The 57,172-nt window shown below is 67.7% G+C and carries 54 protein-coding genes (1 of these 54 cut by a window edge); 20 read left to right on the top strand and 34 right to left on the bottom strand.

Annotated features, from left to right (window positions below):
* Positions 1-1,727, top strand: the 3' portion of a protein-coding gene (locus GOAMR_RS14755) for an OPT family oligopeptide transporter (protein WP_005189330.1). It extends 247 nt beyond the left edge of the window; the window shows 1,727 of its 1,974 coding nt (coding positions 248-1,974); its start codon lies off the left edge, out of view; its stop codon occupies positions 1,725-1,727.
* Positions 1,728-1,745: 18 nt separating this feature from the next.
* On the opposite strand, the gene GOAMR_RS14750 is transcribed toward GOAMR_RS14755, so the two are convergent.
* Positions 1,746-2,192, bottom strand: a complete 447-nt coding sequence (locus tag GOAMR_RS14750) for a MarR family winged helix-turn-helix transcriptional regulator (protein WP_005189328.1) — start codon at positions 2,190-2,192, stop codon at positions 1,746-1,748.
* Positions 2,193-2,305: 113 nt separating this feature from the next.
* Between GOAMR_RS14750 and GOAMR_RS14745 the strand changes: the two genes are divergently transcribed.
* The 4 genes from GOAMR_RS14745 to GOAMR_RS14730 all read left to right on the top strand — a co-directional run bounded on the left by GOAMR_RS14745 (position 2,306) and on the right by GOAMR_RS14730 (position 8,529).
* Positions 2,306-3,589, top strand: coding sequence for a multidrug effflux MFS transporter (locus GOAMR_RS14745; RefSeq protein ID WP_005189325.1), 1,284 nt, complete (start codon positions 2,306-2,308; stop codon positions 3,587-3,589).
* An 8-nt stretch (positions 3,590-3,597) separates the two neighbouring features.
* On the top strand, positions 3,598-5,703 hold the full coding sequence (locus tag GOAMR_RS14740; protein ID WP_005189322.1) for an McrB family protein: 2,106 nt from the start codon (positions 3,598-3,600) through the stop codon (positions 5,701-5,703).
* Between the two features lie 13 nt (positions 5,704-5,716).
* The gene (locus GOAMR_RS14735) at positions 5,717-7,039 is read left to right on the top strand and encodes an McrC family protein (RefSeq protein ID WP_005189318.1); all 1,323 of its coding nucleotides are present in this window, start codon (positions 5,717-5,719) and stop codon (positions 7,037-7,039) included.
* Positions 7,040-7,239: 200 nt separating this feature from the next.
* Positions 7,240-8,529 (top strand): ammonium transporter, encoded by a 1,290-nt coding sequence (locus GOAMR_RS14730; RefSeq protein ID WP_005189315.1) that lies wholly within the window; start codon positions 7,240-7,242, stop codon positions 8,527-8,529.
* A gap of 36 nt (positions 8,530-8,565) precedes the next feature.
* On the opposite strand, the gene GOAMR_RS14725 is transcribed toward GOAMR_RS14730, so the two are convergent.
* Positions 8,566-9,783, bottom strand: coding sequence for an ABC transporter substrate-binding protein (locus tag GOAMR_RS14725; RefSeq protein WP_138943750.1), 1,218 nt, complete (start codon positions 9,781-9,783; stop codon positions 8,566-8,568).
* Positions 9,784-9,988: 205 nt separating this feature from the next.
* On the opposite strand from GOAMR_RS14725, the gene GOAMR_RS14720 reads away from it, so the two are divergent.
* From GOAMR_RS14720 to GOAMR_RS14710, 3 genes are read left to right on the top strand one after another with little or no spacing between them, the layout of a single operon-like run.
* Complete coding sequence (locus GOAMR_RS14720) at positions 9,989-11,992, top strand: ABC transporter permease (RefSeq protein WP_005189305.1); 2,004 nt, start codon at positions 9,989-9,991, stop codon at positions 11,990-11,992.
* Positions 11,989-12,786, top strand: a complete 798-nt coding sequence (locus tag GOAMR_RS14715; protein ID WP_005189303.1) for an ABC transporter ATP-binding protein — start codon at positions 11,989-11,991, stop codon at positions 12,784-12,786. Before GOAMR_RS14720 ends, GOAMR_RS14715 begins: the two co-directional genes overlap by 4 nt.
* Positions 12,783-13,511, top strand: a complete 729-nt coding sequence (locus GOAMR_RS14710; protein WP_005189300.1) for an ABC transporter ATP-binding protein — start codon at positions 12,783-12,785, stop codon at positions 13,509-13,511. The genes GOAMR_RS14715 and GOAMR_RS14710 overlap by 4 nt, the downstream gene beginning before the upstream one ends.
* On the opposite strand, the gene GOAMR_RS14705 is transcribed toward GOAMR_RS14710, so the two are convergent.
* Both GOAMR_RS14705 and GOAMR_RS14700 read right to left on the bottom strand, forming a co-directional pair.
* Entirely contained in the window at positions 13,501-14,160 is a 660-nt protein-coding gene (locus GOAMR_RS14705) for a DedA family protein (RefSeq protein WP_005189297.1), read from the bottom strand. The genes GOAMR_RS14710 and GOAMR_RS14705 overlap by 11 nt on opposite strands.
* A gap of 75 nt (positions 14,161-14,235) precedes the next feature.
* Positions 14,236-15,093, bottom strand: a complete 858-nt coding sequence (locus tag GOAMR_RS14700) for a formylglycine-generating enzyme family protein (protein ID WP_050942742.1) — start codon at positions 15,091-15,093, stop codon at positions 14,236-14,238.
* Positions 15,094-15,246: 153 nt separating this feature from the next.
* Between GOAMR_RS14700 and GOAMR_RS23695 the strand changes: the two genes are divergently transcribed.
* Together GOAMR_RS23695 and GOAMR_RS14690 are read left to right on the top strand one after the other, a co-directional pair.
* Positions 15,247-16,188, top strand: coding sequence for a phosphatase PAP2 family protein (locus GOAMR_RS23695; protein WP_005189292.1), 942 nt, complete (start codon positions 15,247-15,249; stop codon positions 16,186-16,188).
* Positions 16,189-16,239: 51 nt separating this feature from the next.
* Complete coding sequence (locus GOAMR_RS14690) at positions 16,240-17,349, top strand: NAD-dependent epimerase/dehydratase family protein (protein ID WP_005189290.1); 1,110 nt, start codon at positions 16,240-16,242, stop codon at positions 17,347-17,349.
* Positions 17,350-17,352: 3 nt separating this feature from the next.
* Here GOAMR_RS14690 and GOAMR_RS14685 read toward each other — a convergent pair whose 3' ends face one another.
* The 21 genes from GOAMR_RS14685 to GOAMR_RS14585 form a co-directional block, all read right to left on the bottom strand.
* Positions 17,353-18,234 carry an acyl-CoA thioesterase gene (locus tag GOAMR_RS14685; RefSeq protein ID WP_005189288.1) on the bottom strand — a complete coding sequence of 294 codons (882 nt, stop codon included), beginning with the start codon at positions 18,232-18,234 and terminating at the stop codon, positions 17,353-17,355.
* Between the two features lie 22 nt (positions 18,235-18,256).
* Positions 18,257-19,678, bottom strand: coding sequence for a pyruvate kinase (gene pyk, locus GOAMR_RS14680; protein ID WP_373278776.1), 1,422 nt, complete (start codon positions 19,676-19,678; stop codon positions 18,257-18,259).
* 106 nt (positions 19,679-19,784) lie between these two features.
* Positions 19,785-21,290 carry a glutamate synthase subunit beta gene (locus tag GOAMR_RS14675; protein ID WP_005189285.1) on the bottom strand — a complete coding sequence of 502 codons (1,506 nt, stop codon included), beginning with the start codon at positions 21,288-21,290 and terminating at the stop codon, positions 19,785-19,787.
* A complete protein-coding gene (gene gltB / locus GOAMR_RS14670) occupies positions 21,283-25,854 on the bottom strand; it encodes a glutamate synthase large subunit (RefSeq protein WP_005189283.1) in 4,572 nt (1,523 codons plus the stop codon). Before gltB ends, GOAMR_RS14675 begins: the two co-directional genes overlap by 8 nt.
* Before the next feature lie 219 nt (positions 25,855-26,073).
* Positions 26,074-27,744 carry a prolipoprotein diacylglyceryl transferase gene (lgt, locus tag GOAMR_RS14665; RefSeq protein WP_005189277.1) on the bottom strand — a complete coding sequence of 557 codons (1,671 nt, stop codon included), beginning with the start codon at positions 27,742-27,744 and terminating at the stop codon, positions 26,074-26,076.
* An 88-nt stretch (positions 27,745-27,832) separates the two neighbouring features.
* A complete protein-coding gene (gene trpA / locus GOAMR_RS14660; RefSeq protein ID WP_005189276.1) occupies positions 27,833-28,675 on the bottom strand; it encodes a tryptophan synthase subunit alpha in 843 nt (280 codons plus the stop codon).
* Entirely contained in the window at positions 28,675-29,985 is a 1,311-nt protein-coding gene (gene trpB, locus GOAMR_RS14655) for a tryptophan synthase subunit beta (protein ID WP_005189275.1), read from the bottom strand. The genes trpA and trpB overlap by 1 nt, the downstream gene beginning before the upstream one ends.
* A gap of 115 nt (positions 29,986-30,100) precedes the next feature.
* Positions 30,101-30,919 carry an indole-3-glycerol phosphate synthase TrpC gene (gene trpC, locus GOAMR_RS14650; protein WP_005189274.1) on the bottom strand — a complete coding sequence of 273 codons (819 nt, stop codon included), beginning with the start codon at positions 30,917-30,919 and terminating at the stop codon, positions 30,101-30,103.
* 101 nt (positions 30,920-31,020) lie between these two features.
* Positions 31,021-31,875, bottom strand: coding sequence for a TIGR02234 family membrane protein (locus GOAMR_RS14645; RefSeq protein WP_005189273.1), 855 nt, complete (start codon positions 31,873-31,875; stop codon positions 31,021-31,023).
* Complete coding sequence (locus GOAMR_RS14640; RefSeq protein ID WP_005189271.1) at positions 31,872-33,437, bottom strand: anthranilate synthase component I; 1,566 nt, start codon at positions 33,435-33,437, stop codon at positions 31,872-31,874. The genes GOAMR_RS14645 and GOAMR_RS14640 overlap by 4 nt, the downstream gene beginning before the upstream one ends.
* Positions 33,434-33,613: a tautomerase family protein gene (locus GOAMR_RS14635; RefSeq protein WP_005189269.1), complete on the bottom strand. Its 180-nt coding sequence runs from the start codon at positions 33,611-33,613 to the stop codon at positions 33,434-33,436. The genes GOAMR_RS14640 and GOAMR_RS14635 overlap by 4 nt, the downstream gene beginning before the upstream one ends.
* 2 nt (positions 33,614-33,615) lie before the next feature.
* Positions 33,616-34,002, bottom strand: coding sequence for a phosphoribosyl-AMP cyclohydrolase (gene hisI, locus GOAMR_RS14630; protein ID WP_005189266.1), 387 nt, complete (start codon positions 34,000-34,002; stop codon positions 33,616-33,618).
* Positions 34,003-34,014: 12 nt separating this feature from the next.
* A complete protein-coding gene (gene hisF, locus GOAMR_RS14625) occupies positions 34,015-34,788 on the bottom strand; it encodes an imidazole glycerol phosphate synthase subunit HisF (RefSeq protein ID WP_005189263.1) in 774 nt (257 codons plus the stop codon).
* Between the two features lie 13 nt (positions 34,789-34,801).
* On the bottom strand, positions 34,802-35,623 hold the full coding sequence (locus GOAMR_RS14620) for an inositol monophosphatase family protein (RefSeq protein ID WP_005189259.1): 822 nt from the start codon (positions 35,621-35,623) through the stop codon (positions 34,802-34,804).
* Positions 35,620-36,363: a bifunctional 1-(5-phosphoribosyl)-5-((5-phosphoribosylamino)methylideneamino)imidazole-4-carboxamide isomerase/phosphoribosylanthranilate isomerase PriA gene (gene priA / locus GOAMR_RS14615; protein WP_005189256.1), complete on the bottom strand. Its 744-nt coding sequence runs from the start codon at positions 36,361-36,363 to the stop codon at positions 35,620-35,622. The genes GOAMR_RS14620 and priA overlap by 4 nt, the downstream gene beginning before the upstream one ends.
* Positions 36,364-36,426: 63 nt before the next feature.
* On the bottom strand, positions 36,427-36,696 hold the full coding sequence (locus tag GOAMR_RS14610; RefSeq protein WP_005189253.1) for a hypothetical protein: 270 nt from the start codon (positions 36,694-36,696) through the stop codon (positions 36,427-36,429).
* The gene (hisH, locus tag GOAMR_RS14605) at positions 36,693-37,331 is read right to left on the bottom strand and encodes an imidazole glycerol phosphate synthase subunit HisH (protein ID WP_005189250.1); all 639 of its coding nucleotides are present in this window, start codon (positions 37,329-37,331) and stop codon (positions 36,693-36,695) included. The genes GOAMR_RS14610 and hisH overlap by 4 nt, the downstream gene beginning before the upstream one ends.
* Positions 37,328-37,975 (bottom strand): imidazoleglycerol-phosphate dehydratase HisB, encoded by a 648-nt coding sequence (gene hisB, locus GOAMR_RS14600; protein ID WP_005189248.1) that lies wholly within the window; start codon positions 37,973-37,975, stop codon positions 37,328-37,330. Before hisB ends, hisH begins: the two co-directional genes overlap by 4 nt.
* Positions 37,972-39,111 carry a histidinol-phosphate transaminase gene (locus GOAMR_RS14595; protein ID WP_005189246.1) on the bottom strand — a complete coding sequence of 380 codons (1,140 nt, stop codon included), beginning with the start codon at positions 39,109-39,111 and terminating at the stop codon, positions 37,972-37,974. Before GOAMR_RS14595 ends, hisB begins: the two co-directional genes overlap by 4 nt.
* Positions 39,108-40,430 carry a histidinol dehydrogenase gene (gene hisD / locus GOAMR_RS14590; protein WP_005189244.1) on the bottom strand — a complete coding sequence of 441 codons (1,323 nt, stop codon included), beginning with the start codon at positions 40,428-40,430 and terminating at the stop codon, positions 39,108-39,110. Before hisD ends, GOAMR_RS14595 begins: the two co-directional genes overlap by 4 nt.
* Positions 40,431-40,578: 148 nt before the next feature.
* The gene (locus GOAMR_RS14585; RefSeq protein ID WP_005189242.1) at positions 40,579-40,812 is read right to left on the bottom strand and encodes a DUF5652 family protein; all 234 of its coding nucleotides are present in this window, start codon (positions 40,810-40,812) and stop codon (positions 40,579-40,581) included.
* Between the two features lie 20 nt (positions 40,813-40,832).
* On the opposite strand from GOAMR_RS14585, the gene GOAMR_RS14580 reads away from it, so the two are divergent.
* The 7 genes from GOAMR_RS14580 (at position 40,833) to GOAMR_RS25620 (ending at position 46,202) form a co-directional block, all read left to right on the top strand.
* Positions 40,833-41,411 (top strand): SRPBCC family protein, encoded by a 579-nt coding sequence (locus GOAMR_RS14580; RefSeq protein ID WP_005189240.1) that lies wholly within the window; start codon positions 40,833-40,835, stop codon positions 41,409-41,411.
* A 203-nt stretch (positions 41,412-41,614) separates the two neighbouring features.
* On the top strand, positions 41,615-42,118 hold the full coding sequence (locus GOAMR_RS14575) for an excisionase family DNA-binding protein (protein ID WP_005189238.1): 504 nt from the start codon (positions 41,615-41,617) through the stop codon (positions 42,116-42,118).
* Between the two features lie 30 nt (positions 42,119-42,148).
* Positions 42,149-42,724: a PIN domain-containing protein gene (locus GOAMR_RS14570; protein WP_005189236.1), complete on the top strand. Its 576-nt coding sequence runs from the start codon at positions 42,149-42,151 to the stop codon at positions 42,722-42,724.
* Positions 42,725-42,906: 182 nt separating this feature from the next.
* Positions 42,907-43,287 (top strand): hypothetical protein, encoded by a 381-nt coding sequence (locus GOAMR_RS14565; RefSeq protein WP_005189234.1) that lies wholly within the window; start codon positions 42,907-42,909, stop codon positions 43,285-43,287.
* Positions 43,288-43,562: 275 nt separating this feature from the next.
* The gene (locus GOAMR_RS14560; RefSeq protein ID WP_005189233.1) at positions 43,563-43,892 is read left to right on the top strand and encodes a YciI family protein; all 330 of its coding nucleotides are present in this window, start codon (positions 43,563-43,565) and stop codon (positions 43,890-43,892) included.
* Positions 43,889-45,136 (top strand): RNA polymerase sigma factor, encoded by a 1,248-nt coding sequence (locus GOAMR_RS14555; protein WP_005189232.1) that lies wholly within the window; start codon positions 43,889-43,891, stop codon positions 45,134-45,136. The genes GOAMR_RS14560 and GOAMR_RS14555 overlap by 4 nt, the downstream gene beginning before the upstream one ends.
* A 70-nt stretch (positions 45,137-45,206) precedes the next feature.
* A complete protein-coding gene (locus GOAMR_RS25620; RefSeq protein WP_005189231.1) occupies positions 45,207-46,202 on the top strand; it encodes a pyridoxamine 5'-phosphate oxidase family protein in 996 nt (331 codons plus the stop codon).
* A 63-nt stretch (positions 46,203-46,265) separates the two neighbouring features.
* Here the strand turns inward: GOAMR_RS25620 and GOAMR_RS14545 are convergent, their stop codons facing one another.
* Positions 46,266-46,895 carry a DUF2461 domain-containing protein gene (locus GOAMR_RS14545; RefSeq protein ID WP_005189227.1) on the bottom strand — a complete coding sequence of 210 codons (630 nt, stop codon included), beginning with the start codon at positions 46,893-46,895 and terminating at the stop codon, positions 46,266-46,268.
* Positions 46,896-46,983: 88 nt separating this feature from the next.
* Here GOAMR_RS14545 and GOAMR_RS14540 point away from each other — a divergent pair, with 88 nt between their 5' ends.
* Entirely contained in the window at positions 46,984-47,811 is an 828-nt protein-coding gene (locus GOAMR_RS14540) for a class I SAM-dependent methyltransferase (RefSeq protein WP_005189224.1), read from the top strand.
* Positions 47,812-47,959: 148 nt separating this feature from the next.
* On the opposite strand, the gene nadC is transcribed toward GOAMR_RS14540, so the two are convergent.
* Positions 47,960-48,856 carry a carboxylating nicotinate-nucleotide diphosphorylase gene (gene nadC / locus GOAMR_RS14535; protein WP_040515394.1) on the bottom strand — a complete coding sequence of 299 codons (897 nt, stop codon included), beginning with the start codon at positions 48,854-48,856 and terminating at the stop codon, positions 47,960-47,962.
* Positions 48,853-49,923, bottom strand: a complete 1,071-nt coding sequence (gene nadA, locus GOAMR_RS14530) for a quinolinate synthase NadA (RefSeq protein WP_005189219.1) — start codon at positions 49,921-49,923, stop codon at positions 48,853-48,855. Before nadA ends, nadC begins: the two co-directional genes overlap by 4 nt.
* A 341-nt stretch (positions 49,924-50,264) precedes the next feature.
* Between nadA and GOAMR_RS14525 the strand changes: the two genes are divergently transcribed.
* Both GOAMR_RS14525 and GOAMR_RS14520 read left to right on the top strand, forming a co-directional pair.
* Positions 50,265-51,188, top strand: a complete 924-nt coding sequence (locus GOAMR_RS14525) for an alpha/beta hydrolase (RefSeq protein WP_005189216.1) — start codon at positions 50,265-50,267, stop codon at positions 51,186-51,188.
* Positions 51,189-51,252: 64 nt separating this feature from the next.
* The gene (locus GOAMR_RS14520; RefSeq protein WP_005189214.1) at positions 51,253-52,023 is read left to right on the top strand and encodes an NUDIX hydrolase; all 771 of its coding nucleotides are present in this window, start codon (positions 51,253-51,255) and stop codon (positions 52,021-52,023) included.
* Positions 52,024-52,034: 11 nt separating this feature from the next.
* Here GOAMR_RS14520 and GOAMR_RS14515 read toward each other — a convergent pair whose 3' ends face one another.
* The 6 genes from GOAMR_RS14515 to bioA all read right to left on the bottom strand — a co-directional run.
* Positions 52,035-52,631, bottom strand: a complete 597-nt coding sequence (locus GOAMR_RS14515) for a DUF2567 domain-containing protein (protein WP_005189212.1) — start codon at positions 52,629-52,631, stop codon at positions 52,035-52,037.
* A complete protein-coding gene (bsaP, locus tag GOAMR_RS14510; protein WP_244427420.1) occupies positions 52,628-52,933 on the bottom strand; it encodes a biotin synthase auxiliary protein BsaP in 306 nt (101 codons plus the stop codon). The genes GOAMR_RS14515 and bsaP overlap by 4 nt, the downstream gene beginning before the upstream one ends.
* 59 nt (positions 52,934-52,992) lie before the next feature.
* Entirely contained in the window at positions 52,993-54,006 is a 1,014-nt protein-coding gene (gene bioB / locus GOAMR_RS14505; protein ID WP_040515402.1) for a biotin synthase BioB, read from the bottom strand.
* Between the two features lie 38 nt (positions 54,007-54,044).
* Positions 54,045-54,959, bottom strand: coding sequence for a dethiobiotin synthase (gene bioD / locus GOAMR_RS14500; protein WP_005189200.1), 915 nt, complete (start codon positions 54,957-54,959; stop codon positions 54,045-54,047).
* Positions 54,956-56,143 (bottom strand): 8-amino-7-oxononanoate synthase, encoded by a 1,188-nt coding sequence (locus GOAMR_RS14495; protein WP_005189197.1) that lies wholly within the window; start codon positions 56,141-56,143, stop codon positions 54,956-54,958. Before GOAMR_RS14495 ends, bioD begins: the two co-directional genes overlap by 4 nt.
* A partial coding sequence (gene bioA / locus GOAMR_RS14490) for an adenosylmethionine--8-amino-7-oxononanoate transaminase (protein WP_005189185.1) occupies positions 56,140-57,172 on the bottom strand: 1,033 nt, incomplete at its 5' end. The genes GOAMR_RS14495 and bioA, both read right to left, overlap by 4 nt.

Here is a 57,172-nt window from a genome sequence, read left to right as displayed (position 1 = left end):
TGTCGGCGATCATCTTCGTGATCCCCGGTCTGGTGATGATCGGCTGGTGGTCGGGATTCCCGTACTGGACAACGGTCGCAGTCTGCGCGATCGGCGGCATCCTCGGCGTCATGTACTCGATCCCACTACGGCGGGCCCTGGTCACCGGATCAGACCTGCCGTATCCGGAAGGCGTTGCGGCGGCCGAGGTGCTGAAGGTCGGCGACTCGTCGACCGGCGCCGAGGAGAACAAGGCCGGCCTGCGGGTGATCGTCCTCGGTGCCGTGGCGTCGGCGGTGTATTCGCTGCTCACCAAGCTCAAGGTCATCAGCGACACCGTGTCGGGGACCCTCAAGATCGGCACCGGCGGCACCCTGTTCAACGCGGGAATCCTGATGTCGCTCATCGGTATCGGCCACCTCGTCGGCGTGGCCGTGGGTGTCGCGATGCTGGTGGGCCTGCTCATCTCCTACGCGGTGCTGCTGCCCATCAAGTCGCAGGACAAGGCCGCCCCGGGCGATCTGCTGTCCGACGTCATCGGGTCGGTGTTCAGCCACGAGGTACGGCTCATCGGCGCCGGTGCCATCGCCATCGCCGCCATCTGGACGCTGCTGAAGATCATGGGCCCAATCGTCAGGGGCATCACCTCGGCGATGCAGTCGACCCGCGCCCGACGTGAAGGCACCGCGGTTGACGTCACCGAGCGCGACATCCCGGTGACCATCGTCGGTGGCACCATCCTCGTGCTGCTCATTCCGATCGCGTTCATGCTGTGGGATTTCGCGCACGATACCGTCCTGAACGGCAGCTCCGCCGGAATCATCACGGTGAGCGTCCTTTTCGTCTTCATCATCGGTTTGGCGGTGGCGGCGGTCTGCGGTTACATGGCCGGTCTCATCGGATCGTCCAACAGCCCTATCTCGGGTGTGGGCATCCTGGTGGTGCTGATCGCGGCGATCCTCATCAAGGGAACTTTCGGTGACACCGACGACTCGCACGTGCAGGCACTCGTCGCGTTTACCCTGTTCACCGCCGCCATCGTGTTCGGTGTGGCGACCATCTCCAACGACAACCTGCAGGACCTCAAGACCGGCCAACTCGTCGGCGCCACCCCGTGGAAGCAGCAGGTGGCGTTGGTGATCGGCGTGCTGTTCGGGTCCGCGGTCATCCCCCCGATCCTCGGCCTCATGTACGACGCCTTCGGTTTCGTCGGCGCCCCCGGCGAAACGAAGGATTCGCTGGCCGCCCCGCAGGCGGGCCTGCTCAAGGATCTGACCCAGGGAGTCCTCGGCGGCGACCTGGACTGGGGCCTGATCGGTGTCGGCGCCATCATCGGAGCAGTGATCATCGTGATCGACGAAGTGCTCACGCGCACAACGAAGTACCGCCTACCCCCGCTGGCCGTCGGCATGGGCATGTACCTGCCGATGTCGGTGACGCTGATCATCCCGGTCGGCGCGTTCCTCGGCGCGTTCTACAACAAGTGGGCCGAACGCTCCGGCGGCAACGTCGAACACAAGAAGCGGATGGGCACGCTGCTGGCCACCGGCCTTATCGTCGGTGAGGCACTCTTCGGTGTGGTGTTCGCCGGAATCGTCGCCGCCACCAGTGACGACAGCGTGCTGCAGATCGTGGGCGACGGATTCGACAAGTGGGCTCAGACGCTCGGCGTGATCGTCTTCGCCGGCTCACTCGCCTGGCTGTATAACCGCACGCAGCGCATCTCCTCCGCCGGGGTCACCAAGTAGCCACATAGCGCCGGGAGCTCACCGCTCCCGGCGCAGATAGTCGTCGATGAGTCCGAGGACGGTGACCGCCGCAACCGCCTGCCCCGACTGGGCACCGAGCGCATCGGCCATGATCTGCGACCAGGTGGCGTTGAGTGCGGCGATACCTTCCCTCGCAGAGTCCGTCACATCCAGGCTGACCTGACGGGAGTCGGTGGCGTCGCGGTGGCGCTCGACCAGCCCCTTCGCCGTCAGGCCGCGCAGGGCCGTACTGAGGTTGCTGCGCTGCAACCCGGTTGCCTCGGCCGCCGCACTCGGCGAGCATCCGGGGTTGCGGTGCACCCACCGCAGCACCGTCGCCTCGGTGCCGGTGAGTGTCTTCAGACCTGCCCCGGTGACGGAATGCGACTCCAGTTCCCTGGCCACCCGCAGGATCGCGTCGGCCAGTTCGACGAGTACGGGATCGGGTGTATTCGTGTCGGACATCGCCACCTCCGGGACTCTACAAATGTCTGGGACTCACATCAGTCGGGCTTTACACGAGTCCATTAGTTATGGTTTCATAATTATATACCGATAATAGTTAGAGGAACAACCACATGAAACAGGCACCACCCGCGTCGACGACCGATACGCCACACTCCGCTGCCGTCGGCACCGGCACCATGGGCAACAAGCTGCTCGTGATCCTCGCCCTACTGTCCGCGGTCGCCCCGCTCTCGATCGACCTCTACCTGCCCGCATTCCCGGCGATGTCCGAGGACCTGTCCACCTCAACGTCGGCGGTGCAGCTCACGCTCACCGCGTTTCTCGTGGGAATCACCATCGGGCAGTTGATCTTCGGACCGCTGTCGGACCGGTTCGGCCGGCTGCGGCCGCTGCTGATCGGCGCCGTGCTGTGCGTGGTCGCGAGCATCGCCGCCGTGATCGCCCCCAACGTGGCGATACTCGTGGCCGCACGGCTCGTCCAGGGCATCGGCGGCGCCGCCGGCATGGTGATCGGCCGCGCCATCATCTCCGACGTGGCGCACGGCAAGGCCGCGGCGCGCGCGTTCAGCCTGATGATGATCGTCGGCGGCATCGCCCCTGTCATCGCACCCATGGTCGGCGGCTTCCTGGTGGACCCGATCGGCTGGCGCGGCATCCTCACAGTCGTCCTGGGCCTGGCCGTGATCATGCTGGCATGTGTGGTCGCCGGTATCCGGGAGACCTTCCCCGCCCTGCGCCGTGCCGAACTCAAAGTCCTGCGGGAACAGAGTGGTTCGCCGAACGCGGCACTCCGGTCACGCGAATTCCTCTCCTACACCCTGACCTTCGGGTTCTCGTTCGCGGTGATGATGGCCTACATCTCCGCCTCGCCGTTCGTCTATCAGGACATGATGGGCCTGAGCAGCATGGCGTACGGAATCGCCTTCGGCTGCAACGCCTTCGCGCTGATGATCGTCAGCGGTATCGCCGCCCGGCTCACCGCCACCCACTCGGTGCGGGGCATGCTCGCCACCGGCGTCGGCCTGATGACCGCCGGCGTCGCCGCCGTGGGCATCCTGGTGGCCACCGGCGTCGACCCCATCTGGCTGAGCGTCCCACTGTTCGTCACCGTCGCCTCGCTCGGCCTGATCCTTGGCAATGCGACGGCTCTGGCCCTCGGCGCCGTGCCGGCGGCGGCCGGCAGCGCGTCGGCCGTCCTGGGCGCCCTGCAGTTCGGCCTGGCCGCCGTTGTCTCCCCGCTCGTCGGTCTCGGCGGCGAAGACACCGCCGCCCCGATGGCCGTCGTCATGGCGGCATCGGCACTCATCGCGGTGACCGCCTTCGCTCTCAGCCGGGCCGAAGGAGATGAGAGGGCCACAACTAGGATGGGCTCCGGCAACCTAGTCGACAGGTAGGAGCAGCGTTGCTATTCGAGGAATCAGTACAGGCACTGGTGGAGCGGCCCGAATCTCTTCGCGCCACCCAGCAGGACGAGCATGACTCCTTCCTCGAACGGTTCCCCCTCGAGCGGTGGCCGGACATGACACTCGACGACTACGCCCTCGGAACGGGGGCGAGCACCCCGGGATACTCACACCAGCTGGAGTTCGGCACTCCCAACTTGGGCAGTATCCGGGGTGGCAGCGCGACCAAACACGTCGTCTTCCGCAGAGCGAACGGCGAATGGTCCTTCCCCAGCGGCTTCGCGGGGGTCGATGACGCCTGGCAGCGACTCCGGACCGGATTCGTCCGGATGTTTGAGCTCGCCCAGGCCGGCGAGTGGGCCAAGACCGCGGAGATCGACATCCTCCGTGGGGCCAAGACAGTCCGGCTCAAGTCGCTGTTCCTCTACTTCCCCGATCAGGTTCTGCCGATCTACTCGTACAACCATCTCGTGCACTTCGCCGAAGAACTCGACCTGGACCATTCCGGGGATGCGATCGATGTCAACCGGCGGATCCTCGAACACCTGCGCAGCTTTCCGCGGCTCGCCGGCGTGGACCCGCTCGACTTCATCGGACTGTTGTACGCCTGGTCGCCGCCCCCGGGATACCACGCACCCAAGATCTGGAAGATCGCCCCGGGGCCACAGGCCTCACTGTGGGAGGAGTGCCGCGACGGCGGGTACATCTGTGTGGGCTGGGACGATGTGGGCGATCTGACCCTGTTCGACACGGAAGAGGAGTTCCGCGAAGCGTTTTCCGCCCACTACGCCGCCGAGTACAACAATTCCAAGCCGAAGATCACCGCCAAAGGCACCGAGGTATGGCGTCTACGGGAGATCAAGGAGGGCGACAGGGTGATCGCGAACCGCGGGACGTCGCAGATCGCCGGGGTCGGAACCGTTGTCTCACCCGGATATCAGTGGCGCCCCGAACGGGACGAATACAAACACACGATCACCATGAAGTGGGACGATCTCGAAGAACGCACACTGTCCACACCGGTGAAGAAATGGGCGTTCACCACGATCTCGAAGGTGACGGTCAGCCAGTTCGAGGCCATCTTCGCCGACAACGACGCACCGGCCGACGACGCCTCCACCGACCAGGCCAAAGAGGCCTTTGCACACCTCATCGAGGACGAGGGCGACTTCGTCCGGTGGAACAAGATCCTGAACCGCAAGGGCCAGATCGTGTTCTACGGGCCACCCGGAACAGGAAAAACCAGGGCCGCCAAGAGATTTGCCGGCTGGTTGCTCGGTGGCGATGCTTCGGCACCCACCGGCGGCCCGGCTGAGCCGGTCCCGAGTGGTGCCGCCGCGATGAGCCGGCTGACTGAGGTGACCTTCCACGCCTCCTACGCCTACGAGGACTTCATCGAAGGGTTCCGGCCCCGGTCGGGCAGCACCGAACTGACTCTGGAACTCCGGCCAGGAATCATGAAAACCGTTGCGCGCGAGGCGGACCGGCACCCCGACCAGCGCTATGTCATCCTCATCGACGAGATCAACCGGGCCGACGTACCCCGTGTCTTCGGCGAGTTGATGACCGTGATCGAGCGTGGCAGACGAGGCGAGACGGTCACATTACCGGCATCCGGTGAGCCACTGTCGATCCCACCCAACCTCATCGTGCTCGGGACGATGAACACCGCCGACCAGAGCATCCGGTCCCTCGATGCCGCGCTGCGCCGCAGGTTCGGTTTCGTCGAACTCATGCCCGATCCGGAGGTGCTCTCCAACGCCGTCATCGACGATCTGCCGCTCGATCAGTTCTTGATCGAACTCAACCGCCGAATAACGCGAATCGCCGGGCGCGAACGACAGGTCGGGCATTCATTCTTCCTCGACGGCGGAAAGCCCATCGAGTCCGCCGAAGACTTCGGTGACATCATCCGCACCGACATCATTCCGCTGCTGCAGGAGATCGTCTACGACGACTACAACGCATTGGCCCAATTCCTGGGACCCGACATCGTTGACGTCGGCGAGCAGCAACTGCACACCCTGATCGACGACGACAGCCTGCTCGTGGCGTCACTGGTGGCCGCCTACGAGATCAAGGCTCAGACCGACGATGCCGAATGACCGATGATGCCGAATGATTGAACTGCCCGAGTACGCAACAGCATTCGCTGACGATCAGCCCGCACCGGACGCACCACGGCGGGAACAGATTTCGCGGGAACTCGGCGCCCGGCTGGGGGTCGAGTGGCTGGCGGGCGGACGCGTCGCGATCAAGGCGTCATCGTGGGTCGGCACCATCGACCTAACCTCCGATCTGAGCGTCCGGGTGATCCCCAAGCTCGCCGGAAACAACCTCGGCGTCCTGACCATGCTCGCGGTGGCCGAGGGCCTGACACCCGACCACCTCCCCCGGTTCCTGCGCGATCTGTCCGCCGATCCGGACGAGGACGCGCTGCAGATCCTGTGCCGCCTGGTGGTACACGCCACGGAGGTGCTGTTCGCCCGTGGGCTGGTTCGTGACTATCGGGGGCACGCCGACGATCTGCCGTACCTTCGCGGAAGACTCGATGTCTACCGCCAGGCCACCACACATTTCGCCCAGCTCGACCGGCTCGCCTGCACCTTCGACGAGTTCGACCACCGCAACATCGAAAATCATCTTCTCCTCGCCGGCGTCAACGCCGCCCGGCGCGCGGCCACCGAGATGAGTGTGCGACGACGCGCCGCGGCCCTCGCCGAACGCCTGTCCGCACTCGCGCCGACCCTGCCCGACACGGCACGACTGTTGTCTCATCGAATCGTGTACGGCCGCCGGACCGAGCAGTATCGCAGCGTGCACACGTGGTGCCGGGCCCTGCTGCGGCTCGCCCAGGTCGATGCCGTCAGCTCAGCGAACACCCAGTCCGCGACCGCATTTCTGATCAACATGAACACCCTCTTCGAGCGGTTCGTGGAACGCCTGGTGTCGCACGCCTTCGAGGCGGACGGACTGCTCATCGAAACGCAACGGCACAACCCGTCACTGATCACCGTCGACGGAGTGAACTCGGGCCGATCGGTCGCACCCGACCTCGTCGTCACCGACAGGTTCAGCGCCGTCGCCATCGACGCCAAGTACAAGCGCTATTGCGGTGGCAACGACGTATCCCCCGCGGACACCTACCAGCTGCTGCTGTACGCGCAATGCTATGTGGGGTTCACCGCGATACCCACGTCCTACCTGATTCATCCCGTCGAATCCGGCGATCCGGTGTCGACGCTGATGGAACTGACCGTGCCCGGTGAGTCCGGGTCGCGCCGCGTGCGGGTCCGGACCATCGGTATCCCGATACCTGCAATCCTCGACGGCCTCCGTATCGGAGACCCTTCCGGATTCCAGGAGACCATCGAATTCCTCAGGCGAACAATAAAACTCGAATCTGCCACCCGGAACAGGGCTGCGCTGTCCACTGTGTGAAGTGACGGCAGGCAAGCCGCACGCCACCGCGCGAGGCCGAAGGGCCGGGGCCCGCTGCCGACCTGTCGGGACCTGCCGGCCGGCCAGGTCACCATGTGCCCGAAATGCCGGAAATCGTTGCGGCATCATCAGATTGCCGTCGAGCACCCGCCGCCCGGCGGCTAGACTTTCGTCGCCCGCAACGACGGAAGGACACGATAATGTTCCCTGCGCATGGCACCCCCGACGGGGGCGACACCGCGTGGATGCTGGTGGCGTTCGCGCTGGTCTTGCTGATGACGCCGGCACTTGCCCTCTTCTACGGCGGCATGGTGCGCTCCAAGAGCGTCCTCAACATGATGATGATGTGCCTGACGTCGATTCCGATCGTGTGGATCGTGTGGGTGACGTTCGGATACTCACTGGTGTTCGGGGAGGATCACGGCGGCTTGATCGGTGATCTGACCAGCTTCGCCGGGCTTGAACACCTCTACGGGAACGGCGGCGGGCACGGCACGCCGCTGGTGGGAAAGATCCCGGCGATCCTGTTCGTCGCCTTCCAGGCCGGATTCGCGATGGTGACTGTCGCCCTCATCGCCGGCGCCGTGGCCGACCGGATGCGCTTCGCGTCGTGGATCATCTTCGCCACCGCCTGGTCGGTCCTCGTGTATCTGCCCGTGGCGCACTGGGTGTTCAGCGCTCCCGGACTGACCGCCGCGGACGGCGGCTGGATCGTCTCGCATCTGCGGGCAATCGACTTCGCCGGCGGTACGGCCGTCGAGATCAACTCGGGTGCTTCGGCGTTGGTGCTCGCCCTGATCATCGGCCGGCGGCGGGGCTGGCCGAAGGATCCGATGCGGCCGCACAACCTCCCCTACGTCATGCTCGGCGCGGGATTGCTGTGGTTCGGCTGGTTCGGTTTCAACGCCGGGTCGGCCCTCGCGGCCGACGGGTCCGCCGCGCTGATCGCCGTCAACACCCTCGGTGCGGGCGCGGCGTCGATGGTGGCGTGGCTGGTCGTCGAACAGATCCGGCACGGGCATCCGACGTCGTTCGGCGCGGCGTCGGGCGTGGTGGCCGGGCTGGTGGCGATCACCCCGTCCTGTTCGGCGGTCACTCCCGTGGGCGCACTCGCGGTCGGCGTGGCAGCCGGAGCCATCAGTTGCATGGCCATCGAACTGAAGTTCCGCTGGCGCTACGACGACTCCCTCGACGTGGTGGGCGTTCACTTCGTCAGCGGTGTGGTCGGAACCCTGATGATCGGTCTCGTCGGCAGCGGTTCGGCACCCTCCGGTGTCGACGGCCTGTTCTACGGCGGCGGCATCGACCAGCTCTGGCGGCAGGCTGTGGCCGTCATCGCGGTGATGGCGTACGCCATGGCCGTGACCGCGCTCCTGGCCGTGGCCATCGACCGCATCATCGGTCTGCGGGCCGACCGCCAGCACGAGGCGGACGGCATCGACGACGGCCAGCACGCCGAATCGGCCTACGACTTCCACTTCCTGAAGTAGAAGCCGCAGGCCGATCCGGGCACCAACGGAGAACTGCTACTTGATCACGTCACCGCACACGGGCTCGGCGTCCTTGCGGGGCACGAACGCGTTGCCCTGCAGATCGATCAGGTAGTAGCACTCCTTGTCGGGTGAGATCTTGGTGAAGCTGCGCTTGAGCGGGAACAGGCCGCCCGCGTCCCAGTTCTCGTCGGCGCGCAGCGTGGTCATGAAATCGGCCTGCGACGCATCACAACCGGCCTTCTCCAGGCCGTAGATCAACAGGTCCGCGGCCCACCAGCCGTAGGTCTGACCGAAGGTGGGGATGCCGGTGGCCGACCCCGCGTACTTCTTGAGGGCCTCCGAATACTTCTGCGTGGCAGGGGTGTTCAGCTCAACCGGGCTGAACTGTGGCATGAATGTCATGCCCTGGGCACCCTTCACCGCCGGCGCCGAGGCCAGCAGGTCGCCGCCGTAGCCGGACGCCGACATCACGCTCTTGAGCTGCACACCCGACTGCTTGAGTCCGGCGATGATGGCCATCGAGGTCTCCGGATTCACCGGCAGGAACACCGCCTGAGCACCGGAGTTCTTGATTCCCAGCACAATCGAACCGACATCACTGGACCCGAGTGCCAGCTTGTCGTAGAACAGGCCGCGTTGCAGGCCCGCCTTGTCGGCTGAGCGCAGGATCTGCTCGGCGCCCTTACGGGAGGATTCGGTGTCGTACGACACCGCCGCCACCTTGGTGACGCCCATCTTCTTCCAGTACTCACCGATGGTCGCGTAGGTCTTGTCGAAGTCGGGCACCTTGGGGGCGGCGGCGAACAGGTTGTTGCCCGACTGCAGCCACTGCGGCGCGGCGTCGAACGCGCCGCCGATCACCGGCGTCGACTTACCCGCGGTGGTGACGAACTGGGCGGCACCGAAGAAGTACGACGAGATGCCGACCATCGCGTACACCTTGTCCTGCTGGATCAGCTTCTGCGCACCGGCCAGCGCCCCCTGGGGGCCGGACTGGTCGTCGGCGGTCACCAGGTTGAACTGGGTGGACGAGCAGGGACCGCCGGAAGCCTGGTACGCCTTGAACCGCGCCTGCATCGCCTGATCAACACCCTTGAACGCCGCACTCGCCGGGCCGCTCTGCGACATCAGCAGACCGACCTTCACCGACCCGCCCGCGGACGTACCCTCGTCGTCGCCACCACCGCACGCCGACGCCAACATCGTCACCGCGGCGAGAACGCCCGCGGCCCGGACAGCAGTTTTTCGCAAAATCCCTCACCAGCCTTCACAGAAACACTCGGCTCCGACATCGGAAAACCAGCGTCCCCCAACTCTGGAAGACCCTTACTGTTGCCCTTTCGGAGTTGACAACTGTTGTGTCTTCCGCCACGTTAACATGCAGAGATCGGAAATCCCCCACATCGGGCAGACCCGGTCCGGAACAAGCCCGTCGATGATGCCCTGGAGGGTGCGTGTGCTCTCGTATGTCCTGGTAGGTCTGTCGCTCGGCGCGATCTACGCGATCGCCGCCGGATCGCTGGTGATCACCTACGTGGCGTCCGGGATCTTCAACCTGGCGTTCGCCGCGATGGCCTACACGGTGGCCCGCTGCTACTACTTCCTCAACACCGAGCAGAGCTGGGGCATCCTCGCCTCGGCGGTCGTGAGCCTGGGCGTGTTCGCCCCGCTGCTCGGGATCGCGCTGTACGCCGTACTGTTCCGGCATCTGCGGCTGCGGTCGACGCTGGTCAAGCTCGTCGCGACCATCGGTCTGTCGGTGGCGCTGCCGCCGCTGGTCAACCTGATCTTCGGCAAGCTCACCAACCCCACCGCCCCCGGCCTGGCGCCGCGGCCACTCGGCGTGGTGACCGTGTTCGACACCGCCATCAACGGTGACCAGATCGCCACCTACCTCGGACTGCTGGTGGTGCTGGCGACCGGCATCGGGTTGCTGCGCTTGACCTCCGTCGGTCTCAAGGTACGGGCACTGGTCGACTCGGAGGCAATGACCGCACTCAACGGCATCAGCCCGGGACGCGTCTCGATCGGCGTGTGGGCGGCCAGCAGTGTGCTCGCCGGGCTCGCGGGCATCCTGCTCGCCCCCACCGCCGGCCTCTCGTCGGAGGCGATGACCGGGCTGATGGCCACCGCGTTCGCCGCGGTCGTGGCCGCGCGGCTCCGCAACCTCGGCGTCGCGATCGGCGTCGCGCTGCTGATCGGTGTGATCACCGGCGTGGTGCAGAGGTTCGTCAACGCCGACAGCGACGTCGCCGCCAAACTCGTGCCGAGCGTGCCGTTCGTGCTGATGCTGCTGTTCCTGATCTATCACGCCTTCCGCGGGCAGGCCGGCGACCTGGTCAGCAGCGGCGGCCTCGACCGCGCCATCAGCACTCAGGCCGACGAGAACATCTCCAGCACAAGGGACTTCTCCGACCGGCCGCTGTGGCGCAGGCCCGGGTTCATCGCGGCCGCGATCGTATTCGTGGTGATCGCGATCCTGCCCACCGGTCTCGACGAGTACTGGACGGCGCGGATCACCGCCGGTATCTGCCTGGCCATCGCGATGCTCTCGTACACCCTGGTCGTCGGTGAGGGCGGCATGGTGTGGCTGTCCCAGATCACCTTCGCGGGCCTCGGCGCGATCATCGCCGCCGAACTGGCCACCAACCAGGGCTGGTCCCCGCTCCTGGCCATTGTGGCGGCGGCCGTCGTGGTCACCCCTGTCGGTGTGCTCATCGGCATTATCACCATCCGGCTCGGCGACCTGTACGTGGCACTGGTGACGCTGAGCTTCGGTCTGCTGATCACCACACTGGTGTTCACCACCGACAGCATCGCCAACTACGGCATGGGTGTGGCGCTGTTGCGCCCCGACTTCGTCTCCGACAGCACCTCTTTCGCCTATCTCGCGCTGGCCGTGTTCGCGGTGGTCGCGTTCGGAGTCTTCAACCTTCGCCGCTCCACCACCGGTCTGGCGATCAGCGCCGTGCGGTGGAGCGAGAACGGTTCGCGCACACTCGGACTGAGCATCGCCACCGTGAAGGTGCTGCTGACCGCACCGGCCACCTTCGTCGCCGCCGTGGGCGGCGGTTTCCTCGCGATGAACTTCGGGTCGACCCTGCCCGAGAGTTTCAGCCCCTTTCTGGGGATGGTGTGGCTGGCGGTCCTGGTGACCATCGGGTCCCGGTCGATCGTCGCCGCGCTGGTGGCCGGCGTGCTGTTCTATCTGATGCCCGCGATCTTCGACAACTACCTGCCCTCGGATCTGGCCGAGGTGCCCACCATCCTGTTCGGACTCGGAGCCATCGCCGTGGCCCGCAACCCCGAGGGTGTCATCGCCCAGTTCGGTGACGCCGCACTCGGTCTCGCGGCCAGGCTCCGGCGGCCCAGTCCCCCGCCACCGGATCCGGCGGACACCGCCCCGTCGCCAACCCAGGAAATCGGAGGGCAGAAGGTGACCGGAGGAACATCGGCATGAGCGCATCATCCAGGCTGTCCGCGCACGAGGTGACCATGCGCTTCGGCGGTCTCGTCGCCCTCGACAGCGTGTCGATCGACGTCCCGCAACGCTCGATCGTCGGGCTCGTCGGGCCGAACGGCGCCGGCAAGTCCACCCTGTTCGGGGTGCTGTCGGGGCTGCTCACCCCCACCTCGGGCACCGTGACGTTCGACGACGCCGACGTCACCCGGGCGTCGGCGCGGACCCGCGCCCGTCTCGGGATGGCGCGCACCTTCCAGCACCCGGAACTGTTCTCGACGCTGACCGTCCGCGACCACATCGTTCTGGCCGACCGGATCCGGTATTCGCGGGCACGCCTGTGGACCGACCTGTTCACCGGCCGCGGCCTGCGCCGACCACCCGCCGACGAGACCGCCCGCGTCGACGACCTCATCGACACCCTCGGCCTCGGCCCGATCGCGCACCGCGCCATCGGCGACCTGCCGCTCGGTTCCTGCCGGCTCGTGGAGGTGGCCCGGGCGCTGGCGGTGGAACCGACACTGATGCTGCTCGACGAACCGTCGTCGGGCCTGGACGTGGCCGAGACCGCCGAACTGGCGGCCGTGTTGCAGCAGGTGGTGGCCGACCGCGATGTGTCGTTGCTGTTCGTCGAACACGACGTGGAGTTGGTGCTGCGGATCTGTGACTCGGTCCACGTGCTCGACTTCGGAGTGAAGATCGCCGCCGGTACCCCCGAGGAGATCCGCAACGACCCCGCGGTGCGCGCCGCGTACCTGGGCGAGGACGTCACATCACAGGAGAAGGCACGATGACCGGAACACCGCTGCTTCGCGTTCAGGAACTGAGCGCGGGATACGGTCCCGCGCAGGCACTGTTCGGGGTGTCGTTCGAGGTGCCGGCCCGGTCCGCGGTGGCGGTCCTCGGACCCAACGGTGCCGGCAAGTCGACGCTGGCGCGCGCCCTGTCCGGGCTGATCCCGGTGACCGGCGGCACGGTCGGGTTCGACGGCCAGGATCTGACGGGTGCGTCGGCCACCGCGATCCGGCGCGCCGGGCTCGTCCACCTGCCCGAGGGACGCGGCATCTTCCCCGGTCTCACCGTTCACGAGAACCTGCGGCTGGCGCTGTCCGTCGACAAGATCAACCAGGCCGAGGCCTTCGAGCGGGCGTTCGGCTACTTCCCCGCCCTGGCCTCACGCCGCAAGCAGACCGCGGGCACCCTGTCAGGCGGCGAGCAGCAGATGCTGTCGCTGTCGCGGGCGCTGATGGTCAACCCGAAGCTGGTGATCGCCGACGAGATGTCGCTGGGCCTGGCCCCGATGCTCGTGGACGCCGTGTTCGACGGTCTGCGGGCCGCGCTCGATTCCGGGGTGGCGGTCATCATGATCGAACAGTTCGCGGGCAAGGCGATCGCGTTCGCCGATCAGTGCCTGATCCTGCGGCGCGGCGCGGTCGCCTGGTCGGGTCCGGCGGATCAGGCCGGCGGCGAACTGCTGCACCGCTATCTGGGTGCGGCCACCGCCGGCGTCAGTGACTGACCGGGGTTTCCTGCGGCGGCTCTCCGACGGCGTCGGCCAGGGCCGCGGCCGGTTGCCGGAACCGCTTGACCACCCACCAGGCGACGAGTCCCACGATGATCAGCGCGCCGATGGAGAGCATCAACGTGGCACCGAGCTTGGCGCCCGCGAAATAGCCGACGAGCAGGATCGTGGTTCCCCAGGTGACCACGCCGACGAGGTCGGCGATCACGAAGTTGGCCACGCGCATCCGCACGATGCCCGCGACCGGCGGCATCAGGGTGCGCACGAAGCCGAGCCAGCGTCCGGTGGCGACGGCGATCATGCCGCTGTCGTTGACCCGGTTCTGGGCCCTGACCCAGCGTTCACCACCGAATCTGCGGCCGGCTTTCGACGACATGATCCGCGGTCCGCTGACCCGGCCGATCCAGTAGCCGGTGAGATCGCCCGCAAACGCCGCCACACACAACGCGACGACGAGCCAGCCGATGTTGGTGGGTCCGACCGCGGCCGCGACACCGGCGGCCAGCACCACACCGGCGGACGGCAAGATGAATCCCATCACCAGGGTCGCCGTCTCCACGTAGACGATGGCGCAGGCGATCAGGTACACCGCCCACGACGGCACGTCGGCCACCAGGCCTTCGAGCCAATCCGCGATTCCTGACACATATCGAAGGTAGCCTTTGGCTGCGCAAATCCGCCAATTCGTTTCAGCAGGCAGGACGCTACCGGCCCCTGTCTGTCACAGATCCGCGGCGCAGCGAAAACCCAGATGCCCGGTGGCCGAATCGTCGGACTGGGCAGATCGGGCCGCCGGACGGTACCGCCTGCAGTATTCGGGGGCGCACAGGAACGACCCGCCCTTGGTCACCCGCATCACCCGCGGAGACGTCGTGGGTGCCAGCAGATCCGGGCGGCCGTCGGCCTCGACCACCGGACCGTCGGCATCGCTGATGTCACTGTGCCGGGGCACAAAAATGTCACTGACGCGCTCCCAGACATTGCCGATCATGTCGGCGAGTCCGTAGCCATTGGCCGGGAACGTCCCCACCGGCGATGTCGAACCCCAGCCGGCGTTGAGATACGGAAACCGGCCCTGCCAGGTGTTGGCCATCACCTGATCACCGGGCCGGAACTCCTCACCCCAGGCGTACTCGGCGCCGGACCTACCGCCGCAGGCGGCGAACTCCCATTCGGCCTCCGTCGGCAGGCGCCTGCCCGCCCAGTGCGCGTACGCCTGCGCGTCGCGGTAGGCGATCTGGACCACGGGATGGTCGGGACGATGGTCGACAGTGCTACCGGGTCCCTGTGGTGACCGCCAGCTCGCGCCGGGCACCCACCGCCACCAGCGGGTCCAGTCACCCAGGTCGACGGGACCGTCTGTCGGGGTGAAAACGAGCGCCCCCGGGATCAGCTGCTTCGGGTCGGCGCCGGGAAAGTCGGCCGGGTCGATCGGTTCCTCGGCGACTGTGACATAACCGGTGTCGGAAACGAATCGCGCGTATTGTGCGTTGGTCACCGGGTGGCGTTCGATCGCGAACGCCCCGACCCTGCGCTCATGCGCGGGCCGCTCCTCGGGATAGTGACGATCCGAACCCATACGGAACACTCCGCCGGGCAGCGGGACGAGTTCGGTCAACGGCACCTGCCCAGCCTAGAGCGACGGCGCCGGGGTCCGCGCGCCGTGCGGCCCGCCGGGCGCGGCGACTACCCTTCGAATGCGGGAGGCACCCCGCCCCTGGAAAGGACACCGATGCGCTACGACCCCCGGACCATCGACACTGTGACGGACGGGTCGGTGCGAGCGGCTGTCCGGTGGGCGATTCTCCTCGTGGTCGCGGCGGCGGCATGCGCCGGCACCTACTACCTGATGGTGCGTACCGAGCGGGGTCAGACGATCGAGGACTACGCGCTGGCGGGCTCCGACCAGATCGGCAGCAACGCCGGGTTGCGGGCCGGTGACTTCCTGTCCCAGATATCGACCACCTCACTGGTGGTCACCACCATCGTCATCTTCGCCATCGGGCTGGCGCGCGGCCGGCTGCTGCTCGCCCTGGCCGGGGTCGCGATCGTGATCGGCGGGCAGGTGGTGGCGCAGCCGCTCAAATCGGAACTGATCCGGCCCGACCTGCTCGAGGCGACCGGGGCACCCGACCACAACAGTTTTCCCAGCGGGCACAGTGCGATCGCCGCGAGCATCGTGTGCGCGTTGCTCGTCGTGGTGCCGTACCGGCTGCGGGGCATCGTCGGGGTGATCGGGGTGACCGGTGCCACCGCGATCAGCACCTACACCGTCGTCGCCAAGTGGCACCGGCTCTCGGACACGGTGGGCGCCAACGCGGTTGCCGTCGGCGTCGCCTGCCTGGTGATGCTCGTGTGCACCGCCTGCGGCGCGATCCGGCTACAGGTGGTGGCCCCGGGGTCCGGCAGTACCGTCCTGCGCAACGCGGCGGTGGTGGCGCTCACCGGCGGGGCGATGGTGGTGTCGGTGGGAGCTGTGCTGGTGATCGCCGACGGCTGGAACCGGGTACCGCTGGACTGGGTGTCGTCGGACAGGTTCCTGCTCGGGTCTCAACTGCTGGCCGCGTCCGCGACCGTGCTGTGCCTGATCGCCTTCTGGGCCACCCTGTACCGGCTGGACCTCGCACCCCGCCGCCGGGTTTCGGTGGGTGGAAGCACCGTGTTGCGGGTCTGAATCCGCCGATAGGGTGTGTAAGACACCCAGCCCGACACAGAAGGGATGTCTATGACACAGAGCGGTCTACGAGTGCTCGTGACGGGTGCGTGCGGCCTGGTCGGGAAGGCGACCGTGGCGCAGCTGCGGGCACGGGGCTTCCACGTCACCGCCACCGACCTCGACACCCCCGCCGGACGCAAGACGATCTCGCGGCTCGCGACACAGACCCGTGACCTGCCGGGCACGCTGGCCGTCGAGTGGGTCGACCTCACCGACGACGCGGCCGTCGGTGCGCTCGTCGCTCGCGTCAAGCCCGACGCCATCGTGCATCTGGCCGCCGTCATCCCGCCCTTCTGTTACGAGAACCGGACGCCGGCCCGCGCGGTGAACGTCGGCGGGACCCGCAGCCTTGTGGCTGCCGCCGCGAGTCTGGATACTCCCCCACGCTTCGTGCAGACCTCCAGCATCGCGGTGTACGGACCGCGTAACCCGTACGCGGGCAAGGGACTCCTGCGACCGGACACCCCGGTCAACCCCCGCGACCTGTACGGCGGGCACAAGGCCGAGGCCGATGCGATCGTGCGCGAGTCGGGACTCGAATGGGTGATCCTGCGGCTCGGCGGTGTGCTGCCCGACAGCCTGCTCACCGCCAACCCGCGGCTGGCCGAACTGGACGCCGTCCTACCCGAGGACGGCCACGTGCAGACCGTCGCCGCCACCGACGTCGCCACGGCGTTCACCAACGCCGTCACCACCACCCAGATCCGCCGCGAATACCTGATCGGCGGCGACGACACCCACCGCCACATGCAGGGTCCGCTGGTGAAGGCAGCCGGCGAATCACTCGGTATCGGTGGTGCGGTGGGCAGCCACGGCCGCCCGGGGAACCCGGACGACGACACCGCGTGGTTCGCCACCGACTGGATGGATTCTTCCGAATCACAACGGGTGCTGCGGTTCCAGAACACCACCTTCGGGGAACTGATGGCGCGCGGCAGACTGGGCGGCCCCATGCGGCTCGCGATGACCGCGGCGACACCGCTGATCCGGGAGGTTCTCCGGCGTCGCTCCCCCTACCGCGGTAAACCCGGTCGCTACGCCGACCCGTGGGCGCTGATCAGCGCCACCTGGGGCGATCCCGATCCCGACCCGGAAAGCCTTGCCGCGATTAAGGACTGACTTTCATTTCTTGCGGGGGAAGTGCCGGATCAGCGCTTCCTGGGTGACCGACGCCGCCAAGGTGCCGTCACGCATCCAGAACCGGCCAGACCCCAGTCCCCTGGCCCCCGCGGCCACCGGAGACTCGGTGGCGTACAGCAGCCAGTCGTCGAACCGGAACGGCCGATGGAACCACATCGAATGGTTGACGGTGGCCGCGAACAGCCGGTCGAATCCCCACGACAGGCCGTGCGTGGTGATGATCGAGTCGAGGACCGTGGTGTCGGAGGCGTAGCACATCGCAGCCACATGCAGCACCGGATCGTCGGGCAGCGGGCCGTCGGTCTTCATCCACACCCGGTTGTGATCGAGGCTGCGGCCGGCCTCACGCAGCTTCCAACTCGGATCGTTGGCGAACCGGACGTCGATCGGGTGCAGGGCGTCGACGAACGTCGCGATCTTGTCCTCGTACCCCTCGAACAGCTCCCCCATCGTCGGCAGGCCCTCCGGATGCGGTGCCTCCGGGATCGCAACGGCGTGTTCGAGACCCGCCAGCGCGTCCTGGAACGCGACGAGCATCGTGCAGAGCTCCTCACCGTCCTGCATCGCGGTGACCTGCCGGTTGGCGAAGGACTTGCCGTCGCGGAAACGCTGCACGTGATACTCGATCGGCTTGTGCACGTCGCCGCCGCGGATGAAATGCGCGTGCAGGGCGTGCACCGGTGGATTGCCGCGGGTCAGCGAGCGGGCGGCGGCCACCACGCCCTGGGACAGCATCTGCCCGCCGAAGGTGCGCGGGGTGCTCACCTTCGGCGGGTTCTGGCCGATGAACAGATCCTCGCCCGGGCGTTCGAGGTCGAGAATCGACAGCAACTGCTCGAGGTCGTGGGAGGGTGCGGCGTTCATAGGCACACCCTATCGGTGCGGGTCAGTGGTCCTTCTCACCGATCTTGTGGACGTGGATCATGTTGGTGGAGCCGACGGTGCCGGGCGGTGCGCCGGCCACGACGACCACCACGTCGCCGTCCTTGAGCCGGCCGATCCGCATCAGCTGGGCGTCGACCTCCTGGATCATCTTGTCGGTGCTCTCGACGTGATCGACGATGAAGGTCTCGGTGCCCCAGCTCAGGGCGAGCTGGCTGCGAACCGCCTGCAGCGGGGTGAACGCGAGCAGCGGCAGCCGCGAATGCAGCCGGGCCAGGCGGCGCACGGTGTCGCCGGACTGGGTGAACGCCACCAGCGCCTTCACCTCCAGGCGTTCGCCGATGTCGCGGGCCGCGAACGAGATCACGCCGCGCTTGGTGCGCGGGACGTGCGAGAGCGGCGGCACATCACGCGAACCACCCTCGACCGCCTTGGCGATCTTGTCCATGGTGGCCACCGCCTCCACGGCGAACTTGCCCACCGATGTCTCGCCGGACAGCATCACCGCGTCGGCGCCGTCGAGCACTGCGTTGGCCACATCCGAGGCCTCGGCGCGGGTGGGTCGCGAGTTCTCGATCATCGAGTCGAGCATCTGGGTGGCCACGATCACCGGTTTGGCGTTCTCCCGGGCCATCTGGATGGCCCGCTTCTGCACCAGCGGAACCTCCTCGAGCGGCAGCTCCACACCGAGGTCGCCACGGGCCACCATGATGGCGTCGAACGCCAGGACGACGGCCTCGAGGTTGTCGATGGCCTCGGGCTTCTCCAGCTTGGCGATCACCGGCACGCGCCGTCCCACGCGGTCCATCACGTCATGGACCAGCTCGATATCTGACGGGCTGCGCACAAACGACAGCGCGACCATGTCGACGCCGAGTTCCAGCGCGTACTCCAGGTCGGCGATGTCCTTCGCCGACAGCGCCGGCACCGACACGTTCATGCCGGGCAGCGAGATGCCCTTGTTGTTGCTGACCGGGCCGCCCTCGGTGACGGTGCAGATCACGTCGTTGCCGTCGACCCCGGTGACGATCAGGCCCACCTTGCCGTCGTCGACGAGCAGCCGGTCGCCGGCCACGGCGTCGCGGGCCAGGCCCTTGTAGGTGGTGGACACGCGCTCGTGCGTGCCCTCGACGTCGTCGACGGTGATGCGGATCTCGTCACCGTTCTCCCACACCGTTTTTCCGTCGCAGCCGTCGAACCGGCCGAGTCGGATCTTGGGACCCTGCAGGTCGGCGAGGATGCCGACGGCCTTCTCGGTGATATCGGTGGCACGCCGGATACGCGTGTACATCTGCGCGTGGTCCTCGTGGGTGCCGTGGCTCATGTTGAGCCGGGCCACATCCATCCCGGCCCGCACCAGCTCCACGATCTTCTCGTCGGAAGCGGTCGCCGGACCCATCGTGCAGACAATCTTTGTTCGTCGCATCGTCACCATGGCTACCTTAGTCCCGTCGGGTGGGCTTCTCTATGCGGTCGTGCCGTTCGCGCCTGGAGGCGCCCGGAAGGTTCAGCCGAAGTTCATCCGCCCGCCGCTACCGCACGCTGAGGGGCAGCGCGGCCGGTTTCACCGGCGACGGAAGATCCGATGCACCCATCAGGAACTCGTCGACGGCCCGGGCGGTCGAGCGGCCCTCGGCGATCGCCCACACCACCAGGGAAGCCCCTCGGTGTGCGTCTCCGCATACGAACACGCCGGGCGTGTCGGTCTGCCAGTCGCTGCCACAGGACAGCGAACCACGCTTGTTGGGGGTCAGACCAAGCCCGTCGAGCAACGGTCCCTTCTCGACCCCCTCGAACCCGATCGCGAACAAGGCCAGCTCGCACGGGATCTCGAACTCCTCACCGGCCGGGGTGATCGACCGGCGGCCGTCGGCGTCGCGGGTCACGGTGACCTCCGCCAGCACCATGGTGGTGACATTGCCGTCGGCGTCGCCGACGAACCGCTGCACCGCCACCTGATACCTGCGGTCACCGCCCTCGGCGTGCGCCGACGAGGTGCGCATCACCAGTGGCCACGTCGGCCAGGGTGATCGCGAGTCGTCGCGGTCGACGGGCAGTTCGGGGTTGTAGTCGAGCTGCACCACCGACGCCGCGCCCTGCCGGTGCGCGGTGCCCAGGCAGTCGGCGCCGGTGTCGCCGCCGCCGATGATCACCACATGCTTGCCGGCGGCGCTGATCGGGCTCGGTCCGTCGCCCTCGCATTCGCGGTTGGCGGGCACCAGGTGCTCCATCGCCAGATGCACGCCGTTCAGCTCGCGACCGGACACCGGGTTGTCGCGGGCGGTCATCGCGCCGATCGCCAACACCATGGCGTCGTGCTTGCCGCGCAGTTCATCGACCGAGATATCGGTTCCCACACCGCAATTGACGACGAACGTGGTGCCCTCGGCCTCCATCTGGCCGATACGCCGGTCGATGTCGGACTTCTGCAGCTTGTATTCGGGGATGCCATAGCGCAGCAGACCGCCGAGCCGGTCGTCGCGCTCGTAGACGGTCACCTCGTGTCCGGCGCGGGTCAACTGCTGCGCGGCCGCCAGACCCGCCGGACCGGACCCGACCACCGCCACCGACTTTCCGGTGCGGGTCTCCGGAGCCTCCGGCTGGATGAAGCCGTCATCCCAGGATTGGTGCGCGATGGTCTTCTCGATGCGTTTGATGGTGACGCTGCCACCGGTGGTGGGTTCCGAGATCGACAGCACACACGCCGCCTCACACGGCGCCGGGCACACCATGCCGGTGAACTCGGGAAAGTTGTTGGTGGCGTGCAGTCGGGCGCTGGCCGCATCCCAGCGGCCGCGGCGCACCAGATCGTTCCATTCGGGAATGAGGTTGCCCAGCGGGCAGCCGGCACTTCCGGAGTGGCAGAACGGTATTCCGCAGTCCATGCAGCGGCGCGCCTGATCGGAGACGTCGGTGAGCTCCAGCCTGAGGTCGGCCGGGTGCGCGTAGACGTCACCCCAGTCGTGGATCCGCTGGCCCACCGGCCGGTACTTGGCCTCATGCTTGGCCACATCGAGAAAACCGCGCGGATCAGCCACGTGCCGCCTCCATGATCGCTGAATCGACGTCACGCCCCTCGGCCTCGGCTATCTGGGCCGCGTCGAGGACCCGCTTGTAGTCGCTGGGCATGACCTTGGTGAAGCCGAGGCACCGGCGTGGCCAGTCGGCCAGAAGCGAGGCCCCGACCGACGAATCGGTGAGTTTGGTGTGGGTGGCGATGGTGTCGTACAGCCACAGCAGGTCGTCGGGGTCGGGACGCATCAGCGTCACCAGCGCCTTGTTGACCTTGTCGGCGTCGAGGTCGTAGACGAAGGCGATACCGCCCGACATACCGGCCGCGAGGTTGCGTCCGGTGGGTCCGAGGATCACCACGCGGCCACCGGTCATGTACTCGCACGCGTGGTCGCCCACGCCCTCGACGACCGCGACGGCACCCGAGTTGCGCACCGAGAACCGCTCGCCCACCCGGCCGCGCAGATACACCTCACCGGAGGTGGCGCCGTACAGGATCGTGTTGCCGGCGATCACCTGGTCTTCGGCGACGAACCACGAATCCTGGTGCGGGGCAACGACGATCCGTCCACCACACAGCCCCTTGCCGACGTAGTCGTTGGCGTCTCCGGCCATGTTGATGGTGACGCCCGGCGGCAGGAACGCGCCGAGCGACTGCCCCGCCGAACCGGTGAGGTTGACGGTGATGGTGTCCTCGGGCAGCCCTTTGGCGCCGTACCGGCGGGTCACCTCCGAACCGAGAAGCGTTCCGACGGTGCGGTTCACGTTGCGCACCGGCAGGTCGATGGTCACCGGACGGGCGTCGCTGAGCGCGCCCTCGGCCAACTGCACGATGGTGTTGTCGAGCGCCTTGTCGATGCCGTGATCCTGGCCGGTGGTCCGGCGCGGCGAACCCGCGTCGGGAACCCTGCGGAAGATCGGGGTCAGGTCGAGCCCCTGGCTCTTCCAATGTGCCAGTGCCGCATCGGTGTGCAGCCGCTGAGACTGACCGATCGCCTCGTCGAGAGTGCGGTAACCCAACTGCGCCAGATACTTTCGCACGTCCTCGGCGATAAACCGGAAGAAGTTGACGATGTGCTCGGCCTGGCCGGTGAACCGGGCGCGCAAGGTCGGGTTCTGGGTGGCCACACCCACCGGGCAGGTGTCGAGGTGGCAGACCCGCATCATGATGCAGCCGCTGACCACCAAAGGCGCGGTGGAGAATCCGTACTCCTCGGCGCCGAGCAGGGCCGCCATGATCACGTCGCGGCCGGTGCGCAGCGCGCCGTCGCACTGGACGGTGATCCGGTCGCGCAGGCCGTTGAGCATGAGGGTCTGCTGGGCATCGGCCAGGCCGATCTCCCACGGTGTGCCCGCGTGTTTGAGCGAGGTGAGCGGCGAGGCGCCGGTGCCGCCGTCGTGGCCGGAGATCAGCACGACGTCGGCGTGCGCCTTGGACACGCCCGTCGCCACCGTGCCGACGCCGACGGCGCTGACCAGTTTGACGTGAACCCTGGCGCGGGTGTTGGCGTTCTTCAGGTCGTGGATCAGCTGCGCCAGATCCTCGATCGAATAGATGTCGTGGTGCGGCGGCGGCGAAATGAGTGCCACGCCCGGCGTCGAATGCCTGGTCTTGGCGATCCACGGGTACACCTTGTACGCCGGAAGCTGTCCGCCCTCACCGGGTTTGGCACCCTGGGCCATCTTGATCTGGATGTCGGTGGCATTGATCAGGTAGTCGCTGGTGACACCGAACCGGCCCGACGCGACCTGCTTGACCGCGCTGCGGCGCTCCGGGTCGTAGAGACGGTCGGTGTCCTCGCCGCCCTCACCCGAATTGGAGCGCGCGCCGATGCGGTTCATCGCGATGGCGATGGTCTCGTGCGCCTCGGCGGAGATGGAGCCGTAACTCATCGCACCCGTGTTGAAGCGCTTCATGATCTCCGACGCGGGCTCCACGTCGTCGAGCGGAATCGGTTCGCGCTCACTCAGATCGAGCTCGAACAGTCCGCGCAGGGTGCCGCCGGCCCGAGACAGCCGGTCGACCTCGTCGGAGTACTTCCCGAACACCTCGGCCTGCCCGGTCCGGGTGGCGTGCTGCAACAGGAACACCGTCTCCGGGGTGAACACGTGCAGTTCACCCTCGCGGCGGTACTGGTACTCGCCACCCACATCCAGACGCCGGTACACCTGCTCGGTCGGGTTCTCCGGGAACGCCCTGTGGTGACGGATCCGCACCTCCTCGGCGAGTTCGTCGAGACCGACACCCTCGATCCGGGACACGGTGCGGGTGAAGTACTCACGCACCACCTCCGATGACAGGCCGACTGCCTCGAAGGCCTGCGCACCCGTGTACGAGCTGATGGTGGAGATACCCATCTTGCTCATCACCTTGAGCACACCCTTGCCCAATGCCTCGACATAGTTGCGCACAGCCTTGGCCGGGCGCACACCGATCAGCTCACCCTCGCTGATCAGGTCCTCGATCGACTCCATCGCCAGATACGGGTTGACCGCCGCCGCGCCGAAACCGATCAGCAACGCGATATGGTGAACCTCACGGGCATCGCCGGACTCCACCACCAGCGCCACCTTGGTGCGTTCCTTGGTGCGCACCAGATGATGGTGCACGGCCGCTGTCGCCAGCAGTGACGGGATCGGGGCGTGCTCGCGGTCGGTGTGCCGGTCGGAAATGATCAGTGTGCGATAGCCCTGCGCGATGGCCGCACTCGCCCGCTCCCGCAGATCGGCCAGCGCCGCCGCCAGACCGGCGCCACCCTTGTCCACCTCGTACAGGCCGCTCAGCACCGTCGCCGCCAGGCCGGGGTGCTCGCCGTCGTCGTTGATGTGCACGATCTTGGCCAGTCCCACCTTGTCCAGGACCGGCCCGTGCAGCATGATCTGCCGGCACGACGCCGCCGACGGTTCCAGCGTGTTCTGCTCCGGGCCCATCACCCGCGCCATCGAGGTCACGATCTCCTCGCGGATCGCATCGAGCGGCGGATTGGTGACCTGCGCGAACAGTTCGACGAAGTAGTCGTAGAGCAGCCTGGAACGTTTGCTGAGCACCGCGATCGGGGTGTCGGTGCCCATCGACCCGAGCGGTTCGTACCCCGACGAGGCCATCGGGGTCAGCAGCACCCGCAGATCCTCCTCGGTGTACCCGAACGAGAGCTGCCTACGCACCACAGTGTTGTGGTTGGGCTGGTACACCGGGCGCAGCGGCAGCGTGGAGATGTCGAGCAGGCCCGCGTGCAGCCACTCGTCGTACGCCTCGGCGTTCATCAGATCGCCCTTGATCTCCTCGTCCGGGATGATCCGGGCGTGCGCGGTGTCGATCAGGAACATCTTTCCCGGTTCGAGGCGGCCCTTGGCCACCACATCCTCGACCGGCACGTCGAGCACACCGGCCTCCGAGGCCAGGATGACGCGGCCGTCACGGGTCTGCCACCAGCGGCCCGGCCGCAGACCGTTGCGGTCCAGGACCGCACCGACCAGGGTGCCGTCGGTGAACGTGACGCACGCCGGGCCGTCCCAGGCCTCCATGATCGAGGCGTTGAACTGCAGGAACGCCTTGCGTTTGGGATCCATGTCCTCCACGTTCTCCCACGCCTCCGGCACCATCAGCATCACCGCATGCGGGATGCTGCGGCCGCCGAGGTGCAGCAGTTCGAGCGTCTCGTCGAGCGACGCTGAATCCGAGGCCTCCGGGGTACAGATCGGGAACGCCCGCGACAGATCGCCCGGGATCAGGTCGGTGGCGAGCATCGCCTCCCGCGCCCGCATCCGGTTGCGGTTGCCGCGCACCGTGTTGATCTCACCGTTGTGGGCGACGAACCGGAACGGATGTGCCAGCGGCCACGACGGAAAGGTGTTGGTGGAGAACCGCGAATGGACGATCGCGATCGCACTCATGCACCGTTCGTCGCGCAGATCGTCGTAGAAGAGCGGCAGCTGCATCGTCGTGAGCATGCCCTTGTAGACGATCGTGCGGCTCGACAGCGACGGGAAGTACAGGCCGGTGCCCGCGGCCTCGATCTCGTCGGTGACACGTTCGGCCTGCTTGCGGAACGGATAGATCGCCCGGTCGAGGTCGATGCCGGCGAGACGGTCATGCCCCAGCGACGGGTCGACGGTGACGAACAACTGCGACATGAACGGCATGCATGCCAGAGCGGTGGCGCCGACATCGGCGCGCCGCGGATCGACCGGCAGATCGCGCCAGCCGAGGATCGTGATGCCTTCGGCGGCAGCCAGATCGGTGACCCGCTGCACGGCGGAGGCCCGCAGCTCCGGGTCGGCGGGCAGGAAACACACCCCCGCGGCGTAGGTGTTCTCCCCCGACGCGCTCGGTGCGGGCAACGCGAAGTCGGTGGCCGCACGGAACAGCTCGTCGGGAAGCTGGATCAGGATGCCCGCGCCGTCGCCGCTGTTCGGTTCGGCGCCGGCCGCGCCGCGATGTTCGAGGTTCTCCAGCGCCAGCAAACCGTCGGCGACGATCGAATGGGAGCGCCGACCATAGATGTCGGTGACCATCGCGACACCGCACGAGTCGACTTCCTGGACCGGATCGTACAAACCCTGCTTTTCCGGGAGCGCAGAAAACAGCATCGAGACCTCCACACTCGAACGCGTCGGCAACGCGCTGTGTGTTGCCGACGCCGACATGTACGGCATCCTCTGGACAACACTGTCCGGTGGAGCATATGACGCCACTCCGCTGGCCACGTGGGGCTGTCAAAGACCGTGGTCGAGTAGCGTTCTCAACTCTAACTCACTGTGAGTGAATCCGTCGGGCACACGGATGTGAGCCGGGCTACTGCGTTCGGGTCAGCGCTTGCGCCACCTCAGCTGGCGTTTGCGGGCCGGCTGGTCGGCGGCTGCCGCGGGTTCGCGGGACGCGGCCTCCTCGGAGGTCGTCTCCGTCGCGTCCGAATCCGGCTCGGTGTCCGGCTCCGCCTCAGGCTCCGGCTCGGGTTCGGTCTCGGGTTCCGGTTCCATCTCGGTCTCGGGCTCCGGATCGACCTCAGGTTCGGTCTCAGCCTCCGGCGTGGCCTCCGACTCAGCCTCGGCGGGGTCCGGCTCAGCCTCCGATTCGGTCTCGGGTTCCGATTCGGTTTCGGGCTCCGGCTCGACCTCAGGTTCGGTCTCAGCCTCCGGTGTGGCCTCCGGCTCAGCCTCGGCGGGGTCCGGCTCAGCCTCCGGTTCGGTGTCCGACTCGAGTTCCGGCTCAAGCCCCTCGTCCGACACGCTCTCCGCGGCCGGCCCGACCTCCACGTCCGGCTCTACCTCGGCCTCGGTTTCCGCCTCGATGTCGGATGTCTCCGAGGACTCATCCTCCGCAGCCGGTTCAGAATCGGCGTTCTGGTCGGTCTCGGTGTCGACGTCCGGCTGCGCCGCTGTGTCGGGATCCACCTTGGCGATGACCTCGGTGGTCGGGTCGGCGTCATCGCCGTCGGTGATCACCGGGATGGCTCCGGTGTGGCCGGTGTGACGAGCGATCGCCTCGGTGAGCGCGTCGTGCGGGTCGACCTCGACCGGGCGGTCATCGTCGTCGTCTTCGTCGTCGTAGTACTCGAAATCATCGATGTAGCCGACATGGCCGAGTTCTTCGAGTTCCGCGGCCTTCTTGTCGCGGTACATCGTCAGCCCCTGTTCGCGGCCTTTCGGGGCGATCACGAAGTAGGCGGCGGCGACAGCGAAGATGATGCAGGCGGTGAACACATTGATCCGGATGCCGGCGATCTCGGTGGCCGGATCGCTCCGCATGAGTTCCACACCCAGGCGGCCTACGCAGTACATCGCCACGTACAGCGCGAAGAGCCTGCCGTGCCCGATGCGGGCGTAGCGATCCACGGCCACCAGGATCAGCACCACCAGCAGGTTCCACAGCAGCTCGTACAGGAAGGTGGGGTGCACGATCTTCTCGACCACCCCGGTGGACACGCCGTTCATCGTGTCGCGATGGCCGAACTCATCGACACGCTCGTAGATCTTCAGCGCCCACGGCACGTCGGTCTCGCGGCCGTACAGCTCCTGGTTGAAGTAGTTGCCGAGCCGGCCGATCGCCTGGGCGAAGAGGATCGGCGGAGCGATCGCATCGCCGAATGCGGGCAGTTTGATGCCGTACTGGCGGGCTCCGATCCAGGCGCCGACCGCACCGAACGCCACCGCTCCCCAGATGCCGAGGCCACCCTCCCAGATGCGCAGGGCGTCGATCGCGCCCTTGCCGTCGTTCGGGGTGTCACCGAAATACGTCTTCCAGTCGGTGATGACGTGATACAGCCTGCCGCCGACCAGCCCGAACGGCACCGCCCAGATGGCCATGTCGAGGATGTCGCCCTCACGGCCACCGCGGGCCACCCACCTACGTCCGCCCCACCAGACCGCGACCAGAATGCCGAGGACGATGAACAGTGCGTAGGCACGCAGCGGCACGGGGCCGAGATGCCAAACGCCCTGGGGAGGGCTGGGAATGTAGGCCAGAGGTGCGACGGTCACGCCTGCCAACACTAGTGGAGGGCCGACCGATTACGCGCCAAGGTGTCGGGTATGGGCCGGGGACCCGAGGGCCCACAGCCAACACCTCCTATATAGCGTGGTGGCCTCTGACGCCTTCGGCGAGTTCGGTGACCAGGTCGCGCAGGTGGTCCTGGCCCGCATGGGCCGCGGTCACGAGAGCCGAGCCGACGATCACGCCGTCGGAGTAGCCGGCGATCTCCGCGGCCTGTTCGCGGTTGCGCACACCCAGGCCGACGCCGATCGGGATGTCGGAGTAGGCCTGCACCCGTGCGCACAGCTCGGGTGCGGCGTTGGAGACGTTGTCACGTGCCCCGGTCACACCCATGGTGGAGGCGGCGTACACGAAGCCACGGGAGGCGTCGACGGTGAGCGCGATCCGCTCGGTGGTCGACGACGGTGCGACCAGGTAGATGCGGTCGAGACCGTGCTTGTCGGACGCCTCGTGCCAGGCCTGTCCCTCCTCGGGGATGAGGTTGGGCGTGATCATGCCGGCGCCACCGGCTTCGGCGAGGTCGTGGGCGAACCGGTCGACACCGTATTTGAGGACCGGGTTCCAGTAACTCATGACAACGGCCGCACCACCGGCGTCGGTGATTGATTTGACGGCGGTGAACACGTCGCGGACCCGCACACCGTTGGTGAGGGCGAGTTCGGCCGCTTCCTGGATGGTGGGGCCGTCCATCACCGGATCGGAGTAGGGCACGCCCACCTCGATGATGTCGCAGCCGGCCTCGACCATCGTCCGGAACGATTCGATCGACTTCTCGACGGTCGGATAACCGACAGGCAGATACCCGATCAGTGCGGCACGGCCCTCGGCTTTGCACCGCGCGAACACGGACGCCAGCTTGGATGCGGGGGCCGTCTTGACGGTGCCGGTTTCGCTGCTCACAGCTGACTCTGGGCTCATCACTGCTTTCCTGCGTTGTTGACGGCGTGGACATCGCTCTCGGACGGCGGCGGTTCGAACAGGTTGAACCAGCGCCCGGCGGTGTCGACGTCCTTGTCTCCGCGACCCGACAGGCTCACGACGATGAGGGCGCCCTCGCCGAGTTCCTGACCGAGCTTGAGCGCCCCGGCGACGGCATGGGCCGACTCGATCGCCGGGATGATGCCCTCGCGGCGGGACAGCAGGGACAGTGCGTCCATCGCCTCCGTGTCGGTGATCGGCCGGTACTCGGAGCGGCCGATGTCCTTGAGGTAGGCATGTTCGGGGCCGACACCCGGATAGTCCAGACCCGCCGAGATCGAATGCGACTCGATGGTCTGGCCGTCCTCGTCCTGCAGCAGGTACGAGTAGGCGCCCTGGAACGCACCGGGCGAGCCGCCGGTGAAGGTGGCCGCGTGCCGTCCGGTCTCCACGCCGTCACCGGCGGCCTCGTAACCGACGAGCCGCACGGCGGCATCGTCGATGAACGGGTGGAAGATGCCGATGGCGTTGGAGCCACCGCCGACGCAGGCGACCACGGCGTCGGGCAGCCGGCCGGCCTGCTCCAGGATCTGCACCCGCGCCTCCAGGCCGACGATGCGCTGCAGGTCGCGCACCATCGCCGGGAACGGGTGCGGCCCGGCTGCGGTACCGAAGCAGTAATAGGTGTTGTGGGCGTTGGTCACCCAGTCGCGCAGCGCCTCGTTGATGGCGTCCTTGAGGGTGGCCGAGCCGTTGTCGACGGCGATGACGTCAGCGCCGAGCAGCCGCATGCGGGCGACGTTCAGAGCCTGCCGGTCGGTGTCGACGCGACCCATATAGATGACGCACTCGATGCCCAGCAGCGCGCACGCGGTGGCGGTGGCGACACCGTGCTGACCCGCGCCGGTTTCGGCGATCACCCGGGTCTTGCCCATGCGGTGCGCGAGCAGCACCTGCCCGAGGACGTTGTTGATCTTGTGCGATCCGGTGTGGTTGAGGTCCTCACGCTTGAGGAAGATCCGGGCACCGCCGGCGTATTCGCTGAGCCGGGTCGCCTCATACAGTGGCGACGGGCGGCCGGTGTACTGGCGTTGCAGGCGGTCGAGTTCGGCGAGGTAAGTGTCGTCGGAGCGCACCTTGTCGTAGGTGGCGGTCACCTCCTCGATGACCGCCATCAGTGCCTCGGGCACATGCCGTCCGCCGTACACACCGAAGTGTCCGCCGGCGTCGGGTTCGATGCTGGTCCGCGTCGTCAAACCTGTACTGGCCGTAGGGAAAGCACTGGTCTGCTGGGCATCGTTACCGGTCATGGCCTCACGGACTCCTCATCGTCGCACCGGCGGCACTGCCCCCGGATGCAACTCATCACACACTAGAAACTATTGGGGCACAAACTATTTAAGTTTCGGCGCGCCGAAAATGGTGTCAGCGAACCGATTTGGGGCAGGACGGGTGGGTCCCCGCGGTGACCAGCTCGCTGACTGCGGACCGGGGGTCGCCGCTGGTGACCAGGCCCTCGCCAACCAGCACGGCGTCGGCGCCTGCGCCGGCGTACGCCAACAGGTCGGCGGTGCCGCGGACACCCGACTCGGCGATCCGGATGACCTCGGTGGGCAGCCCGGGTGCGATGCGGCCGAAGCAGTCCCGGTCGACCTCCAGGGTCTTGAGGTTGCGGGCGTTCACGCCGACGACCGACGCCCCCGCCTGCAGGGCCCTGTCGGCCTCTTCCTCGGTGTGCACCTCCACCAGGGCGGTCATGCCGAGGCTTTCGGTGCGGTCGAGCAGCGATGCGAGCACATTCTGTTCGAGGGCTGCGACGATCAGCAGGATCACGTCGGCGCCGTGCGCGCGGGCCTCGTGGATCTGGTACGGGCCGACGATGAAGTCCTTGCGCAGCACCGGGATGGACACGGCGGCGCGGACGGCGTCGAGGTCGGCGAGCGACCCGCGGAACCGGCGCTGCTCGGTCAGGACGCTGATGATGCGGGCGCCGCCGTCCTCGTAGGCCTTGGCGAGCTGAGCCGGGTCACCGATGGTGGCCAGGTCGCCCTTCGACGGCGAGGCGCGCTTGACCTCGGCGATCACCCCGATCCCGGGGAGCCGCAGCGCGGCCATCGCATCCTTGGGTGCGGGCGCCTTCTCGGCCGCCGCCTTGATCGCCGCGAAGTCGATAACGGCTTCACGCGCGGCGACGTCAGCCTTGACTCCCTCGATAATCGAGTCGAGGACGGTCGGCGTGCTCACGAGTGCTCGGCCCCTTTCACCTGATGTGTGTGGGTTAAGGGTAGACGCATCGCAAAAGCGGTACGACCGCGGGTACTGACCGTCATCTACCTGGCACCCCACTACCCGTCACTGCTGTCGGGACGGTCGCGGCCGTCGCGTTCGGAGTCCGTCGGGCCGGGGTCGGTGTGGTCGAGGTCGGCCGGGCCGAGGTCCGTCGCGTCCAGGTCCGTCGGGTCAAGGCCGGAGTCAAGGGCCTCCCACAGGGTCCGTTCACTGGTTGCCGCACCGGTGTCAGCCGGCTCCGCCTGCGCATGTGCCCGGGTCTGGGCGGATCTGCGTTGCTCGTACTCGCGGAAGATCTCCCGCTCGGCGTCCTCCCGCCGGGCCGCCGGTGTCATGTACTTCGACGTCGGCGCCGCACCACCACGAGCGGCCCGCAGCAGGAAGATTCCGGCCGCGACGCACAGCAACGTCCCGGCGAACACCGTGGCCACCGCCCACTCTTTGACGTCGACGAGCAGGACCTGGTACCGGTCTGGCATGTCGGCCACGTCGCCGGCGTAATCGGGGTCGGCACCGTCGGTGAGCAGCGAGATCACCGGGAACGCCGCCGCCACCCCAGCCGCCGCCACCAGGACGGCGATCAGCCGCAGGCCCCAGCCCCGCACCGACAGCGCGGCCGCGATCGCCGCGAGCAGCACCAGCGCGAGCGGTGTCAGCCACGGACTCCACGCCGAGCCCTTCACGTCGAAGGCCCGCTGCCTGGTGAGCCCGTCGAACGGTTCGGCCTCCACCCGACACCAGTCGAGCTGGCCGACCGCCCAGAACACGACCGCCGCCAGCGCGAGCAGCAGTGCCGCGATCATCTTGGTCCGGCGGACGCGGCGCTGGGCATCTGCCGTCGGGGTGTCGGCTGTTGCGGCGCCGGTCGTCTCGCTCCCGGAGGGGCCGTCGGGCCCGGTCGGGTCGGTCACGAGATATCCCCGACGCGGCGCATCGTGCCCGCCGCCGCGATCGCGTTGAGCACGGCCATCGCCTTGTTCTTGGCCTCGTTGTACTCGTAGGTCGGGTCACTGTCGGCCACCACACCGGCACCGGCCTGCACGAACGCGCGGTCCCCGGACAGCAGCGCGGTACGGATCGCGATCGCCGTGTCGGCATTGCCGGCGAAGTCGAGGTAGCCGACGATGCCGCCATACAGGCCGCGGCGGGTCAGCTCATGCTCCTCGATCAGTTCCATGGCCCGCACCTTCGGCGCACCGCTGAGCGTCCCGGCCGGGAAGCAGGCAGTGACCGCGTCCAGGGCCTCCTGATCGTCGCGCAGGGTGCCCGACACCGTCGACACCAGGTGCATCACGTGGCTGTACCGCTCGATGTGACAGTAGTCGGACACCTTGACCGAACCCGGGACGCAGACGCGGCCGATGTCATTGCGGGCCAGGTCGACGAGCATCAGGTGTTCGGCGTTCTCCTTGGGGTCCTCCAGCAGGCCCTTGCCGAGCAGCTGGTCCTCCTCCTCGGTGGCCCCACGCCAACGGGTGCCGGCGATCGGGTGGGTGGTGGCGACCCGGTCGGCCACCGTCACCAGGGCCTCGGGTGAGCTGCCGACGATCGTGAACGGTTCCCGCGCGACACCGTGTCCGGCCAGCCCGCCCGGGATGCGCAGCAGGTACATGTACGGACTCGGGTTGGAGGCCCGCAGCACCCGGTATACGTCGAGGGGGTCGGCCGTCGACTCCATCTCGAACCGCACCGACGGCACCACCTGGAATGCCTCACCGGCCTCGATCTCGCCGACCATGGCCCGCACGACCGCGCCGTACTCATCGACGTCGCGTTGCGCGGTGTACCCGGGCACGGTCCGGTCGTACTGGGCGACCGTCGAGGCCAGCGGTGCGGCGAGTGCGGCGGTCATCTTGTCGAGCCGGGCGATCGCGTCGTCGTATGCCTCCCGCACGTGCTCGTCGGTGCCGTTCCAGTTGACGGCATTGGCGATGAGCGTGATGGTGCCCTCGTGGTGGTCGACCGCGGCGATGTCGGTGGCCAGCAGCATCATCAGGTCCGGTAGGCCCAGGTCGTCGGTGGTGGTCGACGGCAGGTTCTCCAGCCGGCGCACCATGTCGTAGGCCATGAAGCCGACGAAACCGCCGGTCAGCGGCGGCATCCCCGGCAGCGGGTCCGTCGCCAGCAGTTTCAGCGCGACGCCGAGCACCTCCAGCGGATCACCGCCGGTGGGTGCGCCGTCGGGCACCGTCCCCCACCAGTGCGCCTCGCCGTCGGCGACGGTCAGCGCCGACGGCGTGCCCGCACCGATGAACGACCACCGCGACCACGACCGGCCGTTCTCCGCAGACTCGAGCAGGAACGTGCCCGGCCGGTCACCGGCGAGCTTCTGGTACGCCGACAGCGGTGTCTCGGCATCGGCGAGGACCTTGCGGGTCACCGGGACGACGCGGTGGTCGCGGGCGAGGTCCGCGAACTCGTCGAACGTCGTCGTATGCCCGAAACCGGGCTGACCGGAACCGACGGCGCTCATCCGAGCGGCTCGCCGCCGACGCCCCACTGGGTGCGCGGGATCTCGTTGATGGTCACCCACACCGAGTCGGGACTCTTGCCGGTGGCCCGGGCGTAGGCCTCGGTCACCGCGGCGATCGTCTCGCGTTTGATGCGGTCGGACATGCCGGGGGTCTGGGAGATCTGGATCAAGGGCATGGCTACTGCTCCTGCGTCTCGGGGGTGAAGGTCGGTTTCGGGGCCGTGACTTCGGGCAGCAGCGACGGGGTGTCGAAGCAGCTGTGGCTGCCGGTGTGGCAGGCCGCGACGACCTGGTCGACGATCAGCAGCAGGGCGTCACCGTCGCAGTCGGTGCGCACATCGTGCACGTGCTGGAAGTGACCGCTGGTCTCGCCCTTCACCCAGTACTGCTGCCGCGACCGCGAGTAGTAGGTCGCGCGGCGGGACTCCAAGGTCCGTTCCAGGGCGGTGTCGTCCATCCATGCCATCATCAGCACTGTGCCGGTGCCACGTTCCTGCGCGATCGCGGCGAACAGACCATCGTCGTTGCGTGTGAGCCTGGCGCTCAGTTCGGGATCCAATGCCATGGGAACCTCCTCCTACCGAACCGTGATGCCGTCGGCCCGCATCGCGTCCTTGACCTGGCCGATGGTGAGTTCACCGAAGTGGAACACCGACGCCGCGAGGACCGCGTCGGCACCGGCGTGCACGGCCGGCGCGAAGTCCGCCACCTTACCCGCGCCACCGCTGGCGATGACGGGAACGGTGACGGCCTCACGCACCGCCTTGAGCATCCGCAGGTCGAAACCTGCCTTCGTGCCGTCGGCGTCCATCGAGTTGAGCAGGATCTCCCCGACGCCGAGATCCTGGCCGCGGCGCGCCCATTCGACGGCGTCGATGCCGGTGCCCTTACGTCCGCCGTGGGTGGTGACCTCCCAGCCCGACGGGGTCGGCTGCTCCCCCTCGGGGACGGTGCGGGCGTCCACCGACAGCACGATGCACTGCGACCCGAAGCGGCGGCTCATCTCGCCGAGCACCTCGGGCCGGGCGATCGCGGCGGTATTGACGCTGACTTTGTCGGCGCCGGCGCGCAGCATGGTGTCGACATCGTCGACGGTGCGGATGCCGCCGCCCACCGTGAGCGGGATGAACACCTGGTCGGCGGTGCGTTTGACCACGTCCACCATGGTGGCCCGGCCCGAGCTGGACGCGGTGACATCGAGGAACGTGAGTTCGTCGGCGCCCTCGCGGTCGTAGCGTTCGGCCAGTTCGACGGGATCGCCGGCGTCGCGCAGGTTCTGGAAATTGACGCCCTTGACGACGCGACCGTCGTCGACGTCGAGGCAGGGAATGACCCGGACAGCTACTGACATGCGACTACTCTTCTCATTCCCCGTCTTTCCATTCACCCCGTGAGGCGTCGGTGATGACGTCCAGGAGTTCGGCGTGCAGGCCGGGCGCGCCGACGACCAGCGACGACGACGTGACCGTCCACGGATTCCCGGACAGGTCGGTGGCGATGCCTCCGGCGGCCCGCACCAGCGCGGCGCCGGGCGCGTTGTCCCAGGCGTGGCGGCCGAAGATCACAGCGCCACCGAAGATGCCGGCGGCGGTGAAAGACAGGTCGACTCCGGTGCTGCCGGTCATCCGCAACCTCGCCACCCGTGAACTCAGGCCGCGCAGCACGTCGGCGCGCACGTCACCGGAGTACCGGCCGCCGTGGGCGGCGTTGAACGGGCCGTACGCCAGCACCGACGTCGCCAGCTCGGTGTCGGCGAGCGGGGCCACCGGCTCACCGTCGACCAGCAGTGGGCCGTCGACGTGCGCGGCGTAGCGACGGTTCTGCAGCGGCAACCAGGTGAGTCCGAGGACCGGGTCACCGTCGACGAGCAGGCCCAGCAGGATGCCGGTCAGTGGTAGGCCGGTGGAGTAGTTGTAGGTGCCGTCGACGGGGTCGAGGACCCACACCGCCCCCGAGTCCAGGTCCGGGCCGCCGAACTCCTCGCCGTGCACCGGGATCTGGGTCTGGTCGGCAAGCTCCGCCGACAGCCGGCGTTCGAGGTCCAGATCGACCTGGGTGGCGAAGTCGGTGGCACTCTTGGCGACCGCGCTGGGTGCCCCTACTCCGGCGCGGAACTCCTCGACGGCGCCGTCGAGAATCGATCCGGCGGTGTGGAGCAGGCGCGCGTAGTCCAAACCGGCGCTCACGCCTGAGACACCGCCGTCAGCGCCTCGGGCAGAGTGAACCGGCCCGCGTACAGGGCCTTGCCGACGATCGCACCCTCCACACCCTGCGGCACGAGGCCGGCGATGGCCACCAGGTCCTCGATGGCCGACACGCCGCCGGAGGCGACGATCGGGGCATCGGTCTTGGCTGCGACCTCGGCGAGGAGTTCGAGGTTGGGGCCCTTGAGGGTGCCGTCCTTGGAGACGTCGGTGACCACGTAGCGGGCGCAGCCGTCGTTGTTGAGACGGTCGAGCACCTCCCACAGGTCGCCGCCGTCGGTGACCCAGCCGCGGCCACGCAGCCGCCACGAGCCGCCCTCGTTGATCACGTCGAGGCCGACGGCGATCCGGTCGCCGTATTCGGCGATCGCCTTGCGGCACCAGTCCGGGTTCTCCAGCGCAGCGGTGCCCAGGTTGACGCGGGTGCAGCCGGTGGCCATCGCCGCGGCCAGCGAGTCGTCGTCGCGGATACCGCCGGACAGTTCCACCTTCACGTCGAGCTCACCGACGACCGCGGCGAGCAGGTCGCGGTTGTTGCCCTTGCCGAAGGCGGCGTCGAGGTCGACCAGATGGATCCACTCGGCTCCGTCGCGCTGCCACGCCAGTGCCGCCTCGCGGGGCGATCCGTACGACGTTTCGGTGCCGGCGGCACCCTGCACCAACCGGACGGCCTGCCCGTCGGCGACATCGACTGCGGGAAGGAGTTCGAGGCTTGTGCCCATCGGTTGTGGTGTTCCTGTTCTGTGAAGGGTGAGAGCAAAATCTGTCGGGAGGGAACGAAGTGGCTAGGTGTCGTCCCCGGAGTCACCGCGGACCTGACGTTCGACCGCGGAGATCATCCGGTGGGACACGAGGCCGATCACCGCGACCATCAGCACCAGGGCGAGCAGGCCGACGATGAGCGCGGCCACCGATGACACCTTGGTCAGCACCATGATGATCGGGATCGCGACCAGCAGGACCGCGACCCCGGAGCCGAGCGAGAAGAGGGCGAGTTTGGCGAACGAGAATCCGGGGACGTCACCGCCGCCCTGCTGCTTACCCGGCGCGGTCATCGCAGGCCCTTCACCCAGTTGAGCAGCAGGTGCGCGCCCGCGTCACCCGACTTCTCCGGATGGAACTGGGTCGCCGACAGCGGTCCGTTCTCGACGGCCGCCAGGAATGGCCCGCCGTGGTCGGCCCAGGTCAGCTTGGGTGCGGCGAGGGCGGTGCCGTCGTTGTCCATCTCCCAGGTCTGTGCGGCGTAGGAGTGCACGAAGTAGAAGCGGGTGTCGGCGTCGAGGCCGGCGAACAGCACCGAATCCTCGGGGGCCTGGACGGTGTTCCAGCCCATGTGCGGCAGCACCTTGGCCGGGAGCTGGGTGACAGCGCCGGGCCATTCGGCGCAGCCCTGCGTCTCCACCCCGAACTCGACGCCCCGCTCGAACAGGATCTGCATGCCGACGCAGATGCCGAGGACCGGACGTCCACCGGCGAGGCGGCGGCCGATGATCCGCTCCCCGCGCACCTCGCGCAGGCCCTTCATACACGCCTCGTACGCACCCACTCCAGGTACCACGAGGCCGTCGGCATTCAGCGCCTCCTGCAGGTCGGAGGTGACGGTGACGTCGGCACCGGTGCGTTCCAGCGCGCGCTGCGCCGAACGCAGGTTGCCCGAACCGTAGTCGAGGATCGCGACGGACGCTGTCACAGAGCTCCCTTCGTGGACGGGATACCCGTCACGCGGACGTCGTATTCGGTGGCCGCCCGCAGTGCGCGCGCCACCGCCTTGAACTCGGCTTCGGTGATGTGATGCTGGTCGCGGCCGTACAGCACCCGCACGTGCAGCGCGATCCGCGCGTTCATGGCGAGTGCCTCGAAGACGTGCCGGTTGATGACCGTCGAATACGGGACACCCGGGTAGCCGCCGATGACGGCGCCGAGCATGTGGTCGGGTTCGCCGGTGTGGACGCAGTACGGGCGGCCGGAGACGTCGACGGCGGCGTGGGCGAGGCTCTCGTCCATCGGGATCCAGCAGTCGCCGAAACGCCGGATGCCCTTCTTGTCGCCGAGCGCCTGCCCGAGAGCCTGGCCGAGCACGATCGAGGTGTCCTCGATGGTGTGGTGACCCTCGACCTCGATGTCGCCCTCGGCCTTGACGGTCAGGTCGAAGCTGCCGTGCTGGCCGAACGCGGTGAGCATGTGGTCGAAGAAGGCGATGCCGGTGGAGATGTCGGTTGCACCGGTGCCGTCGAGGTTCAGCTCGACCGTGATCGACGATTCCCGGGTGGTGCGTTCGACGCGTGCGATACGCGGAGCTCGGGCCTCGGCTGTGGTGGCTTGTGGGGTGGTCACTGACCGTTCTCCAGATCTGTTGCTGCCAGTTCGCGGCTCACGTCGAGGAAGGCGTCGTTCTCCCCGGCCAGCCCGATCGTCACACGCAGCCGGCCGGGGATGCCGACGTCGCGGATCAGGACGCCACGATCGAGGTAACGCTGCCAGCTTGCCGGTGCGTCCGCAAACCGCCCGAACAGGACGAAATTGGCGTCGGAGTCGATCACGTCGTAGCCGAGAGCTTTCAGACCTGCGACGACGCGGGTGCGTTCGGCGATGATCGCGGCAACTCCGGCGAGGGTGTCGTCGGCGTGGCGCAGCGCCGCGCGGGCGGCGGCCTGGGTGACCACCGACAGGTGGTACGGCAGCCGCACCAGCAGGATCGCCTCGATGATCGCCGGCGACGCCGCCAGGTAGCCTAGGCGCCCGCCGGCGAAGGCGAACGCCTTGCTCATGGTGCGGCTCACCACCACCTTGGCCGGGAACTCGTCGATGAGGGTGACGGCGCTGGGCTGAGCGGAGAACTCGGCGTACGCCTCGTCGACGATCACGATGCCGGGCGCGGTCTCGACGATGCGGCGCAGGTCCTCGATGGTGGTCGACCCGCCGGTCGGGTTGTTGGGTGAGGTGACGAACACGACGTCGGGCTTCTGGGTTTCGATCTCGACGAGCGCGTAGTCGATGTCGAGACCGAAGTCGTTCGCACGTTTGGCGGGCAGCCAGGTGGTGTCGGTGCCGTCGGAGATGATCGGGTGCATCGAATACGACGGCACGAAACCCATCGCGGTGCGGCCCGGCCCGGCGAAGGCCTGCAGCAGTTGTTGCAGGATCTCGTTGGACCCGTTCGCCGCCCACAGGTTGTCGTGGGTGAGGTGGATGCCGGTCGCTTTCGACAGGTATTCGGCGAGGTCGGTGCGCAGGGCGACGGCGTCCCGATCGGGGTACCGGTGCAGTTCGGCGGCGGCCTCCCGCACCGATTCGGCGACGTCGTCGATGAGCGCCTGCGACGGCGGGTGCGGGTTCTCGTTGGTGTTGAGCACCACCGGAACCTTCAATTGCGGTGCGCCATAGGCACTCTTGCCGCGTAGATTGTCACGGATCGGCAGGTCTTCGACGGTGATCTGAGATCCGGGAATGGTAGGTGCGCTCACGCTCATGCCTTCCCTGCGAAGCGCTGTTTGACGGCGTCGCCGTGCCCGGGCAGATCCTCGGCATCGGCGAGGGTGACGACCTTGGCGGCCACCTCACGCAGTGCGGCCTCGTCGTAGTCGATGACGTGCACACCTTTGAGGAAGGTCTGCACCGACAGGCCCGAGGCGAACCGTGCCGAGCCCGACGTCGGGAGGACGTGGTTGGAGCCGGCGCAGTAGTCGCCGAGGCTGACCGGGGCGTACGGGCCGACGAAGATCGCGCCCGCGTTGGTGATGCGGTCGGCGACGGCGGCGGCGTCGCGGGTCTGGATCTCCAGGTGTTCGGCGGCGTACGCGTCGACGACGGCGATACCGGCGTCGAGGTCGTCGACGAGGACGATGCCGGACTGCTTGCCGCTCAGCGCGGTGGTGACCCGCTCGCGGTGTTTGGTGGCGGCCACCTGGCTATCGAGGGCTGCGTCGACGGCGTCGGCGAGTTCGACGCTGTCGGTGACCAGCACCGACGCGGCAAGGACGTCGTGTTCGGCCTGGGAGATCATGTCGGAGGCGACGATGCCGGCGTCGGCGGAGCTGTCGGCGAGGATCGCGATCTCGGTGGGCCCGGCTTCGGAGTCGATGCCGACCACACCGCGGCACAGCCGCTTGGCGGCGGTGACATAGATGTTGCCGGGGCCGGTGATGAGGTCGACCGGGTCGAGCACCTCACCGGTGGTGTCGACGCCACCGTAGGTGAGCAGCGCGACGCCCTGCGCGCCGCCGACCGCCCACACCTCATCGACGCCGAGCAGCGAACAGGCGGCGAGGATCGTCGGGTGCGGCCAGCCACCGAAATCCTTCTGCGGCGGCGAGGCCACCACCAGCGACCCGACACCGGCCTCTTGGGCGGGGACGACGTTCATGATGACACTCGACGGGTACACGGCGTTGCCGCCGGGCACGTACAGGCCGACGCGGCGCACCGGGATCCACTTCTCGCTGACGGTGCCGCCGTCGACGACATCGGTCCGGGTGGTGGCCCGGCGCTGGTCGGCGTGCACCTTGCGGGCCCGTTCGATCGATTCGCGCAGCGCATCGGCTATTTCGGCATCCAGCTCGGCGGCGGCTTTCGCGATGACATCGGCCGGCACCCGCACGGAGCCGGGTGTGATGCCGTCGAACTTCTCCCCGTACTCCAGTGCCGCCTGCACGCCGCGGTCGGCGATCTCATGGACCACCGGCGTCACCGTGTCGAGGACGGCATTGACATCGGTGCCACCGCGCGGCAGGGCACGACGCAATTCGGCGAGCGTCGGGGTGCTACCACGCAGATCGGTTCGGGCGAGCATGATCTCTCCTGGCTGGAAGGGGTTGACTTTCCCAGGATATGTGGTGTGGCTACCGGTTTTCGAATGCGCCCACCACTGCCCTGTCCTAAACCCCACCAATAGCCTCCGGCATCGCAATAGTTGTGATGCCGGAGGCTATTGGTGGGGTTTAGGACGACGTGCGCTTACGTCCCCAGATCAGATACACGGCCGGCAGGATTCCGACCGAGTTGACCACGCCCAGACCCAGCCCCCACGCCCATTTCGGGCCGTTGATCTCCTCCTGCGTGCGGCTCGCCAGGTCGCGCCCAGCCCAGGTGCGCAGCCCCATGTCGACGGCCGTCGTCGCGACGACGACCCCTTTCTGCTGATTGGACAGGTCCTTCCACTTCTTCTTCGCCATGCCCGCACCGTAGTCCGCCGATGACCGACATCACAGAGGACAACGCCGTGTTGGCTACGGTGTCGGTGTCACGATCGTGGCGCAGGCACGCATATGAGGAGGACAGAGTGCTGTATCGGGACGCACCGACCGTCGAGGTATCCACGCTCATCGAAGGCGCCACCGGCGACCAGGTGTGGGACCTGGTGACCGACATCAACCTCCCCACCCGTGCTGCCGGTGAACTGGAGTCCACCGAATGGGTCGGCGACCCGGGCGTGGCAGTCGGCGCCCGCTTCCGCGGCACCAACAGCTCGGAGGACATGGGCACCTGGATCGGGGAATGCGAGATCACCGAGGTCGATCCCGGCCGCCGCTGGGTGTGGCAGGTCGGCCCCGCCGGCGGCGACCCCTGGGCAACGTGGGCCTTCGAGGTCGAACCGTCGAGTAAGGGCACCATCGTCCGCCAGTGGGCCCGCCTGGGCCCCGGCCCCTCCCGCCTCTCCGAGTTCATCGCCACCCAACCCGACAAAGAAACCCGCGTCATAGCCCACCGCCTCAACACCTGGCGCGAAGCCATGCAAGCCAACCTCACCCTCATCCACACCACCCTCACCTGACGTTCCCGCGCAATGATTTCCTTGCGCCCCAATCGGATCCGTTTAGCGCTCAGGGAAACCAGCAAGCGGGAACAGTTGCCGGTGAGGGGTACTTGCTGAAAGTAGGGGTGCTGCGTGAGTAGGAGCCACGAGCAGCCTTTCGTAACTTTCGGAACTTGGGTAGAGTTGCGGCATCGCTCTGTAATGATTCTCGGAGGTGAAGCATGGGCACCACAACCACCGGAACAACAGTCAACCCACAGCCACGCGATGCCGATGAACTCGCCAAAGTGCTCCGGTTCATCGAGGAACACGAGGGGCACCACGGAGCTCCCGAATCGGCACTGTTCCTCACCGGCGCGAACACGCGCGACCGGGTTGAACTGACCGGGCAACTTCACGAGATCCTCAAGCGCATAACACAGGCACTGAGCAGTGGACAGTCGATCAGCCTCCTCGCCGGCGATGAAGTGATCTCAACGCAACAGGCGGCCGATCTCCTCGGGTTGAGCCGACCGACCGTCGTGCGGCTCATTGAAGAAGGGGAACTGCCCGCGCACGTTCCAGGCGCGGTTCGGCGCAGACTTCATGTCGCCGACGTTCTCGCCTACCGAGACGAACTACACCAGCGCCGCAACAACTTCATTGCTGAGAGTTCGGCCCAGTTCGGGGATATCGAGGAGAACGAGGTCGCTGACCTGCTGGCCGAGGCGCGCCGCAAGGCATGACCCACCACCAACGCTCAGGAGAGCCATCCCGTGCTGCGCGCCGTTCTTGACGCATGCACCCTTGTGCCGAGCCTCCAGCGCGACTTCCTGCTCCAGATCGCAAGCGAAGGAGCATACGCTCCGTTGTGGGGCACAGGGATCCTCACCGAACTCGACTACACGCTCGCAAAGTACCTCGAGCGCCAAGGCATCAGCGATAACACAGAACGTCGGTCTCACCTGTTCACCCAGATGAGGCGTGCGTTTCCCGGCGCAGAAGTCGATGCGCCGAAGGATCGAGTCTATGACTACAGGCTCCGCGATGCTGAGGATGGTCACGTGGCTCATGCTGCGCTGGTGGGCGAGGCTGACGCTATCGTCACCGACGACTCCCGCGCCGGATTCACCTCAGCTCCCGCATTGATCGCTGCAGACATAGAATCGTTGAGGCCGAACCATTTCCGTGCCGATCCCCAAGGCTGCGTTCGGGCGCTCGTAGCCATATCGTCCCGACGGAGCAATCCACCGCAATCACCCGAGCAGATCCTCGATCTACTTGTCGCCCGTTACGCGATGACTGATCTTGCTACAGTTCTGCGACCGCTCGTTGCTGAAGTGTCATCGTGATATCGCTGACACCACGTCCACCGCGTCGATGACGCCGAGGGACCGGTGCCTAAGCCATTCGGCGCTGATGACCCCACTGTCGCCCGAACAAGCCAATCGCCTCGATTCACTGCCGAATCTCGCCGCGATCGGGAGACGATTGGGCGAGCCGCCTAAGGCGGAACCACATAGCGGAGGCCCTCGTGAATAAGGTTATGCGTGCACTCGTCGTCGGAACCGGCCTGGTCGGTGCCCTTGTAACCACTCCAGGCGTTGCCGATGCCCGGACCGCCGGGGCGGGTGCCACGGTCCGCTACCAGTGGACATCGGACAGCGTCAGCAACCAGATCACATACATCGGCAAGGACGGTAAGCAGATCACCAAGCAGATGCGGTTCAGGCCGCTACCCGTCGGCTTCTCCCGCGAACAGTATGGCTATTCAATGCAGTTCCGCATCAGCAAGCGTCAAAACATCGCTGCCCGCATCCAGTCTCCGCAGCTCTATGCAACATGCACCATCAAGGTGAACGGCAACCAAGTGGCCTACCGCCGAGCTTTGCAGACGGGCTCGGCACGCTGCTGACGGGCGGCACCTATACCGTCGCCCAAGTGTTGCCGGAGACGTATCTCCGGAGGCTCGGTACACCGCTCCAGAAACGTGGACAGATCCAGAAGTTTCCGCATATCCGTCGGTGGCAGCATCGTGCCGCCCGAAGGCAAGCCAGATCAGGTGTCACCTACCCGTGCAGCAGTCCCTGATCTCTCATGGGTGTCCGATCGGGGGTTGCTCGTTCGTTGAGGTGGTGAGGGCACCGACGGTGGCCTCGGCGAGAGCCAACGACGACGAGGAGGAATGCCATGCAGTATCTGGTTTCGGTGATCGACGACAAGGAGAATCCCGGCCGGACGGACCGGATGCCGGAGGTCACCGCGTTCAACAAGCGCCTCCAGGCGGACGGGTATTGGGTGTTCGCGGGTGGGCTGTGCGGCACCGAGACGGCGACGGTGGTCGATAATCGGGGTGGGCAGCCGATCGTGAGTGACGGGCCGTTCGTCGAGACGAAGGAGTATCTCGGCGGATTCTGGGTGTGGGAGGTGCCCGACCTGGATGTGGCGCTCAGGCTGGCAGCGGAAGCGTCGGCGGCATGTGCGCGCAAGATCGAAATCCGGCCCTTCGACGGTCTGTGACCGACACCGATGCGGCTATCACCCGGGCCCATCACGATGAATGGGCCCGGGTCGTCGCCGCGCTGACCGGACGGTTCGGCGATCTCGACATCGCCGAGGATGCGGCGGCCGAAGCGTTCGCCATGGCCGTTGCGCGGTGGCCGAGTGACGGGATACCACCGAATCCGGGTGCCTGGCTGACCACAACCGCACACCGCAAGGCGATCGACCGGATTCGTCGCGAGAACAAGCGCGACGACAAGCATCAGCAGGCGTTCATGATTCACGACAACTCCGCCGACCCACCGGATGTCATCGACGATGACCGGTTGCGGCTCCTGTTCACCTGCGCGCATCCGGCGTTGAGCGTCGACGCCCGGGTCGCTTTGACGTTGCGCATGATCGGCGGGCTCACCGTACGGGAGATCAGCAGGGCGCTGCTGGTGTCCGAGTCGGCGACGGCCCGGCGCATCACCCGCGCCAAAACCAAGATCGCGGCCGCCCGCATCCCCTACCGGGTACCGACGGCGGCCGACCTCCCGGTCCGGGTCGACGGCGTACTCGCGGTGCTCTACCTGATCTTCAACGAGGGCTACCTCGCGACCGGCCCGGACACCGATCCGATCCGGCGCGATCTCACCACCGAGGCCGTGCGGCTGATCCGTCTCGTCCACGAACTGCTCCCCGACGATGGAGAGGTCGCGGGTTTGCTGGCGCTGATGCTGCTGATCGACGCCCGGCGATCGACTCGGGTGTCGGCAGACGGCGAGCTGGTGCCGCTGGCCGATCAGGATCGTGGCCGATGGGATCGACGCATGATCGACGAGGGCCACGCCCTGGTCCGGGAACTGCTCGCCGCCGGCTTCCCGCCAGGCCGGTACCAGATCCTGGCGGCTATCAACGCCGTCCACACCTCCGCCCCGGACGTGCGGGACACCGATTGGGCACAGGTCGTCGCACTGTACGACCTCCTGGTGCGGGTCGATCCATCGCCGATCGTCGAACTGAATCGGGCTGTCGCGGTTGCCGAACTCGACGGCCCCGAAGTTGCCCTGGGCATCGTCGACCGCCTCGACCTGAACGGCTATCACGCCTTTCATGCCACCCGCGCCGACCTGTTGCGCCGTCTCGGACGCACAACGGAGGCCCGCGACGCGTACAACACCGCAATCGATCTGGCCGGCAACACCGCAGAAGTCACCCACCTGACCCGCCGTCGCAACCAACTCACATCCCCGCCACCCCGACCTGACGCTCCCGCGTAGCCGCTACCCTATCCAGCGGGGGTGGGGATATTCGGGTGCGGTTGTGGGACGGTACGGGGACGATGGGCGGATGAGTGCTCCCCTGTCTCCCACTGCACGTACGACGATTCGCCGGGGCAAGACCCGGTCGGTGGCCGATCGCGAACTACTGCATACGTTTCTGGCGGAGGCGTTGGTGGCGCATGTCGGTGTCGTGGTCGATGGGTATCCGCGGGTGCTGCCGACGGCATTCGCGGTGGATCCGGACGGGCCCGACGCGGGCGGCACGCTGTATCTGCACGGATCGGTGGCCGCGGACTGGCTGCGGAAGTCCGTCGGTCACGACGTGTGTCTCACGGTCACCGAGCTCGATGGATTTGTGGCCGCACGCAGCGCTTTTCACCATTCGATGAACTACAGGAGCGCGGTGGTCATCGGCCGGGCGCGCATAGTCGACGACGAGGCCGAACTCCTGCGTGCTCTTGAATTGACCATCGACCACATGATTCCCGGGCGCTGGCGAACCCTGCGTCCGTCAACACGCAAAGAGCTTGCGGCAACGGCTGTTCTGGCCGTCCCGCTCGCCGAGGCGTCGATGAAGCAGCGAGCGGAGGGACCGGTCGATGATCCGGCCGACGTCGAGGCTGTGGCCTGGGGCGGGCATATTCCGATTCGGCGAGTGGCCGGACCACCCATCGGGGACGACTATTCGCGGGGCGAGGTGCCGGCAGATGTACGTCGTCGGTCCGAACACCTCGGCTCCGCGCCGGCGGTCGAGACGGCACCGCCTTCATCGGACACCACGATCACGCTGTGCTGCCAACTGTGGGCCCACACGGGACAGGTCCGGGCGCTGGCCGAATACGAGAACACCGTGCTCGCACTGCTACCCGATCATGGCGGAACGCTACTGAACCGGGTCGCCGCCGACGGGATCGACGGACGGCCGGACGAAATCCAATTGATCCGTTTCACGGCGCAAGCAGGATTGGACGGGTATCTCGCCGACCCCCGACGAACCGTCATGGCCGCCGACCGAGACCGAGCGATCGCCCGCACCGAGACTTTTCCCGTCGGCCGGGTGTGACTCGCGCGATCACGTCGGCACTGAGTGCTGTTCGGCAACGCATTCACGAGCACGTTGACGAAGTCAGGCGGCGTGGGTGAGGATCCAGTCGACGAGGGGGCGGGTTTGGCGCCAGTCCTTGCGCACCCGGTCGACCAGGGCAGCGGTGTGGATGATCGGGTCGAAGCCGTAATCCTTGGTCACGGTGATGGATTTGTGGCGCAGTAGCCCGATACGTGGATGGTCCTTGGGCCAGCCGCGGGGCGCGGTTTTGAGTTGGTCGCCGCCGACCTCCCAGCCTGCCTTCGCCAGTGTCGCAAGGGTCTTCTCCAGTTCCGGGCCGAACAGGTCATTGTCGACGGCCTGGCGGACAGCGGCCAATGTGTCGGCTTCGGCGTGGTAGAAACCGGCGGCCACCCTGACACCCGGCGCTGAGATCTCGACGTAGTAGCCGGTGGCCGGGGCGACCGCGATGAACGCGCCCTGGTGGGTTTTGTACGGCGTCTTGTCCTTGGCGAAGCGGACATCCCGGTACGGGCGGAACACCTTGTCCTCGCCGAACTCATCGGCCAATGCGGCGGTCAACGCGGTCATCGGCGCGGCGACCGCGTCGCGGTAGGTGTCCTTGTGCGCTTCCCAGAAGACCTTCGAGTTGTCGATCTCCAGATCGTCGTAGAAGTCGAGTGCGGCTTCCGGAAATCCCTCAAAGACCATGCGCGTGAGCCTACCCGTGCAGAGGCTCGGTCAGACCTGGTGAAAGCACACCATTGCTCCCGCGGAACACGCTCACTAGGGTAGGCGCATGACCGGCGACAACGTTCTCGCGGTGATCTTCAATTCCACCAGTAACGACTTCGATTCGGTGACACCGCAGGTGTGGGGGCCGGCCGGGCGGGCACTCATCGACGCGCTGCGGTTGCAGCCCGGCGAGCGGGTGCTCGACGTGTGTTCGGGAACCGGGGCATCGGCCATCCCCGCGGCCCATGCGGTCGGACCCACCGGGCACGTCGACGCCATCGACATCGCCGACGACCTCCTTGCCCGCGCCCGTACCAAAGCCGCGGCCGACGGCCTCACCAACATTGACGTGATCTGCGCCGACGCCACCGCGCTACCCGCGCCCGAATCTCCGTACGACGCATTGTCATGTGCGTTCGGGGTGTTCTTCCTGCCCGATATGGACAACGCCGTGCGCGGTCTGCTCGATCAGATTCCCGGCGGCAGGATCGGTGTCGCGGTCTGGCATGACGGCGCGCTCGCCGATTTCAGCGCAACCTTCTTCGAGGAGGTGGCCACACTCAGCGGGCAACCGCAGCCGACAGCGGGCGTGCGGTCCGCATCCGATGAACCGAGACCGATCAACCGTGTCGAGACCGTCCCGCTGATCACCGACTGGCTCACATCGCTGGGCGTCGTCGAAGTCCGGACACAGGTGTTGTCGTTGCCGGTACCGTGTACCGACGAGTTCGCGTGGTCGATGATTCTCGGCAGCGGCCTGCGCGGGGCACTCGGCGGGTTCTCCGACGACCAGCGTGAACAGTTGCGTCGCAACTTTATTCAGGCGCTGTCCGACAAGGACATCCGGGAAGTCAACTGCGACACGCTGATTGCGGTCGGCGGAGTGCCGTAACGGACATCGTCGTCTCACGGGGTTTCGAGGCTCGTCGCTTGCGCTCCTCACGCCTCAACCAGCGGTGGTCGGCTTCCCCGGCGGAGCGGGCGCGGTGGTCGGCTTCCCCGGCGGAGCGGGCGCGGTGGTGGGGTGAGCCGAACCTGGGTCAGGTGGGGATATCTAGGCCCAGGTCGAGGACCGTGACCGAGTGGGTGAGGCCGCCGACGGCGATGTAGTCGACGCCGGTGCGGGCGTAGTCGCGGGCGACGTCGAGGGTGAGGCCGCCGGAACTCTCCAGCTTCGTTTCCGGGGAGCGGGTGTTGCGCCGCTGCACCGCCATCTGGGTGGCCCACGGCTCGAAGTTGTCGAGCAGCACCAGCTGCGGCTTCAGTTCCAGCACCTCGTCGAGCTGACCCAACGAGTCGACTTCCACCTCGACCGGGATATCGGGGGCGGCGGTACGGACGGCTTCCAGCGCTGCACTGACCGAACCGGCCGCGGCGACGTGATTGTCCTTGATCAGAGCCGCATCGCCGAGACCGAGACGATGGTTGACACCGCCACCGGCGCGGACCGCGTACTTTTGCAGAGAACGCAGACCCGGCAACGTCTTTCGGGAATCGCGCACCTTCGCCGAGGTGCCTTCGAGCTCGGCCACCCACTGCGCGGTGGTGGTGGCGATCCCCGACAGATGGCAGATCAGGTTGAGTGCGGTGCGTTCGGCGGTGAGCAGCGCCCGGGTGGGTGCGTGCACGGCGAGCACCACATCACCACGACCGACGCGGGTGCCGTCGGCGACCTGCGTGGTCACCGTGTACTCACCGGCCCCGATCACCTCGTCGAAGACGGCAAGCACCACCGGGACACCGGCGATCACACCGTCGCCACGGCTGACGATGGCGGCATCGGTGACGGCGTCGGCCGGGACCGTCGCCACCGAGGTGACGTCGGGCCCGTACCGCAGATCCTCGTCGAGGGCGGTCCGGATCAACGCCCGCACCTCGTCGGTGACCGGGTCACCGAGCTCCGACGCCGCCACCTGGCCGATGAAAGCGCCTGTCATTCCCCGGATCCCGGGTTGCCGATGGCGATCATCCGCTCGACGCTCTGCCGTGCCTTGGCGGCCACGTCCTCGGGCACGAACACCTCGTCTTTGCCCTCGCGCAGCGCGCGCAGCAGGGCGGCCGGGGTGATCATCTTCATGTACGGGCAGGACGCGCGGCCGTTGACCGGCTGGAAGTCGATGCCCGGCGCGGCCTTGCGCAGCTGGTGCAACATGCCGATTTCGGTGGCCACCAGCACCTGCTTGGCTTTGGTCTCGCGGGCGGCGTCGATCATGCCGCCGGTGGACAGGATCTTGACCTTGTCCGCGGGTACGAAACCCTCCCCTGCCAGGTACAGGGCCGAAGTGGCGCAACCGCATTCGGGGTGGATGAACAGGTCGGCGTCGGGGTGGGACTCGGCCTGCGCGGTGAGCTCGTCACCGTTGATGCCGGCGTGGACGTGGCATTCGCCCGCCCAGATGTGGATATTGTCGCGGCCCGTCTTGCGCTTGACGTGCGCACCGAGGAACTGGTCCGGCAGGAACAGCACATCCTTGTCAGGGTCGATCGACGCGACCACCTCGACCGCGTTGGACGAGGTGCAGCAGATGTCGGTCAGGCCCTTCACCGCGGCGGTGGTGTTGACGTACGAGACGACGACGGCGTCGGGGAACTCGGCCTTCCACTCGCGCAGTTCGTCGGCGGTGATGGAGTCGGCGAGTGAGCAGCCGGCCCGGGCGTCGGGGATCAGCACCCGCTTGTCGGGGCTGAGGATCTTGGCGGTCTCGGCCATGAAGTGCACACCGCAGAACACGATCTCGTCTGAATCGACCTCGGCCGCGATGCGCGAGAGCGCCAGCGAGTCACCGACGTGGTCGGCGACGTCCTGGATGGCGGGCAGCTCGTAGTTGTGGGCGAGCAGCGTGGCGTTCCGGGCGCGGGCCAGCCGGCGGACCTCCTCCGCCCACTCGGCGGTGGGCTCCACGCCGGTGTAGCCGCCGGGACCGTCGACCCACTGGGCATCGAACAGTCCGGCATCGATCACTGCGCCGGGCAGGGTCGCCGGGCGGTCGCTGGTGATGCTCATCGTCACTCCTCACGAGCAAGGGCTGCGGTGCGGGCCGGCCGTGGTGCGGCGCGACTCGCGGGTGTCTCGGCTGACCGGTTCCGGCCCTCCGAGGGTTTTCGACTCATGGTCGAAAACTCCACTCATCGTAACACCGCTCACAACCGGACCATTCCCACCCCGGTCACCAACTCCCCCTCGGCAGGATCACAGATCCCTAACAAACCGATAGCTTTGCTAACTTTCGTCACTTCAGTAACGAGACTGAGGGTATGGAATCAACGACTCCTACCCCGCCCGAGACGCCTCCCGTGCCGCACCGACCCCGAAGGTTCCCGAGATCTGCGGCGCTCGCCGTCGCGATGGTGGCGGCGATCGGGGCCGGACTCGCCGTGGTACCCGGCGACGCCGACGCCGCCCGGGTCGTCTCCGTCGACGACCGCTCACCCCGCGAATCGATGTTGTCGGTGTATTCGCCGTCGATGAAGAAGGTCATCCGCAACCGGGTGCTGCATCTGCCGGGCAAACCGTACGCCCCGGTCTTCTACATGCTGCCCGGGGTCGGCGGCGCCGAAGACGGCATTTCCTGGTACGACAACACCCACATCAGGCAGTTCTTCGCCGGCAAACGAGTCAACGTGGTCATGCCGATCGGCGGCCGGGGCAGCCTGTTCACCGACTGGGATCACGACGACCCGGTCCTGGGCCGCAACAAGTGGCAGACATACCTGACCCGGGAACTGCCACCGCTGGTCAACCGCACCATGAACGGCACCGGTGTCAATGCGATCAGCGGCGTGTCCATGTCCGGCGGGCCCGCGCTCGACCTGGCCACCCAGGCGCCGTGGCTGTACCGCGCGGTCGCGTCGTACAGCGGATGCCCCGGGACCGCCAACCCGCTGGGCGGCGCCGCGGTGGTGGCGATGGTGACCCGGGAGGGCGGCAACGTCGGCAACCTATGGGGACCACCCGGCCCGCGCTGGGCGGCCCACGACCCGATCGGCAACGCCGGCAAACTCCGCGGCAAGACGATCTTCCTGTCGGCGGCTTCCGGTGTCCCAGGCCGGATCGACGGGCGGATCACCGACAGGCTCGCCGGGCTGGCCGGCGGTGGCATCATCGAGGCGGTGACCCGGGACTGCACCGCGGCGATGTCGGCGCGGCTGCATCGGCTCGGCATCGGACATACTTTCGTGTCACGGCGGCACGGATCGCACTCCTGGGGTCTGTTCAGCGCGGACATGAAGGCCTCCTGGCCACGGATCGCGCGGGCCATCGGCGCCTGACCGCCCGACCCGCCGACCTCGGCAGCACACCGGGAACAGCACACCTGCCCCTAGAATCGACGCCATGCCGGATGAGCCCGCACCCCCGCCGGCCGGCGATCATCCGGCACAGCACGCCCCGGCCACTCCCGGCGAACCGTTGCGGGTCGAGGTGCTCAGCGCGGTGTTCCAGGTCCGCACCGCCGGAGCTGACGACACCCCCACCCTCTGCGTCCTGCTGCGCACTCCCGACGGCTCAACGAGCCCCGGCGCCTGGCGCACACTCCCCGGTGGCGACGTCGGCACCGAGGAAACTCTGGCGCAGAGCGCGAAACGGCACATCGCCGACGACCTCGACGTCGCGGGACTGGCCCACATCGAACAGTTATCGGTGTTTTCCGCACCGCACCGGGTGCCCGGCACCCGCACGATCGCGTCGACGTATCTGGGACTGCTGCCCAGCGATGCGGACACCCGGCTGCCAGACGGCGCCGCCTGGGTACCGATCGACGGCCTCGATCCTGTCGCCCTGCCCCTCGCCTACGATCACGGCGAGATCGTGGACGCGGCGCGGCACCGGCTGGCCGCCAAACTCTCGTACACCAATATCGCCTTCGCGCTGGCGCCGGAACAGTTCGCCATGTCAGAACTTTCCGAAATTTATTGCGCCGCACTCGGATACACCGTCGACACAACGAACCTGCTGCGGGTGCTGTCGCGCCGGGCGGTGGTGGTGGCCACCGGAACGGTCCGCAAGACCGGCCGCAGCGGTGGGCGTCCGCCGGCGTTGTACCGATTCGCCGAATCCGAACTGCGGGTGACCGACGAATTCGCGACGCTGCGTCCCCCGATGTGACCGGCTGAGGGTCAGACCGCCGGCACCGTCTCCGCCTGCTCTTGGGGCAGATCCCCGACCCCCAGATCCGGCTCGGCGGTGGACAGGGTGAACACGAGATACAGCAGCGTGGCGGTGAACGGCCCACACACCAGCAGCACCCACGGCGACGGGATCAGCGTCCACCAGCGGTCGTCGTAGAGGTCGGCGCCGAACTTGTACGTGGCCCCGACCGGCAACGACTTCGGGTCATCGAAACGCCAGGCGGTCATCCGGTCGCCCACGACCGACGCGACCACCGACCCGGCGACGGTCGCCGCACCGAGCGTCGCGAAACCGGCAGGCCCACGCCACGGGCGCGCCGCCAGCCAGGACACCGTCGCGGCGACAAAGCCGTACACGAACAGCAGCACGGCCAGCCAGGCCATCGACTCGTACTCGGCCGAATCACCACCGCCGATGATCTCGGCGTATTTGTCCGACAGCACCCGGCCGGTGACGGTCGGCGTGACCATCGCCCACACTGCACCCGCCACGGCACCCAGCAGGGTGACGCCGCAGGCCACCGCGAACAACGCCGATCGCGGCGGCCGGGAGTCGGTACCCGCAGCGGTGGGCACCGCCGTCATCGGCGATACATTTCCGTCGAGTCGACCGCACCGTGCCGCGAGCACCGCGCCGACCATCCGTCGGGCCGCACCTGCACCACCATGCGGCGCCCGCACTGCCCGCAGAACCGCGGCGGTTCGAGCCCGAGCCGGGCGGCCGGCGGGATCGCGTCGGGAGACTGCAGCTCCAGCTCGATACCGGTGTAGACGCCGAACCTGCACGGCTCGGCGAGCGGTCCGGGGATGTCGAGTTCCGGCGTCGTGGCACCGGGAGCGGACGGCCCGCGCGGGACCGTACGCCTGCGGCGTGGCGTGTCGACCATGTCCGCCACTCTAGTGTCCGCGGCGAGTGATCCCTCCCCGCCGCCCGGTACCCCGGCCACTAGAGGGTGTCGTTGAGCGTCTTGATCGGCATCGACAGATCGACGAGCAGATCGAGATCGTCCTCGGCGGGACGGCCGAGGGTGGTCAGGTAGTTGCCGACGATGACGGCGTTGATGCCGCCGAGGATGCCCTGCTTGGCGCCGAGGTCGCCGAGGGTGATCTCGCGGCCGCCGGCGAACCGCAGGATGGTGCGCGGCAGGGCGAGCCGGAACGCGGCCACCGCCTTGAGCGCCTCCGAGGCCGGCAGCACGTCGAGGTCGCCGAACGGGGTGCCGGGGCGCGGGTTGAGGAAGTTCAATGGCACCTCGTCGGGTTCGAGCTGCGCGAGCTGCGTGGCGAACTCGGCGCGCTGTTCCAGGCTTTCACCCATGCCGAGGATGCCGCCACAGCACACCTCCATACCGGCCTCGCGCACCATCCGCAGGGTGTCCCAGCGCTCCTCCCAGGTGTGGGTGGTGACGACGTTGGTGAAGTGCGACTTGGCGGTTTCGAGGTTGTGGTTGTAGCGGTGCACCCCCATCGCCGCGAGCTGGTCGACCTGTTCCTGGGTGAGCATGCCGAGGCTGCAGGCGATCTGGATGTCGACCTCGTTGCGGATGGCCTCGATGCCCGCGGCCACCTGGCTGAGCAGACGCTTGTCCGGGCCGCGGACGGCGGCGACAATACAGAACTCGGTGGCGCCGGTCTTGGCGGTCTGCTTGGCGGCCTCCACCAGCGACGGGATGTCGATCCAGGCGGTGCGCACCGGCGATTCGAACAGACCCGACTGCGAGCAGAAGTGGCAGTCCTCCGGGCAGCCGCCGGTCTTGAGGGAGATGATGCCCTCGACCTCTACCTCGGGACCGCACCACTGCATGCGCACGTCGTGGGCGACCTGCAGCAGTTCGGGCAGCCGGTCGTCGGGCAGACGCAGGACCTGCAGGACCTGGTCGTAGTCGAGGGCATCGCCGCGCTCGAGCACCTGCTCGCGGGCGATGTCGAGGATGTCGCCCGCCGGGGTGCTGCCGGCGATGTCGTCGGTGGTGTCGTCGGGTCGGACGGGTGCCTGGGTCACGAGGGAACTCCTGTCATGGTGGGGTGGTCTGTGGGTGTTGCTGTGGTCGGTGGCGCGGGGGCAGGTGCTGTCGTTGTCGGTGCCGCGCGGGTCGGGTCAGGTGGTCGGGTCGCCGGACCCCTCGTGACCCTCGCTCCTTCGTCGCTTCGGCCTCGGGGATCAAGGTGGGAGTCGCGCCGGCCTCGGGGATCAAGATGGGGGTCGCGCCCTACCGCCGGATCACGATGGAGGTCGCGATGGGCGGCGGCCCATTCCGGGTCGAACCAGGTGGGGGCGGCAGCACGGAACTCGTCGGGGGTGAGCGAGCCGGCGCCGGCGGGGATGACCGCGATCACCGGCACGCCGGTGAGCCGGGGCAGGTCGTCGCGGTTGCAGATCATCGCCAGGTCGGGTTCGGCCGGCCAGGAGCCGATGACCAGACCTGCGACGGTCAGGCCGTGGGCGCGGATCGCGTCGACGGTCAGTTCTGCGTGGTTGAGGGCGCCGAGCCCCGCCTGAACGACCACGACGACGTCCGCGGCCACCGCGCCGGCCACGTCGAGCAGGGTCAGGTTCTCGGCCAACCGCACCAGGACCCCGCCCGCGCCTTCGACGAGGGTGAGGTCGTGGTCGCCGGCCAGTCCGGCGACCGTGTCCACGATCGTGCGCAGGGCGACAGGCTCGGCACCGGCCCGCCGCGCTGCGGTCTCGGGTGCGAGCGGCTCGGGATAGCGGGCGCATTCGGCGGTGGTGACCGGTCCGGCCAGGGATTCGACGGCGGCGAGGTCGCCGGGCTCACCGGGCGGCATCCCGGTCTGGACCGGCTTGCAGACGGCCACCGAACCCCGTGCGACCGCGGCCAGTGCCGCTGTGGCGACGGTCTTTCCGACGTCGGTGGACGTACCGGTGACCGCGAGGATCCTTCCGGTCATCGGATCTGTGCCCCAACCTCGCGCAGCGACTCCAGCACCACGTCGCCGACGTGGTCGACGGTGGCGTCGTCGAGGTCGGCGCGCACCGTCAGCCGCAGCCGCGAGGTGCCCGGCTCGACCGACGGCGGCCGGAAGCAGCCGACGAGCACTCCCCTGTCGCGGCAGGCCTGTGCGGCGGCGACCGCCGGTTGCGGGTCGCCCACGATCAGCGAGATCACCGCGGCCGACGGAGTGGGGGCACCGCAGCGCCGGGCGAGCCGGATCACGTTGGCGCGCAGCCGGTCCGGGTATCCGGGATCGGCCCGCAGCACCCGCAGGGCGGCGAGCGCGGCGCCCGCCGCGGCCGGATTCAGACCGGTGTCGAAGATGAAGGTGCGGGCGGTGTCGATGAGATGGTCACGCAGCACCGCACTGCCGGCGACCAGCCCGCCCTGCGAGCCGAACGACTTGGACAGCACCCCCGTGACCACCAGATCGCGGGCACCGGCGAGTCCGCACTCGGCCACCAGACCGGCGCCGCCGGGTCCACGGACACCGAGCGCGTGCGCCTCGTCGACCAGCAGCGCGGCACCGTGGTCGTGGGCGGCGGCGTAGAGCTCACGGATCGGTGCGGGCTCTCCGTCGACGGAGTAGATCGAGTCGGTGACGACGAGCGCGCGTGGTTCGGTACGTCCGGCGAGCGCGGCGCGCACGGCCGCATGATCGCCGCGCTCGACGACCACGACACGGGCCCGCGACAGCCGGCAGCCGTCGATGAGCGAGGCGTGGGTGCCGGTGTCGCTGACGATCAGGCTGCCACGTCCGGCGAGCGCGGTGATGGCGCCGACGTTGGCGAGGTAGCCGGAGGAGAAGACGAGCGCGGCGGGTGTGCCGAGGAAGTCGGCGAGTTCGTCTTCGAGGTCGGCGTGCAGCCGGGTGGTCCCGCAGACCAGCCGCGACGACGTCGATCCGGTGCCCCATTCGTCGAGGGCCGCGTGGGCGCCGGCGATGACGTCGGGGTGGGTGCTCAGGCCCAGATAGTCATTGGAGGCGAGGTTGATCAGCGGTGCGGCCGAGTCCCGGACGTAGGGGTCTCTGTGCAGTCCGGCGTCGGCGCGGGCGACCGCGGCGTCGGTGAGCCAGGACAAGGCGTCGCCGAGGTCCGGACCCGCGCTGTGCAGGTGACTGGGCGTGGCTGTGGTCATCGGTTCTCTCCCTGGGACAGCGACACCAGCCGGTGCCGCGCCGTGGCCGCCGCGGTGATGCCCGCGCAGATCGTGGCGATGTCGTCGTCGGTGCACAGGAACGGCGGCATGGTGTAGATGAGGTCGCGGAACGGGCGCAGCCAAACGCCGGCGTCGACGGCGGCGCGGGTGGTCACGGCCATGTCGACGGGTTCGTTGAGCTGGACCACCCCGATCGCCCCGAACACCCGCACGTCGCGCACGCCGGGTGCCTCGCGCAGCGGTTCGAGACCGGCGGCGAGCCCGGACGAGATGCGTGCGATGTTCTCGCGCCACGGCGAGTCGAGCAGCAGGTCGATGGAGGCCACGGCCACCGCGCAGGCGAGCGGATTGGCCATGAAGGTGGGGCCGTGCGCGAGGCCACCGGCCTCCCCTGCGCTGATGGTCTCGGCGATCCGGGGGGTGCACAGCGTCGCTGCAAGAGTGAGATAGCCACCCGTGAGCGCCTTGCCGACGCACATGATGTCGGGGGCGACTCGGGCGTGGTCCGCCGCGAAAAGCTCTCCGGTGCGGCCGAATCCGGTGGCGATCTCGTCGAAGATCAGCAGCACCTCGTGGGCGTCGCAGAGCTCGCGCAGCCGGCGCAGCAGACGCGGGTCGTGAAAGCGCATGCCGCCGGCGCCCTGCACCACGGGCTCGACGATGACCGCCGCCAATTCATCTGCGTGCGAACCGATCGCGTCGTCGAGAAGGGCAACGTATGCCTCCAGCGCGGCATCGCCGGCACCGATCGCGGGTGGTTCGGGAACGAAGATCTGCGAGGGCAGCACCGACCGCCACATCGCGTGCATGCCGCCGTCGGGATCGCACACGCTCATCGGGGTGAGGGTGTCGCCGTGGTAGCCGCCGCGCCAGGTGAGCAGTCGGGTGCGCTCCCCGCGGCCGCGGCTGCGCCAGTACTGGATGGCCATCTTGGCGGCCACCTCCACCGACACCGAACCCGAGTCGCAGAAGAACACCCGCTCCAGCCCTGCCGGGGTGAGATCGACG

Source organism: Gordonia amarae NBRC 15530 (assembly GCF_000241345.1).
In the GTDB taxonomy this organism is placed as follows: domain Bacteria; phylum Actinomycetota; class Actinomycetes; order Mycobacteriales; family Mycobacteriaceae; genus Gordonia; species Gordonia amarae.
Note: the sequence above shows the minus strand (reverse complement) of the source record. Positions and strands in the feature narration are given on the sequence as shown.

What these genes read in the sequence shown, in the direction of transcription:
- GOAMR_RS14545 (WP_005189227.1), bottom strand. Translation starts at nt 46,895, where the DNA reads ATGGTCTTTGAGGGATTTCCGGAAGCCGCACTCGACTTCTACGACGAT.
- GOAMR_RS14575 (WP_005189238.1), top strand. Translation starts at nt 41,615, where the DNA reads ATGGGCACCACAACCACCGGAACAACAGTCAACCCACAGCCACGCGAT.
- priA (WP_005189256.1), bottom strand. Translation starts at nt 36,363, where the DNA reads ATGGGCACAAGCCTCGAACTCCTTCCCGCAGTCGATGTCGCCGACGGG.
- gltB (WP_005189283.1), bottom strand. Translation starts at nt 25,854, where the DNA reads ATGCTGTTTTCTGCGCTCCCGGAAAAGCAGGGTTTGTACGATCCGGTC.
- GOAMR_RS14715 (WP_005189303.1), top strand. Translation starts at nt 11,989, where the DNA reads ATGAGCGCATCATCCAGGCTGTCCGCGCACGAGGTGACCATGCGCTTC.
- nadA (WP_005189219.1), bottom strand. Translation starts at nt 49,923, where the DNA reads ATGAGCATCACCAGCGACCGCCCGGCGACCCTGCCCGGCGCAGTGATC.
- GOAMR_RS23695 (WP_005189292.1), top strand. Translation starts at nt 15,247, where the DNA reads ATGCGCTACGACCCCCGGACCATCGACACTGTGACGGACGGGTCGGTG.
- GOAMR_RS14525 (WP_005189216.1), top strand. Translation starts at nt 50,265, where the DNA reads ATGGTGGCGGCGATCGGGGCCGGACTCGCCGTGGTACCCGGCGACGCC.
- hisD (WP_005189244.1), bottom strand. Translation starts at nt 40,430, where the DNA reads ATGCTCGCCCGAACCGATCTGCGTGGTAGCACCCCGACGCTCGCCGAA.
- GOAMR_RS14690 (WP_005189290.1), top strand. Translation starts at nt 16,240, where the DNA reads ATGACACAGAGCGGTCTACGAGTGCTCGTGACGGGTGCGTGCGGCCTG.
- GOAMR_RS14520 (WP_005189214.1), top strand. Translation starts at nt 51,253, where the DNA reads ATGCCGGATGAGCCCGCACCCCCGCCGGCCGGCGATCATCCGGCACAG.
- hisF (WP_005189263.1), bottom strand. Translation starts at nt 34,788, where the DNA reads ATGTCAGTAGCTGTCCGGGTCATTCCCTGCCTCGACGTCGACGACGGT.
- bioD (WP_005189200.1), bottom strand. Translation starts at nt 54,959, where the DNA reads ATGACCGGAAGGATCCTCGCGGTCACCGGTACGTCCACCGACGTCGGA.
- GOAMR_RS14635 (WP_005189269.1), bottom strand. Translation starts at nt 33,613, where the DNA reads ATGCCCTTGATCCAGATCTCCCAGACCCCCGGCATGTCCGACCGCATC.
- pyk (WP_373278776.1), bottom strand. Translation starts at nt 19,678, where the DNA reads ATGCGACGAACAAAGATTGTCTGCACGATGGGTCCGGCGACCGCTTCC.
- bsaP (WP_244427420.1), bottom strand. Translation starts at nt 52,933, where the DNA reads ATGGTCGACACGCCACGCCGCAGGCGTACGGTCCCGCGCGGGCCGTCC.
- GOAMR_RS14750 (WP_005189328.1), bottom strand. Translation starts at nt 2,192, where the DNA reads ATGTCCGACACGAATACACCCGATCCCGTACTCGTCGAACTGGCCGAC.
- trpA (WP_005189276.1), bottom strand. Translation starts at nt 28,675, where the DNA reads ATGAGCCCAGAGTCAGCTGTGAGCAGCGAAACCGGCACCGTCAAGACG.
- trpB (WP_005189275.1), bottom strand. Translation starts at nt 29,985, where the DNA reads ATGACCGGTAACGATGCCCAGCAGACCAGTGCTTTCCCTACGGCCAGT.
- GOAMR_RS14580 (WP_005189240.1), top strand. Translation starts at nt 40,833, where the DNA reads ATGACCGACATCACAGAGGACAACGCCGTGTTGGCTACGGTGTCGGTG.
- GOAMR_RS14585 (WP_005189242.1), bottom strand. Translation starts at nt 40,812, where the DNA reads ATGGCGAAGAAGAAGTGGAAGGACCTGTCCAATCAGCAGAAAGGGGTC.
- GOAMR_RS14540 (WP_005189224.1), top strand. Translation starts at nt 46,984, where the DNA reads ATGACCGGCGACAACGTTCTCGCGGTGATCTTCAATTCCACCAGTAAC.
- GOAMR_RS14700 (WP_050942742.1), bottom strand. Translation starts at nt 15,093, where the DNA reads ATGGGTTCGGATCGTCACTATCCCGAGGAGCGGCCCGCGCATGAGCGC.
- GOAMR_RS14735 (WP_005189318.1), top strand. Translation starts at nt 5,717, where the DNA reads ATGATTGAACTGCCCGAGTACGCAACAGCATTCGCTGACGATCAGCCC.
- GOAMR_RS14710 (WP_005189300.1), top strand. Translation starts at nt 12,783, where the DNA reads ATGACCGGAACACCGCTGCTTCGCGTTCAGGAACTGAGCGCGGGATAC.
- GOAMR_RS14730 (WP_005189315.1), top strand. Translation starts at nt 7,240, where the DNA reads ATGTTCCCTGCGCATGGCACCCCCGACGGGGGCGACACCGCGTGGATG.
- hisI (WP_005189266.1), bottom strand. Translation starts at nt 34,002, where the DNA reads ATGGCATTGGATCCCGAACTGAGCGCCAGGCTCACACGCAACGACGAT.
- GOAMR_RS14610 (WP_005189253.1), bottom strand. Translation starts at nt 36,696, where the DNA reads ATGACCGCGCCGGGTAAGCAGCAGGGCGGCGGTGACGTCCCCGGATTC.
- GOAMR_RS14560 (WP_005189233.1), top strand. Translation starts at nt 43,563, where the DNA reads ATGCAGTATCTGGTTTCGGTGATCGACGACAAGGAGAATCCCGGCCGG.
- GOAMR_RS14685 (WP_005189288.1), bottom strand. Translation starts at nt 18,234, where the DNA reads ATGAACGCCGCACCCTCCCACGACCTCGAGCAGTTGCTGTCGATTCTC.
- GOAMR_RS14495 (WP_005189197.1), bottom strand. Translation starts at nt 56,143, where the DNA reads ATGACCACAGCCACGCCCAGTCACCTGCACAGCGCGGGTCCGGACCTC.
- GOAMR_RS14595 (WP_005189246.1), bottom strand. Translation starts at nt 39,111, where the DNA reads ATGAGCGTGAGCGCACCTACCATTCCCGGATCTCAGATCACCGTCGAA.
- GOAMR_RS14745 (WP_005189325.1), top strand. Translation starts at nt 2,306, where the DNA reads ATGAAACAGGCACCACCCGCGTCGACGACCGATACGCCACACTCCGCT.
- GOAMR_RS14515 (WP_005189212.1), bottom strand. Translation starts at nt 52,631, where the DNA reads ATGACGGCGGTGCCCACCGCTGCGGGTACCGACTCCCGGCCGCCGCGA.
- GOAMR_RS25620 (WP_005189231.1), top strand. Translation starts at nt 45,207, where the DNA reads ATGAGTGCTCCCCTGTCTCCCACTGCACGTACGACGATTCGCCGGGGC.
- nadC (WP_040515394.1), bottom strand. Translation starts at nt 48,856, where the DNA reads ATGACAGGCGCTTTCATCGGCCAGGTGGCGGCGTCGGAGCTCGGTGAC.
- GOAMR_RS14640 (WP_005189271.1), bottom strand. Translation starts at nt 33,437, where the DNA reads ATGAGCGCCGTCGGTTCCGGTCAGCCCGGTTTCGGGCATACGACGACG.